We start from the raw sequence: 57280 nt of genomic DNA, 5'->3' as shown, positions 1-57280 counted from the left end.
CGCTCGGCATCGAGCCCGAGGACCGGATCGCGCTGGCGTCGTCGACCCGGTACGAGTGGGTGATCGTCGACCTCGCGGTGATGTGCGCGGGCGCTGCGACCACGACGGTCTACCCCACCACCAAGGCTCCCGACGTCGGGTTCATCGTGTCCAACTCGGGCAGCCGCGTGGTCGTCGCCGAGGACAGGACACAGGTCGACAAGCTCGTCGAGCAGCGTGCACAGCTACCGGACGTGCAGCAGGTGGTCGTGATCGACGGCCCCGGCGACGGGAACTGGGTGATCACCCTGGCCGACCTCGAGGAGCGCGGTCGGCAGCTGATCGCGGAGTCGCCGAACGTCGTCGAGGACCGGGTCCGGGAGATCCGGCCGGATCACCTCGCCACCCTCATCTACACGTCCGGCACCACCGGCAAGCCGAAGGGCGTGCGGCTGCCGCACTCGGCGTGGACGTACACCGCCGCCGCTGTCGATGCCCTCGGCATTCTCGGTCCGGACGACCTGCAGTACCTGTGGTTGCCCCTGTCGCACGTGTTCGGCAAGGTGCTGCTGAGCCTGCCCCTGCAGGTGGGCATGCCCACCGCCATCGACGGCCGGGTCGAGAAGATCGTGGAGAACCTCGCCGTGGTGCAGCCGACCTTCATGGGCGCGGCGCCACGCGTGTTCGAGAAGGCCCACGCGCGCATCGAGGCGATGATGGCGGAGGAGGGCGGCGCCAAGAAGAAGATCTTCGACTGGGCCGTGGGGGTCGGAACACGGGTCTCGAAGGCCAAGCAGGAGGACCGCAACCCGTCGCCGCTGGACCGGCTGCAGTACAAGCTCGCCGACAAGCTCGTCTTCACCAAGATCCGGGAGCGGTTCGGCGGCCGGCTGCGGTTCTTCGTCTCCGGGTCCGCTCCGCTGGACCGCGACGTCGCACAGTGGTTCGATGCCGTCGGCATCATCGTCCTCGAAGGCTACGGACTGTCGGAGACCTCCGCCGCGTCGTTCCTCAACCGGCCGCTCGCGTACCGTTTCGGCACGGTCGGCTGGCCCTTCCCGGAGACCGAGGTCAAGATCGCGGAGGACGGGGAGATCCTCATCAAGGGTCCCGGTGTGATGAGCGGTTACCACGATCGTCCCGACGCGGACGCCGAGGCGTTCGAGGACGACGGCTGGTTCCACACCGGGGACATCGGCGAGGTCGACTCCGACGGGTTCCTGCGGATCACCGACCGCAAGAAGGACATGTTCAAGACGTCACAGGGCAAGTACGTCGCGCCGTCCGCCATCGCCGCGACCTTCAAGGGTCTGTGCCCCTATGCGAGCGAGATCATCGTCCACGGCGAGGGCCAGCCGTACTGCGTGGCGCTGGTGGGCCTCGAGCCCGAGGCGATCCACGAGTGGGCCGAGAAGAACGGCCTGGGCGGCAAGTCGTTCGAGGAGATCGCGCACGACGAGAAGACCCGAGACCTCATCGGCGGTTACATCGACCAGCTCAACGAGCAGCTCAATCGGTGGGAGCAGGTCAAGAAGTTCACCATCATCGACCGCGAGCTGTCGGTGGAGGCCGGGGACCTCACGCCGAGCATGAAGCTGCGTCGCAAGATCGTCATCGACAACTTCTCCGACCGGCTCAGCGGGCTGTACGGATGAGCGGCCTATCCTCGGTGGCATGACGAGTAGTGCACGACCGAGTTTCCCCCAGTACGTCGGATACCTGTTCGGCCGCACGCTCCCCGACTCGCTTCAGGACTGGGTCCGCAACGACCTCGTCGGCCCCGGCGCGACGGTGCGGTACCTCGTGCGGTTCACCCTGCCGATCGTGCCGTTCCTCGCGCTGTTCCTGCTCATCCCCGGGCCGGTGTGGGTGCCGCTGGCGATGATGGCGCTGCTGTTCATCCCCCTGGTGTACTTCGCGATCGCCCTGATGCAGATCTGGCGGCGGCACCGCCTGGAGCAGCACGGCCTGGACCCGAACCTGCTCGGCGAGAAGGCGCGCGTGCGGGCCGATCGCGAACGCGACGAGTACGAGCGGCGATTCGGGCGCTGACCGAGCGGGCGCTGACCGAGCGGGAGGTGCCTGCGCCGAGATCGGCGGCGTGACACCCACTCGACGCGCTGCCCCGGACTGAACGCGCCGACCGGGCGCGCGACGTCCTAGGACAGGACCTCGACGAGGGTGGTCGCCGAATCACCCGTCATGTACTGCTCGACGCTGTCGAGGTGCCTGCGCCAGAATGCTTGTGCCGCTTCGGAATCGCCTTCGCGCAGCAGTGTGACGAGCTTGCGGTTGGCGCGCAACGCCACCGCCGCCTCGGGACGATCCGCCGCATCGGCGCGCGTGGAGAGATACAGCGCGTTGTGGGCGTCCATGATGTCGAGCAGCATCCCCGCGAGGGCCGCCATCGTCTGGTTGCCGGCCAGTTCCATCACCGCCCGGTGCACCTCGGTGTCGTACCTGGCGAAGGCCGCGGGGTCGCCGAGGAGGCCCTCGCCCCGCTCGACCAGTTCGGCGAGCGTGTCGATCCGCCCGGCCGGGGCGGCGGCGAGCAGGCCGACGCCGTCCACCTCGAGTTCGGTGCGGGCGCGGTACACGTCGGCGAGCGGGACTCCCCGGTACTGCAGCAGCAGGCCGGTGTAGCGGGCGGCGGTCGAGCCGTCCGGTGCCTGCACGCGGGCGCCGCCGTGGGCGCCGCGCAGGACGGTGATGATGCCTTCCGACTCCAGGATGCGGAAGGCCTCCCGCAGCGTGGGACGGGAAACGCCGAAGCGTTCCATGAGCGCGGCCTCGTTCGGCAACGGCTCGCCGGCGTGCAGTTCCCCGGTGATGATCTGCCGGCGCAGGCTCGCGGCGATCAGCTCACCTGCCTTGGGCACGCGAACAACCGTCGAGCTTCCGTCGAGTGGCATTTGACCGTCCTGTGTGCGAAATCCATCCCAGCCCCGATGGCTCTTAGGATACAAGAATCTACCCGTTTGGAACTCAAACAGGCAGATGATCTGCCGGTATCCGCCCCGCGCCGACCGGACGGCGTTCTCCTACTACTCTCGGCGACATGAGCGAACCCTCCACCCACGACGTTCCGGCCACCGCCGACCTCGCCGACGAGATCGGTCCCGACATCCGCAGCTGCGACACGCAGTTCATCCAGTTCGGCGGCCACGAGGTCTTCGCCGGCCGGATCACCACCATCCGCTGCTTCCAGGACAACCTGCTCGTCAAGCAGACCCTGAGCGAGCCCGGCAACGGCGGTGTCCTCGTCGTCGACGGCGACGCCAGCGTGCACACCGCTCTCGTCGGCGACATCATCGCCGGCCGCGGCGTCGACAACGGCTGGGCCGGTGTCGTCGTCAACGGCGCGGTCCGGGACTCGGCCATCCTGCGCACCCTGGGGATCGGCATCAAGGCACTCGGCACCAACCCGCGCAAGAGCACCCAGACCGGGTCCGGCGAGAAGAACGTGCCGGTGGAGTTCGGCGGCGTCACCTTCAACCCCGGCGAGATGCTCTACAGCGACCACGACGGCATCGTCGTCCGCGCCGAGAACTGACCGGGGGCCGGCATGCTCATGGCGCTGCGTACGGCGCGGACATTTCTTCGCGCCCGCAAGGCGGATCCGGTCCGGCCGCACGAGACGGTGCGCACTCCGTTCCGCGTGGCCGTCGCCGACCTCGACGCGGCGATGCACATGAACAACGGCCGGTACCTCACCATTCTCGACCTCGGCCGGTTCGAGTTGTTCGTCCGTACCGGACTCTGGCAGGCCCTCCGCCGGCACCGGTGGCAGACGGTCGTCGTCGTCCAGACGGCGACCTACCACCGGTCGCTGCGGCATCGGCAGCAGTTCGACGTGGCGACCCGCCTCCTCGGTACCGACGCCAGGAACCTGTACGTCGAACAGCACGTGACGGTGGACGGGGCGAGCAGTGCCCGGGCCGTGATCGGACTCCGCGTGCTCGATCGCGACGGCCGCTCCGTCCCGCCGGACACCGTCGCGCAGGCGTTCCCCGCCCTCACCGACCTGCCCGACCTGCCTGCCTGGGTGCACGACTGGTCGCAGAACGTCCGCGCGGCGCACGCCTCCTGAGGTCGCGCCACACCGGGATGGTGGCGCGGTCCGGCGACAGTGCCCACACTGGAGGAATCACGGCCGCACGCGCGGCCCGCGACCTCAGGAGGCCCTCATGGGCGAGAACAACCCGTTCGGATTCGACCCGGAGGACCTCGACCGTGTCTTCCGCGACGCCGGGGAGGGGTTGCGCGATCTGGCCGCCAAGATCGGCCGGTTCGTCGAGCAACCGGACGCCGGAATCCCGTGGGCGAGCATCTTCCCCGACCTCGCGGGCGCACCCCGCACCCGCCCGGCACCGCCCACCGCCGGCGAGACCGGCGACGGTGTGTGGGTGATCTACACGCTCGACGACGACGGGACCGCCCGCGTCGAGCAGGTCTTCCCCACCGAACTCGAGGCGCTGCGCGCGCACAAGAACAACACCGACCCGCGCCGATCGGTGCGCTTCCTGCCGTACGGCGTCACCGCCGGGATCCTGGACCGGCGCGAGGAGAAGGACCACGGGGACAAGGACACGGACGAGACCGGCTGACAACACATCCGGGACGGCGTCCGTCTCCCGCACCCGGGCATCGGGTGCCGGCCGGTCCGGTGCGGGGAGGTCGACCGAAAACGGGTGCGCCCCGGCCCGTATGCGCGCACACTGATAACCAGGAGGTCGTCATGCGAGCGCTGAAGGGCCTGCTCAATGCGGTGCTGGGGATCCTCACGGCCGTGCTCGGCGCGGTGGTGGGACTCCTCGCGGCGGTGGTGTGGCTCGTCGGCGGGGTGCTGTGCGTGACGATCATCCTGATTCCGCTGGGCATTCCCGTCATGAGGCTCGCGCACCGCCTGTTCGCCCTCGGCAAGCAGGTGCGGCAGCTCCCCTGAAAATCGCAGGGGTTCGAGGATTCCGGAGACGGCAGCTGTAGTCGTACCGCCGTCACCTCGGGGCTCACGCCCCCGACGTCACGCGCGCGGCGGCGGTCCCGATCTCCACGACGTCCCCGACGTGCAGCTGCCGCCCGCGCCGCACCTCCACCTCGCCGTTGACGCTGACGAGCCCCTCGGCGATCACTTCCTTCGCCTCGGCGCCGGACTCGATCAGGCTCGCCAGTTTGAGGAATTGACCGAGCCGGATGGACTCGTCGCGGATGGGCACCTCGAACACGTCGGACATGGGGGCCAGTCTCTCACCCGGGACGACCGCTCCCCGCCCGCCCGGCCCCGTTCTCCCGCACACTGGACGGGTGAGCCGCCCCGGTATCGTCTGGTTCCGCCGCGACCTGCGGCTGCGGGACCTGCCCACCCTGCTGTCCGTCGCCGACTCCACCGACCGTGCCCTCGCCCTGTTCGTGCTCGACGAGTCGCTGCTGCGTCCCTCCGGTTCCCCGCGCCGCACCTTCCTGATGCGGTGCCTGCGCGCCCTCGACGAGGATCTCGGCGGCCGTCTGCTCGTCACCCACGGCGACCCCGCCACGGTCGTTCCGGCGCTGGCCCGGGAACTCGACGCCGACGCGGTGCACGTCAGTGCCGACCACGGACCGTACGGCACCCGCCGCGACGACGCCGTCGAGCGGGCGCTCGGCGACGTCCCGCTGCTGCGCACCGGCTCGCCCTACGCCGTCGCCCCCGGCCGCATCCGCAAGAGCGACGACACCCCCTACAAGGTGTTCACCCCCTTCCAACGGGCGTGGCACGAGCACGGCTGGCGCGCACCCGCCGTCACCGACGCCGGCACCGTCGACTGGATCGACCCCGGCGGTCTCGACGCGCGCGTACCGATCCCCGCCGACGACGACCTCGACGGCGCCACGCTGCCGCCCGCCGGTGAGGCGGCCGCGCTGCACCGCTGGCACGAGTTCCGCGACGACGACCTGCCGCACTACGACACCGACCGGGACCGGCCCGATCTCGATCGCACCAGCCGTCTCTCGCCGTACCTGAAATTCGGGTGCATCCATCCGCGCACCCTCCTGCACGACGTGCGCTCCGACCGCAGCGCGGGCGCGAACCGTCTGCGCAGCGAACTGGCCTGGCGCGACTTCTACGCGGACGTGCTGTACCACCGGCCCGACACGGCCCGCCGCAACTACAACCGCCGCTTCGACGACATCGCCTACGACCGCGGACCCGACGCCGAACGCAACTTCGCCGCATGGAAACAGGGCCGCACCGGCTTCCCCATCGTCGACGCGGGCATGCGGCAGCTGCTCGCCGAGGGCTGGATGCACAACCGGCTCCGCATGATCGTCGCGTCCTTCCTCGCCAAGGATCTGCACCTGCCCTGGTGGTGGGGTGCCCGGCACTTCATGGACCGGCTCGTCGACGGCGACCTGGCCTCGAATCAGCACGGGTGGCAGTGGACCGCGGGCAGCGGAACCGACGCCGCGCCCTACTTCCGGGTGTTCAACCCGCTCACGCAGGGGGAGAAGTTCGATCCGACGGGTGAATACGTGCGCCGCTGGGTACCCGAACTGCGAGGTGTGGACGGCAAACGCGTGCACCGGCTCCCGGACGGCCCGCCGGACGGGTACCCCGAGCCGATCGTCGACCACGCCCACGAAAGACAGGTGGCGCTCGACCGCTACGGGCGGATCGGCGGAAAAGGCTGACCCATCCGGGCCGCGCACCACTCCGAATACCGAGGGGACGGAACGCCCGTCCCGGACGGACAACCGAGAGGAACACCACCGTGCGAGAACTCGTCGAGACAGCGTTCATGGCAATCCACACTCCTCTGGTGAACGCCTACACCATCCTGATCAACATGATTCCCAGCTGATTCCGCGGCGGCGCCGGGACGATCCCGGCGCCGCTTCCGCGAACCCGGACCAGGCGGAGGAAGGCACGATGGGCATCACGTATTCGAGCGTCGTCGACGCGCCGCGCGGCGACGTCTTCGACTGGCACAGCCGGCCGGGCGCGATCATGCGTCTGCTCCCCCCGTGGCAGCCGCTGCGGGTGATCTCCGAGAGCGAGTCCCTGAAGTCGGGCCGGGCCGTGCTCGGCCTGCCCGGCGGACTGCGGTGGGTCGCCGAACACCAGGCCGACGCCTACGACCCGCCCGCGCGATTCGTCGACAGCGTCGGCCGCGACGGGCTCACCTCGCTGCCCGCCGGACTGGTGATGCCGTGGCGGCACGAGCACACCTTCGAGGCGCTCGGCTCCCGTCGCACCCGGGTCGTCGACCGAGTCGACACGCCCGTCCCGGAGTTGCTGCTGAAGCAGACCTTCTACTACCGGCACCGCCAGCTCGCCGACGACCTCGCCGCCCATCAGTGGTCCCACGAGCAGGGAGTGCGACCCGCGACGGTCGCCGTCACCGGATCGTCGGGTCTCGTCGGCACCGCGCTGTGCGCCTACCTGAGCACCGGCGGCTACCGGGTCGTCCGGCTCGTGCGCGGCGAACCGCGCGACGACGACGAACGTCGCTGGGATCCGGACGCGCCCGCACCCGACCTGCTCGAGGGCATCGACGCCGTCGTCCACCTCGCCGGCGCCTCGATCTCCGGTCGCTTCAACGCCGCCCACAAGGCCGCGATCCGGGACAGCCGGATCCGGCCCACCCGGCTGCTGGCCGAACTCGCGGCACGCACCCCCAACGGGCCGGCGACGTTCGTCTCCGCGTCGGCGATCGGGCTCTACGGCTACGACCGGGGCGACGAACCGCTCGCCGAGGACGCGCAGCAGGGGTCCGGGTTCCTCGCCGACGTCGTCGCCGACTGGGAGGCCGCCACCGCTCCCGCCTCGTCCGGTGGACTGCGCGTGGTGCTGGTGCGGACCGGCATCGTGCAGACCCCGCGCGGCGGGCCGCTGCAGCTGCTGCGCCCGCTGTTCGAGGCCGGGCTCGGCGGCCGGCTCGGCAGCGGCCGGCAGTGGCTGTCGTGGATCGACCTCGACGACCTGCTCGACGTCTACCACCGGGCCCTCGCCGATCCGAGGATCAGGGGACCGATCAATGCCGTTGCCCCCGAACCGGTTCGCAACGACGAATACACCCGCACGCTCGCGCGGGTGCTGCACCGGCCGGCGCTGCTGCCGGTGCCGGGATTCGGGCCCCGGCTGCTGCTCGGCGACGAGGGCGCGCGGGAGGTGGCCACCGCCGATCAGTGCGTGGTCCCGCAGTGCCTGGTCGACCACGGCCACCGGTTCCGCCGGCCGAAGCTCGAAGCCTGCCTGCGCCATCAGCTCGGTCACATCGTGGAGAACGAATGAACACCCCTGCGCTGCGCATCCTCGTCACCGGCGCCACCGGCTACATCGGGGGCCGGCTCGCGCCGCTGCTGATCGACGCCGGCCACCGGGTGCGGGTCCTGGCCCGCACCCCGGACAAGTTGCGGGACGTGCCGTGGGCCGGCGACGTCGAGATCGTGCGCGGTGACCTGACCGATCCGCAGTCCCTGGCCGTCGCCTGCCGGGACGTCGACGTCCTGTACTACCTGGTGCATTCGATGGGTGGGCGCGGAGAGTTCATCGACACCGAACGCGCGGAGGCCGAGAACGTGGCCGCCGCGGCCCGGGCGGCCGGGGTGCGGCGCATCGTGTATCTCGGTGGGCTGCATCCGGACACGGCCGACCTCTCCACCCATCTGCGGTCCCGGGAGCAGGTCGGCCGGATCCTCGTCGAATCCGGGGTGCCCACCCTGGCGCTGCAGGCCGGGGTGGTGATCGGTTCGGGCTCCGCGTCGTTCGAGATGATCCGGCACCTGAGCAACCGTCTGCCCCTGATGACCACCCCGAAGTGGGTGAACAACAGGATCCAGCCCATCGCGGTGCGCGACGTGCTGCACTACCTGGTGGGCGCCGCCACCGCTCCGCTCCCCCGCAGCCGCACCTACGACATCGGCGGCCCGGACGTGCTGCGCTACGGCGAGATGATGCAGGTGTATGCCGAGGTCGCTGGGCTGCGCCGGCGGCGCATCCTGGTGCTGCCCGTCCTCACCCCGAAGCTCGCCGGGCTGTGGATCGGGCTGGTCACCCCTATCCCGCCGTCGCTGGGCCGGGCCCTGATCGAATCGCTGAGCAACGACGCGGTGGTCTCGGAACACGACATCGACGACGTGATCCCTCCGCCGCCCGGCGGACTGACCGGCTACCGGGAGGCGGTCGGGTTGGCGCTGCACAAGATCGAGCGCGGCGACGTCGAAACCACCTGGGCGAGTGCGTCACCCGTCGGTGCGCCGGCCGAACCGCTGCCGTCCGATCCGCACTGGGCGGGCGAGGTGGTCTTCGTGGACGAGCGCCGCATCGACTGCGACACCGACGCGGGCACGGTGTGGGAGGTCGTCGAGAGCATCGGCGGCGAGAACGGCTGGTACTCCTTCCCCCTCGCCTGGACGATCCGCGGGTGGCTCGACCGCTTCGCCGGCGGCGTCGGCCTGTCCCGGGGCCGCCGGAATCCGCGCACCCTGCACACCGGGGACGCGCTCGACTTCTGGCGCGTCGAGCGCCTCGAGCGGCCCACCCTGCTGCGGTTGCGGGCCGAGATGCGGGCACCGGGCGGGGCCTGGCTCGAGTGGCGTATCGAACCGCTCGATCCGGGCCGGGCCCGGCTGCACCAGCGGGCGATCTTCTTCCCGAAGGGACTTGCGGGACGGGTCTACTGGTACGCGCTCGTGCCGTTCCACGGCATCATCTTCAAGGGCATGCTCGAGAACATCGCGGGCGCCGCGCACCGAGCCGCTCGCGATCCGGCACGCACCCCGCCCGCCGACCCGATGTCACATCCGGTCGATTCGATCGACGCAATGTGACATTGGGTCGCGGCGGGCGGTCGGTCGCGGCGGACTGACGGTCGCGGCGAGCGTCAGTCGCGGGTGGTCGCGCGTCGCTCGTCGGCTTCCCGTTGCGCCACGCCCTCGGCGGACTCGGCGAACTCCGGGGTGTCGAACACCTCGCCGCCGAGGGGGTCCTGCGGGCGGGCACCGTGGTCGATTTCGACCCGTCCGGTGTCGGCGTCGACGCTGACCGAACGGGCCGGCAGCTCGTGCACGGCGACGACGAGCGGTGCGCGGGCCCCCGGCGCTGCGGCGCCGTTTCCGTTGGTGTCGAGGCCGGCGAGCGTCGCGGAGATGCCCCGCCGGTGGGGGGCGCCGTGGCCGCCCGGGGCGGGCGTCGCCGCGCTCACCGCAATCTGGAGGTACCGGGGCGCGGTCGCCACCTCGTAGCGGAACGCCTTGAGCATCGACACGCAGGCCAGCACCATGACGATCGAGAACGGCACCGCCGTTGCGATGGATGCGGTCTGCAGCGCGGTCAGCGATCCGCTGCCGCCGACGAGCAGCAGCACCGCCGCCGCGATCCCTTCGAGCACCGCCCAGTAGACGCGCGTGATCCTCGGGGTCTCGAGGTTGCCGCCGGTGGCGAGGATGTCGATCACGAGCGAACCCGAGTCCGAGGATGTCACGAAGAAGAACACGACCACGAGGATCGCGAGCAGGCTCGTCACCACGGCCAGCGGAAGGCCGTCGAGGAGGACGAACAGCGAGGTGTCGGTGTCCACGGTGCCGTCCGCGGCGAGCATGGTGCCCTCGTCGCGCTGCCGCAGGATTCCGGAGTCGCCGAAGATCGTGAACCACAGCGACGCGACGAACGTGGGGGCGAGCAGAACACCGAAGACGAACTCCCGGATCGTGCGGCCGCGGGAGATGCGGGCGATGAACATGCCGACGAACGGCGCCCAGCTCATCCACCAGCCCCAGTAGAAGATCGTCCACGCGCCCGACCAGCCGTCCTCGGCGAACGGTGCGGTGCGCAGCATCAGCTCCGGCAGGGCCTGCGCGTAGCCGCCGAGGTTCTGCACCCACGACTGCAGCAGGAACAGCGTCGGCCCCAGCAGCAGGACGAACACCGCAAGCGAGGCCGCCAGCACCATGTTGATGTTGGACAGCCATTTCAGGCCGCGCGAGACGCCGGAGACCACCGAGAAGGTCGCCAGGCCCGTCACCCCGACGATCAGCCCGACGGTGAGCCAGTTGTTCGTCTCGACCCAGCCCAGGTAGTCGAGGCCCGCCGAGATCTGCTGGACGCCGAAGCCGAGAGAGGTGGCGACGCCGAAGAGGGTGCCGACGATCGCGATCGTGTCGATCGCGTGCCCGATCGGTCCCTCGACGCGGGCGCGTCCGAGGAGCGGTTCGAGCAGCCAGCGCACCGACAGCGGCCGGCCCTTGCGGTACGTCATGTAGGCCAGACCGAGGCCGACGACGACGTAGATCGCCCACGCGTGCAGACCCCAGTGGAACATGGTCAGTTCCATCGCCTGATTGGCGGCGGCGTCCGTCGAACCGGGGATCCGGCCTGCCTGCGGGGGATCGACGTAGTGCGAGAGTGGTTCGGCGACACCGTAGAACACCAGGCCGATGCCCATGCCGGCGCTGAAGAGCATCGCGAACCAGGACAGCATTCCGAACTCGGGTTGTTCGTCGTCGCGGCCGAGTTTGATGTTGCCGACGCGGCTGAGGCCGCAGTACAGGGCGAAGATCACGAATCCGGTGGCGATCAGGATGTACCACCAGCCGACGCCGTCGGTGATGGCACGGTTGAGCGCGTCGACCGCCCCCTCGGCCGATCCCGCGTAGACGACCGCGAACACGATCATCCCGAGGATCACGAGCGAGGCGGGAACGAAGACGGGCTTGAGCAAACCCCGCCATGCGTCGCGGATCATCTTCACCAGCTCCTCGTGTCGCGACGAGCCGGGTCCGACGATCGGAAGGCTCGTCCACGTCGCGAATCGAACCTAACAGAGCCGGGGCGTGCCCGGGGGAAACGCATCCGGGCTCCGGCGCCGCCCGCGCGCGACCGAATGTCACATGCGATCGATGGAACCGACGCAATGTGACATTCGGCCGGGCAGGCGGGGCCGGGGTGAGTCCGCTACGCGCAGAACACCGTTCACACGGTGCAGAGCGACTTGATCTCCTGTAGGCCCTCCGTGGTGGGCGAGGTGAGCATGAGGCAGCTGTTGTAGCCCTGCTGCTCGACCACCGACCGGATCTGTTGCCACGCGGCGGCGTCGACCACCGGTGACCGGGACAGGACGAACCCGGAAACCCGGGTCGGATCCCCCACGAGCGCCCACGAGTAGTCGTCCGCGAGGTAGCCGACGATGTAGTTGCTCGGCCCGTCCAGGGAATCCTGGGTCGGCACGCCGGGGAAGCTCACATGCAAGGAGGCGGTGTCGTTCACTCGCGCGTTGCCGACGATTCCGCGCCGCTCACCGGTGACGGTGGTGCACGAGTTCTCCACCCGCACGTTGCGCTCGTCGATCAGCGTGTAGTTCGCGGTGGTGTCGAGCACGCAGTCGAGATTGAAGGGCGCGGGATTGGCGGCCAGTTGATACCAGGTGCCCATGTACCGGTTCACGTCCAGCTCCGCCACCGGGGTGAGCGGAGCTGCCTGCGCCGGTGCCGCCGTGAGGGCGGCGCCCGCGGCGGCCAGAGCGGCCGCCGCGAGGCCTCGGATCGTTCGTCTCACGTCACTCCTCGGGTGCTACCGGGTCACTGCTGCGGCGCCGGCGGCATCAGGACGGTGTCGATGAGGTAGACGGTCGCATTGGCCGTCTTCACACCGCCACAGATGACGTTGGCGTCGTTGACCTTCCATTCCTCGCCTTCACCGGTCACCTCGACGGTACCGCCCTGGACCGTGGTCTGGGTGCCTTCGATGTCCGACGGCGGGATCTGACCCGGCACCACGTGGTAGGTGAGGATGCTGGTGAGGGTGGCCGTGTCGGTCTTCAGGCTCTCGATGGTGGCCGGATCGATCTTGGCGAAGGCGTCGTCGACCGGCGCGAACACGGTGAACTCGCCACCGTTGAGCGTGTCGACCAGGTTCACCTCGGGGTTGAGCTGACCCGACACCGCTGCGGTCAGGGTCGTGAGCTCCGGGTTGTTCGACGCAGCGACGGCCACCGGCTCCTGCGCCATACCCTCGATCGAGCCCGGCCCGGTCGGTACCGCGGCCGCGTAGGCGTCACAGCCCGGGCCGACGAGGCCCGACGCCATGGCGTCCTCGGAGGTGGTCGGCGACATCGCCGACGTGGCGTTCTCCATCGCCGACGTGGCCGACGTCGCCGTCGAGGAACCGGAGTCGTCGGACGAGCACGCCGCGACACCCATCATTGCCATCGCGCCGATTCCGACTGCCGCCAAGCTCTTTCGCGTGTTGATAACCATGGCCCTCTTCCCTTCGGTGTCGTGATCCGTGCGACCACGTCGGTCAGGTGTGTCATCTGCCATTCGGCACGGCCGGGAGGGCGGATGGGTGGGTGTGGAGAATTTTTTTCGACCCATCCGATTCGGGCCACGCTCCGAACACCGGGCATGGAGATCGCATCGAACCGGCCCCGCGCTCACGTGCTGGTTCTCCCGGGCGGCAAGCCGGTCAGCACATCCGCCGCCCGGCCGTGGCACCTGTCCGCGTTGCGGATGACATTGCTGACCGAGTCCCTGCGTTCCCGGCTGAGCATGTACGACATCACCGTCGGCCAGGTGCACTACACCTACCGCGGCTGGAACGGGGACCGGATGAGTCCCGTCCACGATGCACTGCACGCCCTCGACGAGGTGCGCCGGCGGCGCGGCGACGTCCGGATCGGGCTCGTGGGTCACTCCATGGGCGGACGGGTCGCGGCCCACCTCGCGGCCCAGCCGGGTGTCGGGGCTGTCGTCGCGCTGGCACCGTGGTGGCCCGAGGACGACGGCGCGCTCGTCCCGCCCGAGCGCCGGCTCCTGGTCGTGCACGGCACCGCCGACACGCGGTGCGACCCGCGCGTGAGCGCGGTGCAGACGGCCCAGGCCCGCGGGCGCGGCGTCGACGCCCAGTTCCGGCCGCTGGCGGGCGGCGGTCACTTCCTGCTCACCAAGCCGGGCTGGTGGCATGCGGTCACCGCCGAGTTCCTGCGGGAATCCCTGGCCCCGGCCGGCCGGCCCACCGGAGGTGACCATGTCTGACGTCCCACGCGCTGCAGCCCTCCGGATGCCCCGGAGGTGATCGCGGTGCTCGATTCGACCCTTGCCCCGCCCCCCGGCCCCGGCCGCCGGGACGGTCCGCCGGCGGATGGCTTGAGCCGCCCGAATCGCCCGACTAGGCTTTCGCTCGATGAGCGGACAGAGCCGATGACCGGCGTCGGCGGACGTACCGACACACTCGACGCGTTGCTCGCGCGCGTAGCGGCGCAGGATGCGGCTGCATTCGCCGAGTTCTACGACCTGACCCGTGCCCGGGTGTACGGCATGATCCTGCGGGTCCTGCGCGATCCCGGCTACAGCGAGGAGACCGCGCAGGAGGTCTACCTGCAGGTCTGGCGGTCGGCCTCCGGGTTCGACGCCGCGCAGGGTTCGGCGCTGTCCTGGCTGATCACCCTGGCGCACCGCCGCGCCGTCGACCGGGTGCGGTCCGAACAGTCCGGGGCCGACCGCGAGGCCCGCTACGGCGCGAGCAACGTCGACTCGGCGTTCGACGTCGTCAGCGAGGAGGCGGCCCGGCGCGAGGATCGGCAGCAGGTCACCCACTGTCTGGGCACACTGACCGATCTGCAGCGGCGGTCCGTCGAACTGGCCTACTACGGCGGCCTGACGTACCGCGAAGTGTCCGAACAACTTTCGGTCACGCTACCGACCGTAAAATCGAGAATCCGCGACGGACTACTCCGTCTACGCAAATGTCTGGGGGTGCAGGGCGATGAGGAGTGAGGCCCGGCCCGGTTTCGGCGATTCCGACCGCGAACTGATCGACCTCGCGGTCGTGTATGCGCTCGATGCGGTATCCGACGCCGAGCGCCGCGACATCGAGGCCCGGGTGGCCGGAGCCGATCCCGAAGTGGTGACGGCGTTCGACCGGGAGACGGCGGCCGTGCGGGAGACGATGGCGGTCGTGTCGGCGTCGACGGCCTCCGAGCCGCCTGCACGTCTGCGTGAGCGCCTGCTCGACGCGGTCGCGGCCGAGTCCGGTCCGCCTGCCGCACCGGTCTCGCTGGACGAGCGGCGCAACCGGCGACGTAACTTCCTGCTCACCGCGGCGGCCGCGATCCTGATCGCCGTGGGTGGATTCGCCGTTGTGACCCAGCTGCAGGAGAAGACCGCGACCACTTCGGAGCAGGTGTTCGCGGCGGAGGACGTGCGCACCACCTCGGGTGAGATCGAAGGCGGCGGAGTCGCCACGGTGGTGTACTCGAAGGAAGCCGACGCCGGTGTTCTGGTGATGAACAACGTGACACCGCCCGCCGAGGGCAGTGTCTACCAGATGTGGCTGATCACCCCCGAAGGCCCGGAATCCGCGGGCATCATGGACGCCGAGGCGGTGGCGCCGTCCACCACGGCCGTCCTCGAGGGTGTCGGGCATTCGACCGCGCTGGCCTTCAGCGTCGAACCGCCGGGTGGGTCGACGCAACCGACGCAGATCTTCGCACAGTTGCCGCTGGGCTGACCCGCCGGACGGACCTGTCCGCCGCGGTGCGGCAGGTCGACGCAGCCGCGGTGCGGCAGGTTAACGCAGCCGCGGTGAGGCAGGTCGACACAGCCGCGGTGCGGCAGGTCAACGCTGTGCCGATCGGACCAGTTCGATCAGAAGGGAGCGCAGGGTGCCGGGGTCGGATACCACCGCGGTCGGTTGCGCATCGGTGCGTTCGAGTTCGATCATCGCCCGGTACAGCTCGTTCCCCGACTCGGTGATCTGCACACGCATGCGCCGCTCGTCGGCGGGATCGACGGTGCGCGTGACGAGGCCGGACCGCTCGAGGTGCTCGACGGTCCGGCTCATCGTCTGGTCGGTCACCCGGCAGGCCCGGGCCATCTCCCGCTGGGAGCGGGGTCCGTCCGCGATCGTGTGCAGGGCGACCAGGCCGGCGTGGGTGAGGCCGTGCGCGCGCAGAGTCGATTCCCAGGCCTGTTCCACGAGCCGGGCGGCCGTGGACAGCAGCCGGCCGGTCGGCCAGCTCTCGAGATCGTCGCTCATGAGATACCTTTTCACTATTGTTCAGCTAGCTGAGTAATTTGGGCTCGGCGTAGTCGCATTCTCCTGGAGGAAGATTGAACACCGTCACCGCGCCGGCTCGTTCACCTCGCCGCATCCGCTGGCTGCTGCCCGCGCTGCTGCTCATCGCGTGGCTCGCGATCGCGGGCGCCGGCGGCCCCTTCGCCGGCAAGCTCAGCGAGGTCCAGCAGAACGACAACAGCTCCTTCCTCCCGGCGTCCGCGGAATCCACCCGGGCGGGCGAACTCTATGCGGACTTCACCGACACCCGGTTCGTGCCCGCGATCGTCGTCGCCGAACGCCCGTCCGGCATCACCCCCGACGACCTCGCCTACCTCGCGGGAGCGTCCGCCGGCCCGCCGCCGGTTCCGTCGCAGGACGGTCAGGCCGCACGGCTGATCGTGCCCGTCGACAGCACCGGAGAGGTCGGCGAGGCCGTCGACGAGTTGCGCGCGGAGCTCGCGAACCCACCCGAGGGGCTGACGGTCCTCGTCACCGGACCCGCCGGGCAGATCGCGGACCTGACGACGGCATTCGAGGGCATCGACGGCCTGCTGCTGCTGGTCGCCGGCGGCGTGGTCCTGCTGATCCTCGTCGTCGTCTACCGCAGTCCGCTGCTGCCGTTCGTGGTGATCCTCTCGGCGGTGTTCGCCCTCGCACTGGCGAGCCTGCTGGTGTACCTGCTGGCCGACGCCGGCATCATCGCCCTCAACGGACAGAGCCAGGGCATCCTGTTCATCCTCGTCTTCGGTGCCGCGACCGACTACGCGCTGCTCCTGGTGTCCCGATACCGCGAGGAACTGCGCCTCGAGCAGGACCGGTTCGCCGCGATGCGCACCGCGTGGCGGGCGACGCTGGAGCCCATCGCGGCGTCGGCGGGCACCGTCATCGCCGGCGTGCTGTGCCTGCTGCTGTCCGACCTGAACTCCAACCGCGGCCTCGGCCCCGTCGCCGCGATCGGCATCGTCGCCTCGTTCGTCGCCTCCATGACCTTCCTGCCGTCCGCGCTCGTGCTGCTCGGCCGCGCCGCGTTCTGGCCCAAGCGGCCCACCGTCGACCCCGACGCCGATCGCGACGACCTCGCCTCGGCGCACCGGTTCTGGAGCGCCCTCGCCCGGAAGGTCGGCGCCCACCCGCGCCGGATCTGGGTCGTGTCGAGCATCGTGCTCGTCGGCTTCGCGATGCTGCTGCCCCAGTTCGAGGCCGACGGCGTCGCGCAGTCCGAGATCTTCCTGCTCGAGACCGAGTCCGTGACCGGCCAGGAGGTGCTCGGCAGGCACTTCGATGCGGGCACCGGATCGCCCGCGGTGATCATCACCCGTGAGTCCGCGGCGGGCGACGTCGCCGCCGCCGCCCGCATCGAGGGCGTCACCGAGGTGGTACCGGTGACCGGGCCGGACGGCGCGACGACCGTCGTCGACGGCCGCGTCGCGCTGCAGGCGACCCTGTCGGACCCGGCCGACTCGCTGGCCGCCGAGGACACCGTCGAACGCATCCGCGACGCGGTGGCCGGGATCCCGAACGCCGAGGCGCTGGTCGGCGGCAACTCGGCGGTGGACCTGGACACCAAGAACACCGCCACCCGCGACCGCACGGTCATCATTCCCGTCGTCGTCGCCGTGGTGCTGCTGATCCTCGTCCTGCTCCTGCGCGCGATCGTCGCCCCGGTGCTGCTGATGCTGACGGTCGTCGTGTCCTTCGCCGCCACCCTCGGGGTGTCGTCGCTGGTCTTCGACCACCTGCTCGGGTTCCCCGGCGCCGACCCGGTGGTGCCGCTGTTCGGCTTCGTCTTCCTCGTCGCGCTGGGTATCGACTACAACATCTTCCTGATGACGCGGGTGCGGGAGGAGAGCGCGCGCGTGGGCACCCGGCGTGGCACGCTGCGGGCCCTGACCGTGACCGGTGGTGTGATCACCTCGGCGGGCATCGTCCTGGCCGCGACGTTCTCGGCACTGGCGGTGATCCCGCTGCTGTTCCTCGCCCAGATCGCGTTCATCGTCGCGTTCGGCGTGCTGCTCGACGCCCTGCTGGTCCGGTCGCTGCTCGTTCCCGCCCTGACCATCGACATCGGCAAGCGGGTGTGGTGGCCGAGCGCGCTCTCCCGCCGCGAACCCGAGAACCCCGGCTAGACGGACCCGGCTAGACGGACCCGGGTTGCCGCCCGTCGTCGTGCTCGGGTGGAATCGGAGCGGGCGCGGTGCGGAACCCGGGGGATCCCCTCCGGCCGTATCGCCGGACCGAGAAGGAGACAGATCGATGCAGATCCAGCTCAACAAGGACAGCCACATCCAGATCGACGACGACATCGCCGACCGCCTCGAGAGCGAGCTCGCGTCCGCGGTCGAGCGGTTCGCCGACCGGATCACCCGGCTCGAGATCCACCTCAGCGACGAGAACGCCGGGAAGTTCGGCACCACGGACAAGCGGTGCCTCCTCGAGGCCCGCATCGCGGGTCAGCAACCGATCGTCGTCACCCACAACGCCGGCTCGGTGAAGGAAGCGTTCGACGGTGCCGTCCACCGCCTGCGCAGCCTGCTCGATTCCAAGCTCGGCCGCTCGAGCGACCACAAGGGCGGTCCCTCCATCCGCCACATGGGCGTCGAGGAGTAACCGGCCGCGACCCGGAATCCGCTCGGGAACCACCGGGCGGATTCCGTCGCGCGAGTCACGCGCGACGGCTCAGTCCACCTCGTGCTCGGCCGGGTCGACCGGAGACTCGGCCACGGCCCGGAACCGGGCGAGGTCCTCGGGGTGGTGCCCCGGCTCGGCGGCCACGGACTCGACGAGCAACCGCAGTTGCCGCTCGAGCTCCGGTACGTGCTCGTCCCGGTCGGCGGCCCGCACATGGTCGGTCAGCATGCGCAGCACCCGCGCGACCGCGGTGGCCACGTGCAGTTGCCGCGGACACGCCTGCCGGATCTGCTCGAAGGCGTGCTCGACGTACTCCGGCGGGGACAGCATCCACGGGCGCAGCAGCACCCGGCCGTCGGCGCCGGCGACCGACAGCGGCGGCACCTCGGCGGTCAGGAGCGTCCGCAGCAGACTGCCGATGCGCAGGACCACCTCGGTCGCGGTGGTGGGGTCGTTGATCGCCGAACTGAGAGCGCGCAGGCCGATGTCGACCAGCTGGCGCAGCGCGAAATCCACGTCCTGCTGCATGGTGCGGGTGTCGGAGATCTCCACGGCGGCCTCGAGCCGGCGACGGACCCTGTCGGCACGGTCCGGGACCGGCCACACGCGCAACAGCACTTCGCCGCGATGGATGTAGGCGCCGGGACGCGTTTCCAGGCGCACCACCGTCGACGGGGGTACCGACGCGAGAAGATGCTCGGTCGGCGCCTGGGTCACCCAGCCGTCCCGGACCGCCGGAACCGTCATGATCGCGTCGGAAGCCGGCCGGGACACCGCCGCGGCCGGGCGTTCCGTGCGGCTCTCCCGAACCGCTGCGTCGAGCACCCCGTCCGCCTCGGTGGCGATCGTGCGCACCACCTCACCGACCTGCAGTCCGTGCGCGAGCCTGTCGAGATAGGCGACGATCAGGACGACGGTGGCCACCGTCAGCACCAGGGCCACGGTCATCGACACCCCCGGCGCCGGTTCGGCAGCCTCGGCTCCCACGTGCCGCAGCGTCAGCACGCAGTAGACGAACGTCGCCACGAGCATGCCGATCACCGTCTGGCTCACGCGGTCCCGGATGAACGAGCGCATCACCCGGGGCGAGAACTGGCTGCTGGCCAACTGCAGGCTGACCACGGTCAGTGAGAACACCACCCCCGCCGTGGTGATCGTCGCGCCCGCCACGGTACTGAGCAGCCACGTCGCGCCGTTGCTGTTCATCTGCACGGCCCACCCCGCGACGTCGGTGGGGAGGGTGCGGTCGAGGTACGCGGTCACCTCGGCGAGGATCACCCCGGCAGCGACGATCAACGTCGGCAGCGCGAACAGGCTCTCGCGAAATCGGTACGCGGCAGCCGCCATACGCAGCTGCGGCAGCGGTCTCGGACGGGCACTCATACCCGTCGACGCTATCCGCTGACCAGCGTCCGGTCTCGGAACCCGCGGGCACTGCGCCGCCGGGACCCGCACCGGCGTGTAAAGAACTCGTCAGGACATCGACCGCGGGCATCAAGATTCCGTATGGATCGCCGTCGAGGGAAGCGCACGGTGCAACAGTGTGGTGCGGGGCGCCGATCGGCGCCTGATTCGTGTCTACGACAAGGGAAGACGACATGGCCGACGCCGCGTACGTGGTGCTGATCCTGGCTGGGTTCCTGGTGTGCGCTCTGGTCCTGCGTGCCCTGCACGCGCGAGGGGCGAACCGATGACCTGGGCGGGCGCGGCGAGTGTCGCGCTCGTCGTGATCGCGGTGGCACTCGTGGCGTACCTGCTGATCGCGCTGCTCGATCCGGAGAGGTTCTGACGATCCGATGACTCCAGCTGTTGCCGCGGGACTGCAGATCGCCCTGGTCGTCGCAGTCCTGGCATTGGCATACGTTCCGCTCGGTGACTACATGGCGAGGGTCTACACGACCGACACCGACCTCCGGTGGAAGGACCTGCGGATCGAGTCGCTGATGTACCGGGTGTGCCGGATCGATCCCCGCGCCGAGCAGACCTGGTACGGATACGCCGCAAGTGTGCTCGGCTTCTCCCTGGCGAGCGTGCTCTTCTTGTATCTCCTGCAGCGCGTTCAAGGCATCCTGCCGCTGAGCAACGGGCTGGCGGGGGTGAGCCCGGCCGTAGCGTTCAACACGGCCGTCTCGTTCGTCACCAACACCAACTGGCAGTCCTACGTGCCCGAGACGACGATGAGCCCACTCACCCAGTCCGCCGGGCTCGCGGTGCAGAACTTCGTCTCGGCGGCGGTGGGGATGGCGGTCGTGACCGCCCTGATCCGTGGTCTGGTGCGCGTCGGACGCGGCGGCGAGATCGGCAACTTCTGGGTGGACCTGGTCCGCGGGACCCTGCGGATCCTGCTACCGCTGGCATTCGTGATCGCCCTGATCCTGCTGAGCCAGGGCGTGATCCAGTCGTATCGCAGCGGCTTCACCGCGACCGGACTGGACGGCGACACGGTCACGAACGCGCTCGCGCCGGTTGCCTCGCAGGAGGCGATCAAGGAACTCGGCACCAACGGCGGCGGCGTCCTCGCCGCGAACTCGGCGCACCCGTTCGAGAATCCCACCCCCGTCACCAACATCGTCGAGATCCTCGCGATCCTGCTGATCCCGGTGGCGCTGACGCGCACGTTCGGCACGATGATCGGCAACCGACGGCAGGGCCTGACCGTCCTCGGCGTGATGGCGGTGCTCTACGGCACCGTCCTGGCGGTGGCGCTGGCCGCCGAATCCGGTACGCGGGGTGTGGCGGCGAACGCCGCCGGCGCGATGATGGAGGGCAAGGAAGTCCGGTTCGGGATTCCCGGTTCGGTGCTGTTCGCGGTGTCGACCACCGGCACGAGCACCGGTGCGGTGAACTCGGCGCACGACAGCATGTCCCCGCTGGGCGGCGGGGCCGTTCTGCTGAACATCCTGCTCGGCGAGATCGCGCCCGGCGGCGTCGGCACCGGCCTGTACGGCATGCTGGTGCTCGCGGTGCTCGCCGTGTTCGTCGGGGGCCTGCTCGTGGGGCGCACCCCCGAGTTCCTCGGTAAGAAGCTGCGCAGGCGCGAGATCACCCTTGCCGCGCTGACGGTCCTGGTCATGCCGGCCCTGGTACTCGTCGGCACCGGAATCACGGTGATCCTCTCGCCCACCACCGGGTATCTCGGCAACTCCGGGGACCCGGGCACGCCGGGCGCGATCCACGGCTTCACCGAGGTGCTCTATGCCTATGCCTCGGCGTCGAACAACAACGGCAGCGCGTTCGGCGGACTGACCGTCACGAGCGATTGGTTCCAGTCCTCGCTGGGGATGTGCATGCTGCTCGGGCGGTTCCTGCCGATCGTGTTCGTCCTGGCTCTGGCCGGCTCGCTCGCCTCCCAGCGGCGCACCCCGGCCGGGGCGGGCACGCTGCCCACCACCGGTGTGGCATTCGCCGGGCTGCTCACCGGAACCGTCGTACTGGTTGCGGCTCTCACCTTCTTCCCGGCCCTGGCCCTGGGCCCCGTCGCGGAGGCACTGCATTGACCGTCGATGTTCATTCCCACCGGGAGACGATCGCCTCCCGCCCGCATCGTGTCGGCGGGGGCGTGTTCAGCCCCCGTCAGCTGGCAGACGCCCTGCCGGGAGCGATCCGCAAGCTCGATCCCCGGCATGTGGCGCGGAATCCGGTGATGTTCGTCGTGCTGGTCGGGTCGGCGGTCGCCACCGTCGCGGCGATCGTCGAACCCACCCTGTTCGCCTGGTCGATCGCGGCGTGGCTGTGGTTCACCGTGCTCTTCGCCAACCTCGCCGAGTCGGTCGCCGAGGGGCGAGGCAAGGCGCAGGCGGCGAGCCTGCGAAAGGTCAAGCAGGACACGGCAGCCCGTCGCCTCACCGGTCCGGCCGCCGAGGAATCCGTATCGGCCACCGAGCTGCGCGTGGGCGATCTCGTCGTGGTGGAGACCGGTGGGACGATTCCCGGGGACGGCGACGTGATCGAGGGCATCGCCACGGTCGACGAGTCGGCGATCACCGGAGAATCCGCCCCGGTGATCCGCGAGTCGGGCGGCGACCGGTGCGCCGTCACCGGCGGCACCACCGTGCTCTCCGACCGCATCGTCGTGCGGATCACCGCCCCACCCGGGCAGACCTTCGTGGACCGGATGATCGCTCTCGTCGAAGGCGCCGCCCGGCAGAAGACCCCGAACGAGATCGCCCTGAACATCCTTCTCGCGGCGTTGACGATCGTGTTCCTGCTCGCGGTGGTCGCGATCGCTCCGATGAGCGCGTATGCCGGTGTCGAGCAGGGACCGGTCGAACTGATCGCGCTGCTGGTGTGCCTGATACCCACCACGATCGGAGCCCTGCTGTCCGCGATCGGCATCGCCGGCATGGATCGGCTGGTGCAGCGCAACGTGCTGGCCATGTCCGGCCGTGCCGTGGAGGCCGCCGGGGACATCGACACCCTGCTGCTGGACAAGACCGGAACCATCACCTACGGCAACCGCCGCGCCACCGCACTGCACCCGGCTCCCGGCATCACGGATGACGAAATAGCTTCCGCGGCAAGGATGTCGAGCCTGTCCGACGGTACCCCCGAGGGACGCAGCATCGTCGAACTCTGCGCCGAGCGGTACCACCTCGATCCGGGGCCGTCGGACGCCGAGCGCTCCGCCGAGTTCGTCGCCTTCACCGCGCACACCCGGATGAGCGGCCTCGACACCGTCGCCGACGCGGACACCCCGGTCCGAATCCGCAAGGGGGCCGCCGATGCGGTGAGCCGCTGGGTGGCCGAGGAGGGCGGACGGACGCCCGACGCGGTGAGCGCCGTCGTCGACGACATCGCCCGCGTCGGCGGAACGCCTCTGGTGGTGGCCCGGTGCGACGCCCGGGGCGCGTCGGTGGTCGGCGTCGTCGAACTGTCCGACGTCGTCAAACCGGGCATGGCACGGCGGTTCGCACAACTGCGCGCGATGGGCATCCGCACGGTGATGATCACCGGGGACAACCCGCTCACCGCGCGGGCGATCGCGGCCGAGGCGGGGGTCGACGACTACCTGGCCGAGGCGACTCCCGAGGACAAGCTGGCGCTGATCCGCTCGGAACAGCAGGGCGGACGGCTGGTCGCGATGACCGGCGACGGAACCAACGACGCGCCCGCCCTGGCACAGGCCGACGTCGGGGTGGCGATGAACACCGGCACCTCCGCGGCCAAGGAGGCGGGGAACATGGTCGACCTCGACTCCGATCCGACGAAGCTGATCGAAGTGGTCGAGATCGGCAAGCAGCTGCTCATCACGCGCGGGGCACTGACCACCTTCTCCCTGGCCAACGACCTGGCGAAGTACTTCGCGATCCTGCCCGCCCTCTTCAGCGGGATCTATCCGCAGCTGGCGGGGTTGAACATCATGGGACTGGCCACCCCGCAGTCCGCGATCCTGTCGGCGGTGATCTTCAATGCCCTGGTGATCGTGGCGCTGATACCGCTGGCCCTGAAGGGTGTGCGGTACCGGCCGGCGAACGCGTCGTCGCTGCTGGGGCGGAATCTGCTCGTCTACGGCCTCGGTGGGGTGATCACCCCGTTCGTCGGGATCTGGCTGATCGACCTCGTGGTGCGTCTGGGAATCGGGTGACACGGATGGGATTCGGGAACTTCTTCGCAGGATTGATCCGGCAGGTGCGGGCCGGCCTGCTGATGCTGGTCGCACTGACCGTGATCGTCGGAGCGGCCTATCCGGCGACGGTATGGGTGGTGGGACGACTCGGTGCGGCGAGCGCCGAGGGTTCGGCGCTGACCGACGCGAACGGGTGCGTGGTCGGCAGCCGGCTGATCGGCGTCGATCCGCAGGTCGCCGTCGGTGAGCCCGACCCGTTCTTCCACACGCGCGTCGTCGGCTCGGTCGCCGGCGGGGACGCATTCACCCCGGGCGACCCGGCCGCCGCCCTGCCGTCCAACCAAGGCCCCGGCAGCGAGGTGCTGGCCGCCTTCGTCGACGAGCGGCGTGCGGCGATCGCCGCACGCGAGCAGGTGCCGCCGCAGGCCGTTCCCGTCGATGCGGTCACCGGATCCGGCTCCGGCGTCGACCCCCACATCTCCCCTGCCTACGCCGCGGTGCAGGTGCCGCGGGTCGCGCGGGTCACCGGCATCCCCGAGCAATGGGTCCGCGAGCTGGTCGCCGCGCACACCGAGGGCCGGCAACTCGGGTTCCTCGGCGCCGAACGAGTGAACGTGCCCGAGCTGAACGTGGCCCTGGGACTGACTGCACCCGACTGCGACGAGGTCCCCTCGGGTGGATGATGGCGTCGTGACCGGTACCGCACGCACCGCCGTCCCCGAGGCGTCGCGCCGGGGACGGCTGCGGATCTACCTCGGTGCCGCCCCCGGCGCGGGAAAGACGTTCGCCATGCTGGGGGAGGCCCATCGGCGAATCGGCCGAGGCACCGACGTGGTGGTGGCGATCGTGAACACGCACGGGCGGGCGCGCACTACCGAGCAGCTGGCCGGCCTCGAGATCGTCCCGCCACGGCGGATGACGTACCGCGACACCGTGTTCGACGAACTCGACCTCGACGCCGTGCTGGCCCGCCGGCCGGCGGTCGCCCTGGTCGACGAGCTCGCCCACACCAACGTGCCGGGCAGCCGGCACACCAAACGCTGGCAGGACGTCGAGGAACTGCTCGACGCGGGCATCGACGTCCTGTCCACGGTCAACATCCAGCACCTCGAGTCCCTCAACGACGTCGTCGAGCAGATCACCGGCGTGGTGCAACGCGAGACCGTGCCCGACGACGTCGTACGGCGCGCCGACCAGGTCGAGCTCGTCGACATCACCCCGCAGGCGCTGCAGCGGCGTCTCGCGCACGGCAACGTCTACGCGCCGGAGAACGTCGATGCCGCGCTGCGCAACTACTTCCGCGAAGGGAACCTGACCGCCCTGCGCGAGATCGCCCTGCTGTGGCTCGCCGATCAGGTCGACCTTGCGCTCGCGAAGTACCGCGGCGAACACGCCATCACCGACACCTGGGAGGCCCGCGAGCGCGTCGTCGTCGCCGTCACCGGCGGGCCCGAATCGGAGACCCTGGTGCGCCGGGCCAGCCGCATCGCCGCCAAGGCGAGCGCGGAGCTGATGGTCGTGCACGTCGTCCGGGGCGACGGCCTCACCGGTGTCTCGGCGCCGCAGATGGGAAAGGTCCGGACCCTCGCCGCGAGTCTGGGCGCCAGCCTGCACAGCGTCGTCGGCGACGACGTGCCCACCACGCTGCTCGACTTCGCGCGGGAGGTGAACGCGACCCAGCTCGTGCTCGGCACGTCGCGGCGCCCGCGATGGGCCCGCATCCTCGACGAGGGCATCGGGGCGGCGGTCGTCCGCGACTCCGGCAGGATCGACGTGCACATGGTGACCCACGAGCACACGGCCCGAGGCCCGAAGATGGCGTTGCTGGGCCGCCACGAGCGGCGACTGCAGTCCTGGATCGCGGCAGCCGTCATCCCCCTCGTCGCGACCGCCCTGATGGCCGTGATCGACCGCCTCACCGGGGTGGCCGGCCAGAACGCGTTGTTCTTCGTCGTCGTGCTCGCCGTCGCCCTGTTCGGCGGAATCGGCCCCGCCGTCGTCGCGGCCCTGCTGTCCGGCCTGCTGCTCAACTTCTTCTTCACCGAACCGCGCTACAGCTTCACCATTGCCGAACCGGACAACTTCGTCACCACCGTGGTGCTGCTCGTCGTCGCCGTGGCGGTCGCCGCGCTGGTCGACGCCGCCGCGGCCCGGGCCCGCGAGGCGCGGCTCGCCGCGCAGGAGGCCGAACTGCTCGCCCTGTTCGCCGGCGCTGTGCTGCGCGGCGCGAACGTCCACAGCTTGCTCGACAAGGTCCGCGAGACCTACGGGCAGTCCGGTGTCGCGATCCTGCGTTCCGAGAACGGCCGCCGCCACGTCGTCGACCGCACCGGAACCACTCCGCCCGCCTCGGTCGACGAGGCCGATACCGTGTGCGAGATCGACGACGGCCGTCTTGCGCTACTGCTGTCCGGCCCAGGATTGCGACCCCGCGACCGCCGGATCCTCACCGCGGTCACCGGGCAGATCGCCGGGTTGATCCGCCAGGACGAACTCACCGCCGAAGCGGCGAAAGCCTCGGCCCTGGCCGAAACCGACCGTCTGCGGCGGCTGTTGCTGTCGGCGGTGAGCCACGACCTGCGCACCCCGCTCGCCGCCGTCAAGGCCGCCGTGTCCAGTCTGCGCAGCACCGACGTCGAATTCTCCGCCGAGGACACCGCGGAGCTGCTCGCGACGATCGAGGAGTCCACCGACCAGCTCACCGCCCTCGTGTCGAACCTGCTCGACTCCTCTCGGCTCGCGGCCGGGGTGGTCACGCCCGTCCTGCAGCCGCTCTACCTCGACGAGGTGCTGCACCGGGCCGTGGTCACGCTCTCGAGCGGCGGCCCGGACGCCGCCCGCCGGGTGCGCGAACGACTCGAGGTCGACGTCGGCGACACGATGGTCGAGGCGGACAGCGGCCTGCTCGAACGAATCCTGGCCAACCTTCTCGACAATGCCCTGCGCTACGCGCCGACCGGCCCGATCCGGGTCGGTGCCGTCACTTCCGGTGACCGCACCACCGTCACCATCGCGGACTGCGGTCCCGGCCTCGGATCCGGCGACGCCGGCAACGTCTTCCCACGAATCGGCGACCACCGCAGCGGCGGGGCGGGGCTCGGATCGACCGTCGCGCGAGGATTCGCCGAAGCGATGAGCGGAACCGTCACCACCACCGAGACACCCGGCGGCGGGACGACCATGGTCGTCGAACTCGCGTCCGCGCAGCCGAGGGTGCCGCGATGACCCGCATACTCGTCGTCGACGACGAACCACAGATCCTGCGCGCGTTGCGCATCAACCTCACCGCACGCGGGTACGAGGTGATCACCGCCGGTGACGGACGCTCCGCCCTGCGGGCCGCCGCCCAGCAGCGTCCCGACGTGATCGTCCTCGACCTCGGACTACCCGACCTCGACGGGATCGAGGTGCTCGCCGGGCTGCACGGCTGGTGCACCGCCCCGGTCATCGTCCTCTCGGCACGCACCGACGCCCTCGACAAGGTGGCCGCTCTCGATGCCGGAGCCGACGACTACGTCACGAAGCCGTTCGGGATGGAGGAGTTCCTCGCCCGCATCCGCGCCGCGGTCCGCCGAGCCGGCACCATCTCGGGCACGACCGAACCGGCGATCGACACCGACGACTTCACCGTCGACCTCGCCGCGAAGAAGGTCACGCGCGACGGCGCACCGGTTCACCTGACTCCCACCGAGTGGGGGATGCTCGAGGTGCTGGTGCGCAACCGCGGAAAGCTCGTCGGGCAGCGCGAACTGCTGGAAGAGGTGTGGGGACCGTCCTACACGACCCAGACCCATTACCTGCGGGTGTATCTCACGCAGCTGCGGCGCAAACTCGAGCCCGATCCCGCCCATCCCCGGCACCTGCTCACCGAGCCGGGGATGGGATACCGCTTCGAACCTTGAGGCAGACCGCCCGAGTCGAAGTCGACGGTCCGAGCGGCACAGGACGGACGGCACAGGGCGGACGGCACGGGGCGGACGGCACGACGGATTCGCACCGAATTGTCGGTTCCGACCGGTACGAGGTCCTGCGCGGCGCTACCGTCGACGCATGTCAGCGGACGTTGCTGCGGCACCTGCGGCGCACCCCCACCTGTCTGCCCGGCCCCGCGGCCGCCTGAACTCGGTCCCGCACGTGGCGGGCCTGACCCTCGGGATCTTCGCCCTCGCGGTGGCGCTGTGGTCGCTCTCCCCCACCCTGCGCTACTTCGTCCACACCCCACGCGAATACGTCGACACCTACCTGTTCGACGCCCCCGACACCAGCCTGTCGTATGCACTGGTGCTCGGTCTGCTCGCGGCGGCCCTGGCCAGTCGCAAGCGGATCGCATGGTGGATTCTCACCGTGTACCTGGCCGGATTCGCGATCTACAACGGGTACGTGGCGGTGTCGGAGCGCGATATCGGCGCGGCGATCGGTCTCGTGGTGCAGGTCGCGGTGGTGGGGATCCTGCTCGCGGCGTACCCGGAGTTCTACACGCGGGTCCGTCGCGGCGCGGTGTGGAAATCGCTGGGTGTCCTCGTCGCCGGCCTGGCCGTCGGGACACTGATCGGGTGGGGCCTGGTGGAGCTGTTCCCCGGCACCCTGCCGTCCGACGAGCGGTTGCTGTGGGCGGTCAACCGGGTCACCGCCCTGTCCCTGCTCGACAACGATCAGTTCAGCGGGCGCCCACACGGATTCGTCAACACCCTGCTCGGCCTGCTGGGGGCGCTGGCGCTGATCGCGGCGGTGATCGTGCTGTTCCGGTCGCAACGGGCGACCAACGCACTGACCGGGAACGACGAATCCGCCATCCGGGGCCTGCTCGAGCGGAACGGCGACGATTCGCTGGGCTACTTCGCGACCCGGCGCGACAAGGCGGTGGTCTTCGCGCCCAGCGGTAAGGCCGCGGTGACCTACCGCGTGGAGGTCGGGGTGTGTCTCGCCAGTGGGGATCCCATCGGAAATCCGGAGGCGTGGCCGCACGCGATCGACGAGTGGCTCGCGCTCGCCCGGGGGTACGGCTGGGCGCCGGCGGTGATGGGGGCGAGCGAGGCCGGCGCCGGCGCCTATCGCCGGGCCGGTCTGTCGGTCCTGCAACTCGGCGACGAGGCCGTTCTCCACACCACGGGGTTCTCGCTGTCCGGCCGGGAGATGCGGCCCGTACGCCAAGCCGTGACGCGTGCGCACAAGCAGGGCGTGACGGTGCGTATCCGCCGGCACCGGGACGTTCCCGAGGCCGAAATGGCGCAGGCGATCCGCCTTTCCGACGACTGGCGCGACACCGAGACCGAACGCGGATTCTCGATGGCGCTCGGCCGGCTCGGGGATCCGCTCGACGGCCGGTGCGTGCTCGTGGAGGCGACGGTCCACGGCGAGGTGGTGGCGTTGCTGTCCCTCGTCCCGTGGGGGGCCGACGGCGTCTCGCTCGATCTGATGCGGCGGAATCCGCAGGCCCCCAACGGTGTCGTGGAGATGATGGTGTCGGAACTCGCTGCTCACGGCGGCGAGTTCGGGATCACCCGGATCTCGTTGAACTTCGCGGTGTTCCGCTCGGTGTTCGAGGAGGGCGCACGGATCGGCGCCGGTCCGGTGCTGCGGCTGTGGCGTTCGGTGCTGGTGTTCTTCTCCCGCTGGTGGCAGCTCGAGGCGCTGTACCGGTCCAACGTGAAGTACCAGCCCGAGTGGGTGCCCCGGTTCCTGTGCTTCGCCGACAACCGGGTGCTGCCCCGGGTCGGGATCGCGTCGGCGATCGCCGAGGGCTTCCTCACGCTGCCCAGCTTCGGCCGGGAGCGGAGCGCCCGCCGCCACACCGGAACCCAGACGTCCGCTCCTCCGGCGCTCGTCGAGACCGGCACCCTGCGTGACGACGGCAGCGCCCCCGCCGCCCTGCCGGCGCCGGAGTCGCGCACCGGCCCCCGCCGTCCGGAGCAGGTGCGGGTGCGGATGGCGAAGCTCGAACGGCTCGAGGAGGCGGGCGTCGACCCGTATCCGGTGGCGAACCCGCCGTCGCACACCTGCGCGGCGACGGTGACCGCACCCGAGGGCACCGCGGTGCGGATCGCCGGTCGTATCCTGCGACTCCGCGACTTCGGCGGCGTGCTGTTCGCGGTACTGCGGGACTGGTCGGGGGACGTGCAGATCCTGGTCGACCGCAGCCGCGTCGGCGGCCGCCGGTTCGTGTTCGACCTCGGCGACCTCGTCGAGGTGAGCGGGGTGACGGGCCGCAGTCGCAGCGGCGAGCTCTCGGTGCTCGCGGAGGACTGGCGGCTCGACGGCAAGTGCCTGCACCCGCTGCCCGACAAGTGGCGCGGCCTGACCGATCCGGAGGCCCGGGTGCGGCAGCGGTACGTCGACCTCGCGATCAACCGCACCGCGCGCCGGTTGCTCGCGGCGCGCAGCGCGGTGGTGCGGTCGCTGCGCGAGCAGCTGCAGGCGCGGGGCTACCTCGAGGTGGAGACCCCGATCCTGCAGGCCGTGCACGGCGGCGCCAACGCCGCCCCCTTCACCACCCACATCAACGCTTACGACCTCGACCTGTACCTGCGGATCGCACCCGAGCTGTACCTCAAACGCCTGTGCGTGGCGGGCATGGAACGGGTCTTCGAGATCGGCCGGGTGTTCCGCAACGAGGGGGCGGACTTCAAGCACAATCCGGAGTTCACGATTCTCGAGGCCTACGAGGCGCACGCGAACTACGAGGTCATGCGGGTGCTGGCCCGCGAGCTGATCCAGGCCGCGGCCGTCGCGGCCCACGGACGTGCGGTGATCGTCCGGCCCGGCCCCGACGGGACGCCCGTCGAGATCGACATCTCCGGCGAGTGGCCGGTGAAGACGTTCCACGGGGCGGTCTCGGACGCCCTCGGCACCGAGATCGACGCGCAGACACCGGTCGAGGAGTTGCGCCGGCTGTGCGACGAGCACGAGATCCCGTACAACCCCGAGTGGGACGCCGGTGCGACGGCGCAGGAGATGTACGAGCACCTCGTCGAATCCCGCACCGAATTCCCCACCTTCTACACCGACTTCCCCACCTCGGTGTCGCCGTTGACGCGCCCGCACCCGACGAAACCGCTCGTCGCGGCGAAGTGGGACCTCGTCGCCTGGGGGATCGAACTCGGCACGGCCTACAGCGAGCTGACCGACCCGATCGACCAGCGGGCCCGGCTCACCGAGCAGTCGCTGCTCGCCGCGGGAGGCGACGAGGAGGCGATGGAACTCGACGAGGACTTCCTGCAGGCGCTCGAACACGCCATGCCGCCCACCGGGGGTCTCGGCATGGGGGTCGACCGGATCGTCATGCTGATCACGGGCGGCAGCATCCGCGAGTCCCTCGCCTTCCCCCTCGCCAAGCCCCGCGCACGCCGGTGAGCACCCCGGTTTCACGTGAAACACCGGGTCGACCGAGCGCGCGATCGGTCGTCGTGCGATCGTGGTGACGTGCAGCTTCTCCTGATTCGACACGCCCTACCCGAGATCTCCCGGGTCAGCGAGGGACGCGCCGACCCGTCGCTGACCGAGGAGGGCCGCGCCCAGGCCGCGCGGCTGCCGACCGCGCTCGAGCCCTACCGAATTGCGCGGGTGTTCAGCAGCCCGCAACGCCGCGCCCTGGAGACGGCGGCGCCGCTCGCCGAGGCCCGCGGGCTTCCCGTCACCCGGCTCGAGGGCCTGGCGGAGTACGACTACCACCTCGACCACTACATTCCATTCCACCTCGCGCAGGAGCTTGCCCCGGACGCCGTGGCACGCATCCGCGCAGGTCACCTCCCCGACTTCGTAGATGCGGACGAATTCCGCACCCGCGTTCTCGCCGCCACCCAGCACATCGTCGACACCTGCGCGCACGACGACACCGTCGCCGTGTTCGCCCACGGCGGCGTCGTCAACGTCCTGCTCCAGGACCTGCTCGGGCTCGACCGGCCGCTGATGTTCCCCATCGAGTACACATCGGTGACCCGCATCCTCGTCTCCCGCAACGGTGCCCGGCGGGCGGCCTCGGTCAACGAGACCGGGCACGTGCGCGACATGCTGCGCGTCTGATCCGTTCGCCGCAACCGGTGTGAACCGGCTCGGATCCGGGTATCGGTACGACGTGGGCGGAACCGCGACGAGGCGGCCGCCGCGAGGGCGTGGCAGCCGGGCGGAAGGTAGCCGTCGGGCCACGACCGCCGGCCGGTGTCGACGACGCCGGGCCCCCGAGATTCGACGAGCAGGAGATTGCCATGATGAGAGCTCTGACCTTCGCCGCCGGTGCCGCCGTGGGCTTCGTGCTGGGCACCAGGGCCGGGCGTGAGACCTACGAGAAGATGCGCGATCAGTCCGTTCAGCTGTGGAACAAGCCCGAGGTACAGCAGAAGGTCACCGAAGCGAAGGAGACCGTGCAGGAGAAGGCGCCCCAGGTGCAGGAGAAGGCCGGCGACCTGGCGAAGAAGGCCGCCGAGAAGGCGAACATCTCGGGCGGCGGCAACATGGCACCCGACGCCGCCGGCGGCGGGCCGGCCGTGACTCCCCCGGCCGCGGGCGCACCGATCGTCCCGCCTCCGAACGAGGGCAAGCACTCCCTCTAGCGGCCGGACGCAGACCGGCCCGGTGCCGCATCGGGTGAATTCCGGTGCGGCACCGCCGGGTGTAGTCGCGTTCCGAACGGGTACTCCGACCGCGTACAACGGAACGGCTCACCCCGACACGATCCCCCGATCGACACAGGAGGCGACATGACGCGACCCGACGGCGACGGCGACCCCGCCACCGCGGACACCGACAGCGGGTCCCGAGGTGCCGACGACGACGTCCTGTCCGATCCGGCCGAATGGGCCGGGGAAGGCGGCGCCACCGACGAGGGCCCGTCCACCGACGTCGAGAACGGCTGAGATCAGGCGCGCGCCGTCCGGGTTCGCAGCCGCTCGGCCCACTGCTCGGCGTCGTCCATACCGATCACCAGGGCGTCGCGCGCGTGTCCCGACAGTTCGACGCGCAGGGCGGGCTGTCCGCGCCGCACGGCGACGAGTTCGTTGCGTCCCCGTGCGCGCCAGGTGCCGATCTTGCGGGCACCCGGCAGCCCGAGGCCGGGAGCGCGCATTCCTCGCGTCGCGGCGAGACCGTCGGCGTGGACCTCGACGTCCCGGATGGCATCCAGGGGGACGTCGACATCGCGGATCAGTCCCGCGATCTTCTCGAAGCGCGTGAAGCGCAGCGTCAGGACTCCGTGGTCGATGCTCAGCGTCGTCATGGCTCCCATTGTTCTCATTGCTGAGAACAATGTCAATCGTGAGAACATTGACGGGTGAGAGGAGACATGACCACCGCGGAACTGCTGTTGCATCCGGTGCGCCTGCGGATCGTCCAGGCGCTGCTCGGCGACCGCACCGCCACCACCGCGCAGCTACGTGCCCTCATCGACGACGTTCCCGCCGCCACCCTCTACCGGCAGATCGCGACGCTCACCGGCGCCGGAGTCCTCGACGTCGTCGCGCAGCGCCGCGTCCGCGGCGCGGTCGAACGCACCTACCGTCTCGTCGCCGAACGCGCGCACATAGACGGGCAGGAGGCGGCGACGATGAGCACCGAGAACCATCGGCGTGCCTTCCTCGCCTTCACCGCGCAGCTGCTCGCCGACTTCGACGCGTACCTCGACGATCCCGAGCGACGGGATCCGGCCGAGGACGTCGTCGGATACCGGCAGGCAGCCCTCGATCTGACCGACGAGGAGGCCCTCGCCCTGGTCACCGAGATGCGGCAGCTGCTGACGCGCTACCTCGAGCTGGGCCCCGGCCCGGGCCGGCGCCGGCGGCTGCTGAGCACCGTCGTCGTACCGGCCCGCGACGTGTCGGGTCAGGAATCCGGGGAGCGATGACCGGCCGGCTCGGTCGTACCGGCTACGCGACGGCCGTGAGCGGATGGATCACCGGCGCCGCCGCGAGGTGCTCCCCCACCGTCGCCAGGGCGGACGTGACGTGCCGGGAGGTCATGTGCGCGTCGAGCGCCTCCTGACCCGACCAGACCTCGACCGTCACGAATGTGCCTGGCGCCGAGCCGGATTCGAAAAGTTCGTACGAGACGCAGCCGTCCTCGTCGCGACTCGCCGCGGCCAGCGCCACCAGCGCGCCCCGCACCGCGTCCTCCGAACCGGGCTTCGCCGGAATGGTCGCCACCACACGCAGTTCCGTCATTTCTCGACGGTACCGCGCGCGGCAGCCGTGCACGAGCGGCTCGGACGAGGAAGATGGTGCCCATGAGATCGCGGATCGCGGAGATGCGTCGATGGCGCGCAGGGACAGTGGTCCATCAGCGCCTGCACGACCTGACCGGGACGCTCGTCGTGGTCACCGGGGCGGGCAGCGGTATCGGCCGCGCGACGGCACGGGCGTTCGCCGACGTGGGGGCGATCGTCGTGGTCGCCGACCGCAACGTCGACACCGCCCGCGCCACCGCGGAGCTGCTCAACGCGCCCCTCCCCGGCGCCGGCGGCTCGCGAGCGGTCTTCGGTGGCGGGGCGCACGCCTACGAACTCGACGTCGCCGACGAGGAGCAGGTGCGGCGGTTCGCCGCGACGGTCCGTTCCCAGCACGGCGTGCCGGACGTGGTCGTCAACAACGCCGGAATCGGCGTGATCGGCACGTTCACCGCCACCCCGCAGGAGACGTTCGAGCACGTCATGGACGTCAACTTCTGGGGCGTGGTGTACGGGTGCCGGGCGTTCGGGGACCAGATGCTCGAGCGCGGCACCGGCGGGCACATCGTCAACGTCGCCTCGGCGGCCGCGTTCACCCCGCAGAAGAGCCTCGTCGCCTACTCGACGAGCAAGGCCGCGGTCCTGATGTTCACCGAGTGCCTGCGGGCGGAACTGATGGTCCACGGGATCGGGGTGAGCGCGATCTGTCCGGGGCTCGTGGGCACGAACCTGGTTCCCGGTGCCGAGATGGTGGGCCTCGGCGCACCGGAGCAGCGCACGCTCCGCGAGCGGGTCACGGCGCTGTACCGCACGCGCAGCTATCCGCCGTACAAGGTCGGCGAGGCGATCGTCGCCGCGGTGCGGCACAACCGGGCACTGGTGACCGTGACGCCGGAAGCGAAGACCCGGCGGTGGGTGAGCCGCCTCGCCCCGGAGGCGATGCGATTCGGTGCCCGCTTCGAGCCGGACCGCTGAGCGCCGCGCGTCCCCGCCCGTGCGCGGCGAACTCGATCGTTGTCGGCGGCGGCCACGCACCGCTCAGGAGATGACCGTGGACGGGTACCGCCGTGCCCGGAACCGTGGTCACCGGGGAGAGCCGGACCGGGCGGTGGGGCCTCTCCGGGCGGAGTCCCGGCTCGGGCCTGCCGGTAACCTGACCCTGTGCCGGATCGTCCGATTCTCGTCAGTGCCTGCCTGGCCGGCGTGCCGTGCCGGTACAACGCGGAGGCCCGGCCGGACGAGGACGTGGTCGCCGACGTGGCCGCCGGACGCGCGATCGCCGTGTGTGCGGAGGTGCTGGGCGGACTCCCCACGCCGCGCCCACCCGCCGAGATCGTCGGCGGCGACGGTCGGGACGTCCTTGCCGGCCGAGCACGCGTCGTCACCGACACCGGAGCGGACATGACCGATCCGTTCGTCCGTGGGGCCGAGATCGTCGCCGGGATCGCCGCCGAGCACGACGTGCGCGAGGCGGTCCTGCAGGCACGCAGTCCCTCCTGTGGCTGCGGAGCGATCTACGACGGAACGCATTCGGGGACCGTGACCGACGGCGACGGCGTGCTCGCCGCTCTGCTCGCCGCGCGCGGCATCACCGTGCGCGCGCGACGCGGCTCGCGGACCTGACGGCCCGTCAGACCTTGGAAGCCAGCCAGTTCCGCAGCCACGTCGTGGCCGAGGTGCCGTTCGGTTCGACCGCGTAATTGGTGTAGTCCTGGTGGATCTGCGACTCGTAGAACTTCCGGATCTTGATCTCGCGCTCGTCGTTGGCCTGCTCGGTGAGCTGGGACTGCAGGATGGGGAGCCCGCCCGCGCTCATCAGATCCAGGTAGATCGCGTCGGCCTCGGCACGATACCGGTCGACGGCGGACGGGTCGCCCCCGGAGGCCATCGCGAGGAAACCCGCAGCGCGGGTGACGAAATCGTCCTTGGGCGTCGAGCAGTACAGGTCGCCGACGGCGCAGAAGGTGCGGACGTCGCCGCTGACGAACCCGAACCCGCCGATGCGGGGCCCGCCGGCGCCGTTGCCCGCGACGGGCGGTCCGATCAGGATGTCCGCCTCGGAACGACGGGGGTCGGAGAGCAGGCCGACCGCGGCGAGCCGATGCGGCGGGACCACTCCGAAGCCGGTGCCGATCTCGGCGGCGAGATCGCCGGCCGCGTCGGCGCCCTGGCTGTAGCCGACGAGCGCGAACCGCGCCTCGGGGCACGCGGCCGCCGTCGCGGCGACGATGCCGCGGGCATTGTCGACGGCCTGCTGCCGCGACACACCGTAGACCTCGCCCTCCCACGGGAACGCCGTCGCGGCGTACCGGACGTAGTCGACCCGGGCCCCGGGGGGAAGATTGGAGGTGACCGCCGCGAGCATGCCGTTGCCTCGCTGCGGTGCAGGCGTGTTCGACGTTTCCCACGTGCCCGGCACGGCGACGACCTGGAGCTTCGGGCACCCGGCCGGATCGGCCTGGACCGCGGGAGCCGTCACCGCCGACCCCACTACGGTGGCCGCGGCGACCGCTACCAGCGTCAACACACTTCTCAGCCCCACCGCAGCCCCCTGAGGTCTCCTGCCGATCTCGACGTCGTCACGAAATGATGCACATGCAATATGACACAGAGATGAACGAGACGGGAGACCCCCTTTACTCCCGCAGGACGGTCACCGCTCCCCCGCCGATGTTGGTGACGAACACGTTCCCCGCCCCGTAGTCGACGGCCGTCCCCACGGTGCCGCGGTCGACGACTCGTTGCAGCTGCCCCGGACGGTCCACGACGGTCACCGCCGAGGCGCCGATGTTGGTGACGAAGACGTTGCCGGTCAAAGGATCCGTGACCACGACACCGGGAGGCAGCACCTCCGGCGGCAGCGGACCGGCCGCCGCATCGTGGTCCGCGACCGTCACGTGGCCGGCGCCGATGTTCGTCACGTAGACACCGTCCGTACCGGCGTCGAGCGTGAGTTCCGGGGTGAGATGCGCGAGCGGCGAGGCCGCCGGGCTCGGCGCGGACGGCGGGGGGCCCGCCAGGACCCGATCGCGGTCGACGGTGACCGTACCGACGCCGAGATTGGTGACCGCGACGTTGCCGTTACCGCCGTCCACACGCATCTCCACCGGCGCGCCGGACGGCGCCGCAGCGGCGGCCGGGTGCGGTGGAACGGACACGGACACGGCACCCGGCCCCAGGTTGGTGATGCACGAATTACCCGCTCCCCCATCGACTCCGAGAAGTCGCAGGCCGTCGTACCCGGCCACCGGCGGCGCCTGCGGAACGCCGTCGACGGTCACGGCACCGCCGACGTTGCGCACACATTCGCCGGGGACCTGCGCCCCCGCTGGGGCGGCACTCAGGGCCGCCACGGTCCCGGCGCCGAGGATGCCCGCCGCAAGTGATCGTCTCGTGATGCGGTGACCCCTGCGCATCGTGATGCGGTGACCCATGCGCACGACCATAACGCGCGAACCGTCCCGAACGGACGAAACGGGAAGGGCGCGCCCACCGGATTTCCGGCGGGCGCGCCCCGCGCGCTCAGCGCTGTCGCAATCCAGCGCTCAGCGCTGTCGCAATCCAGCGCTCAGCGCTGCCACATTCGAGCGCTCAGCGCTGTCACATTCGAGCGCTCAGCGCTGTCGCAATCCAGCGCTCAGCGCTGCCACATTCGAGCGCTCAGCGCTGTCACATTCGAGCGCTCAGCGCTGTCACATTCGAGCGCTCAGCGCTGCGGCATCGTGGTGGTGGTGATCGGCGAAGGGAGCACCGTCGCACCCTCGAGGTATTGATCGACCGCCGCGGCGCAGGAACGACCCTCCGCGATGGCCCACACGATGAGCGACTGGCCGCGGCCCATGTCACCGGCGACGAAGACGCCGTCGACGTTGGTGGCCCATTCCTTGGAGCGGGCGACGTTGCCGCGCTCGTTGAGGTCCACGCCCAGGTCGGTGAGCAGGCCCGGCTTCTCGGGGCCGACGAAGCCCATGGCCAGGAGCACCAGGTCGGCTTCGAGCTCGAAGTCGGTCCCCTCGACCTTCTCGAAGCGGCCGTTCACCATCTTCACCTCGTGCGCCTTCAGGGCGGCGACCTTGCCGTCCTTGCCGACGAACTGCTCGGTGTTGACGGAGAACACGCGCTCGCCGCCCTCCTCGTGCGCGGAGGACACCCGGTACATCAGCGGGTAGGTCGGCCACGGCGTCGATTCGGCGCGCTCCTCCGGGGGGCGCGGCATGATCTCGAACTGGTGCACGCTGGCCGCGCCCTGACGGTGCGAGGTGCCGAGGCAGTCGGCGCCGGTGTCACCGCCACCGATGATGACGACCTTCTTGCCCTTCGCCGTGATGGTCGGCTCCGGCAGGTCGCCGAGCTGCACCCGGTTGGCGATCGGCAGGAACTCCATCGCCTGGTGGATGCCGTCCAGCTCACGCCCGGGAATCGGCAGGTCGCGGGCCTCGGTGGCGCCACCGGCGAGCACGACCGCGTCGAACTGCTCCCGCAGCTGATCGGCAGTGATGTCGACACCGACGTTCACGCCCGTCTCGAAGACGGTGCCCTCGGCCTCCATCTGCGCCAGACGGCGATCGATGACGGCCTTCTCCATCTTGAACTCGGGGATGCCGTAGCGCAGCAGACCACCGATGCGGTCCTCGCGCTCGAACACGGTCACCGAGTGGCCGGCGCGGGTGAGCTGCTGCGCCGCAGCCAGACCCGCCGGGCCGGAGCCCACGACCGCGACCTTGCGGCCCGTCAGCTTCGACGGCATGACCGGTGCGACCCAGCCCTCGTCGAAGGCCTTCTCGATGAGTTCGACCTCGACCTGCTTGATGGTCACCGGGTCCTGGTTGATGCCCAGGACGCAGGAGGCCTCACACGGCGCGGGGCACAGCCGGCCGGTGAACTCCGGGAAGTTGTTGGTGGCGTGCAGGCGTTCGATGCCGTCGTTCCACTTGCCCTTGTAGGCCAGGTCGTTCCACTCAGGAATCAGGTTTCCGAGGGGGCAACCGTTGTGGCAGAACGGGATACCGCAGTCCATGCAGCGGCTGGCCTGGACCTGGAGGGTGTCGAGCGGGAACGGCTCGTACACCTCCTTCCAGTCGAGCAGCCGCAGCGGAACGGGCCGGCGAACCGGCGTCTCCCGCGAGCCGTGCTTGAGGAAGCCGCTTGGATCACCCACGAGCCGCCTCCATGATCGCCTCGTCCACGTTCGCGCCTCGAATCTCGGCGTCCTTGATAGCCATGAGTACCTTCTTGTAATCGCGAGGCATGACCTTCGCGAAGTGGCTGACCTGCTGCGACCAGTCGGCCAGGATGCGGGCTGCAACCTCGGAGCCCGTTTCGTCACGATGGCGCTCGATGGCGCCCTTGAGCCAGAGGAAGTCCTCGCCCTCGAGGTCCTCGAGATCGACCAGCTCGGTGTTCAGGTTCGCCTCGAAGTCGCGGTCCGGGTTGTACACGAACGCGACACCGCCGGACATGCCGGCGCCGAAGTTGCGGCCGGTCTTGCCCAGGATGACGACCTTGCCACCGGTCATGTACTCGCAGCCGTGGTCGCCGACGCCTTCGACGACGGCCGTGGCACCCGAGTTGCGCACCGCGAACCGCTCACCCGCCACGCCGCGGATGAGGGCCTCGCCACTGGTGGCGCCGAACAGGATCACGTTGCCGGCGACGATGTTGTCCTCGGCGACGAAGCCCGGCGCCGCGTTGAGCGGCGGGCGGACGACGATCCGGCCGCCGGACAGGCCCTTGCCGACGAAGTCGTTGGCGTCGCCGAACAGCCGCAGCGTGATGCCCTTGGGCACGAACGCGCCGAAGCTGTTGCCGGCCGAACCGGTGAACGTGATGTCGATCGTGTTGTCCGGCAAGCCTTCCCCGCCGTACACCTTGGTGAGCTCGTGGCCGAGCATGGTGCCGACGGTGCGGTTGACGTTGGCGATCTTGGTCTCGATCGTCACCGGCGTACCCGACTCGAGAGCCGGCCGCGCCTGGGTGATGAGCTCGTTGTCGAGCGCCTTGTCCAGCGCGTGGTCCTGTTCCTTGGTGCAGTGCAGGTCCTGCTCGCAGAAGATCGGCGAACGGGTCTGCTCGAGCAGCGGCGACAGGTCCAGCTTCGAGGCACGGTAGTGGTCGACGGCCTTGGTGGTGTCGAGCATGTCGACGCGCCCGATGGCCTCGTCGAGGGAACGGAAGCCCAGCTCGGCCAGGTATTCGCGCACCTCTTCGGCGATGTAGAGCATGAAGTTCTCGACGAACTCCGGCTTGCCGGTGAAGCGCTTGCGCAGCACCGGATTCTGCGTCGCCACACCCACCGGGCAGGTGTCGAGATGGCACACGCGCATCATGATGCAACCGGACACCACCAGCGGAGCGGTGGCGAAGCCGAACTCCTCACCGCCGAGCAGGGCGGCGACGACGACGTCGCGGCCGGTCTTCATCTGCCCGTCCACCTGCACGACGATGCGGTCGCGCAGACCGTTGAGCAGCAGCGTCTGCTGCGTCTCGGCGAGACCGAGCTCCCACGGCGCACCCGCGTGCTTGAGCGAGGTCAGCGGGGACGCGCCGGTGCCGCCGTCGTGACCGGAGATCAGCACCACATCGGCGTGCGCCTTCGACACACCCGCCGCGACGGTGCCGACACCGATCTCGGAGACCAGCTTCACGTGGATGCGGGCCTGCGGGTTGGCGTTCTTCAGGTCGTGGATCAGCTGCGCGAGATCCTCGATCGAGTAGATGTCGTGGTGCGGCGGGGGCGAGATCAGGCCCACACCCGGCGTCGAGCCACGCACCTCGGCGACCCACGGGTACACCTTGTGCGGCGGCAGCTGCCCGCCCTCACCCGGCTTGGCGCCCTGCGCCATCTTGATCTGGATGTCGGTGCAGTTGGTCAGGTAGTGCGCGGTGACACCGAACCGGCCGGAGGCGACCTGCTTGATCGCCGAGCGCCGCCAGTCGCCGTTCTCGTCCGGGGTGAAGCGGTCCGGATGTTCGCCGCCCTCACCGGAGTTCGAGCGGCCGCCGAGACGGTTCATCGCGATCGCGAGGGTCTCGTGCGCCTCCGCGGAGATCGAGCCGTAGCTCATCGCGCCCGTGGAGAACCGCTTGACGATCTCGCTGGCCGGCTCGACCTCCTCGAGCGGCACCGCCGGGCGCTCTCCCGTGCGGAACTCGAACAGGCCGCGCAGCGACGCGAGCCGCTCCGACTGGTCGTCGACGAGCTGGGTGTACTCCTTGAAGATCGAGTACTGCCCGGTGCGGGTGGCGTGCTGGAGCTTGAACACCGTGTCCGGGTTGAACAGGTGGTACTCGCCCTCGCGGCGCCACTGGTACTCGCCGCCGACCTCGAGCTCGCGGTGGGCGTGCTCGGAGGGACGGTCCATGAAGGCGAGCGAGTGCCGGGCGGCGACGTCCTGCGCGATCTCGTCGAGGCCGATGCCGCCGAGCTGCGACTGCATCCCGGTGAAGTACTCGTCGACGATCTCCTGCGAGAGGCCGATCACCTGGAAGAGCTGGGCACCGGTGTAGGAGGCGAGGGTGGAGATGCCCATCTTGGACATCACCTTGAGCACGCCCTTCGACGCGGCCTTGATGTAGTTCGCGAGGGCCTTGTCGAGGGTGATGCCGTCCGGCAGGTCGCCGTTCTGCAGCAGCTCGTCGATGGTCTCGAAGGCCATGTACGGGTTCACCACGGCCGCACCGAAACCGCACAGCGCGGCGATGTGGTGCACCTCGCGGGCGTCGCCGGCCTCGACCAGCAGCCCCACCTTGGTGCGGGTCTTCTCGCGGACGAGATGGTGGTGCACCGCCGAGGTGAGCAGCAGCGACGGGATCGGCGCGAGGTTCTCGTCGGACTCCCGGTCCGAGAGCACGATCAGGCGAGCGCCCCCGTCGATGGCCTCGGAGACCTGGCCGCGGATGTTCTCGAGCGCGCGGCGCAGGCCCTCGCCGCCCTCGGCGACGGGGTACAGACCGCGGATGATGACGCTGTTGAAGCCGGGGAACTGCCCGTCGTCGTTGACGTGGATCAGCTTCTGCAGGTCGTCGTTGTCGATGACCGGGGCCGAGATCAGGATCTGCCGGCACGATTCGGCGGTGGGGTTCAGCAGGTCGCCCTCGGGGCCGAGCATGCCGCCGAGGCTGGTGACGACCTCTTCCCGGATCGCGTCGAGCGGCGGGTTGGTGACCTGCGCGAACAACTGCGAGAAGTAGTCGAACAGCATGCGCGGACGCGAGGAGAGCACCGCGATGGGAGTGTCGGTGCCCATCGAACCGAGCGCCTCACCGCCCGTCGCCGCCATCGGCTTGACGAGGAGGTGGACCTCTTCGTTCGTGTAGCCGAACACCTGCTGGCGCAGCACGACCCGCTCGTGGGACATGTAGGTGTACTTGCTCTCGGGCAGATCCTCGAGCCGCGCGATGCCCTGGTCGATCCACTCCTGGTAGGGGTGCTCGGCGGCGAGGGCGCTCTTGATCTCCTCGTCGTCGATGATGCGGCCCTGCGAGGTGTCGACGAGGAACATGCGGCCGGGCTGCATGCGCAGCTTGCGCACGACCTTCTGCGGCTCGATGTCGAGCACGCCCACCTCGGAGGCCATGACGACGAGGCCGTCCTCGGTGACCCACACCCGCGACGGGCGCAGGCCGTTGCGGTCGAGGACGGCGCCGACGACGGTGCCGTCGGTGAAGCACACCGACGCCGGGCCGTCCCACGGCTCCATCAGGGCAGCGTGGTACTCGTAGAACGCGCGGCGGGCCGGGTCCATGGACTCGTGCCGCTCCCACGCCTCGGGGATCATCATGAGCACGGCGTGCGGCAGGCTGCGGCCGCCGAGGTGCAGGAGCTCGAGCACCTCGTCGAAGCGGGCGGTGTCGGACGCGCCCTCGGTGCAGACCGGGAAGATCTTGTCGAGCTTCTCGCGGCCGCCGAACACGTCGGAATCGATGAGCGCCTCGCGGGCGCGCATCCAGTTGGCGTTGCCGGTGACGGTGTTGATCTCGCCGTTGTGGGCGACGCGGCGGAACGGGTGCGCGAGCGGCCACGACGGGAAGGTGTTGGTGGAGAAGCGCGAGTGCACCAGGCCCAGTGCCGACTCGACGCGCTCGTCCTGCAGATCGCGGTAGAAGCCCTCGAGCTGCGGCGTGGTGAGCATGCCCTTGTAGACGAAGGTCGACGCCGACAGGCTGGGGAAGTACACCGTCTCGCTGCCGGGGCCGTCCTGGCCGGCGCCCTCGCTGCCGAGCTCGTGCTCGGTGCGCTTGCGGACCACATAGGCCCGGCGCTCGAGGTCGAGACCGCCGAGGGTGCGGTCGGGCGAGGTGAGGAAGATCTGACGGAAGCTCGGCATGGCCTGCTTCGCCAGCGTGCCCAGGTCGGAGGGGTCGACGGGAACCTCGCGCCAGCCGAGGACCTGCAGGCCCTCCTCGGCGACGATCGCGTCGACGGCGGCGACGGCCTCGTCGGCGGCCTTCTCGTCCTGGGGCAGGAACGCGATACCGGTGGCGTAGAAGCCGGCGGGCGGCAGGTCGAAGTCGACGACCTCACGGAAGTAGCGGTCCGGAACCTGGATGAGGATGCCGGCACCGTCACCGGTGTTGGACTCGGAGCCCGCGGCACCGCGGTGCTCGAGGTTCACCAGCGCGGTGATCGCCTTCTCCACGATGTCCCGGCTGCGGCGACCATGCATGTCGACGACGAATGCGACACCGCAGGCGTCGTGCTCGTTCGCCGGGTGGTAGAGCCCTTGCGGCCCGGGAAGATGCTTCATACCTAGCCTTCGTTGCGTTTGATTGCAGCGACGACCAGCAGCGCTGATGGCCATCTACTTGCGTGAGCAAGTACCGACACGTGGTGGATCGGCACCGATCACCGTTCAGTATCCGCCCTTCCGCGACGATGCGGGTGCCCTTTTTCGGCAGCTCGGGCCGGATCTCCCGGTCGGCTTGGACGTCGTGTGTCCACCGTGTTGCGTACAACGATATGTCAGCCGCCTGGGGACGACGCAACCAAGGCTATCCTATCCATCCCTAACGGCCCGGTGACCGACCGTTAACACGCGGTTGACGTACGACCACGCGGCGCTCCGCGTCACCGCAGCGCGCGCACCAGCCGGCGAAGGTCCTCGCGCGGGTCGGAGTCCGCATCCTCCGAGGTCAGACGGTGCAGGATCATCCCGTCGAGGTGGTCGGCGAGCATGCGTGCCCCGCCGACCGGATCCGCGGAGCCGAGAGCGGCGAGCACCGTGAGCCCCGTGCCCTGCAGTTCGTCGCGCCGGCGCTGCACGGACCGTCGCAGCGCCGGGGAGGCGCTGGCCTCGACGAACAGTGCGAACCGGGCCCGGGTACGCAGCGCATCGGGACCTGTCGCGAACATCACGTACCCCGCGAGCACGTCGACGAGTTCGTCCTCGGTGCGCGGGAGGTTTCCGCCCCCCAGGACGGCGATGTCGGACCGGTCGCGCTCGACGAGACGGTCGAGGACGCCCTCGAGCAGAGCCCGGCGCGTGCGGAAGTAGTTCGACGTGGAACCGGCCGGCACGCCGGCGGCCGCGTCCACGCCGCGATGGGTGAGCCCGCGCAACCCCTCCCGGCCGAGCAGTTCGATCGCGGCGTCGAGCACCGCGGCGCGTTTGTCGGTCACCCCTCGACACTACAACAGTAGTGACAAGACACTACATACGTAGTAGATTGTCGTCATGACCAGGAGCAACAGCGGCAAGGCCGCGGTCCTCGGCGGCGGAATCGGTGGGCTCACCGCAGCGAACGCACTCGTCCGGCGGGGCTGGCACGTCGACGTCTTCGAGCGTTCCCCCGCGTTGCCGGCGACCGGAACAGCGCTCGGGATGTGGCCGGCCGCGCTCGACGCTCTCGCCTCGGCCGGGCTCGCCGGCGCCGTCGAGCGACTCGGCGTCGCCCTGGACCGCGGTGCGATCGTGCGGCCCGACGGACGTCCGCTGGCGCGGATGCGCACCCGGCGGCCCGCCGTACTGCTCTCGCGGCCGGCGCTGCTGGGCCTGCTCGCCGCGGGCCTGCCCGACGAGGTGCTGCGGCTCGGCCGGGCCGCCCCGCCACTGACCGAGCTCGGCGCCTACGACGTCGTGATCGGCGCGGACGGTCTGGGCAGCCCGACCCGCGACGCCCTCTTCGGCCCGGGCCACCGGCCCGTCCACGCAGGCCTCGCGGCCTGGCGCGGCTGGGTCGACGGCACCGTGGACACCGCGACCGAAACATGGGGCGCGGGCGCACTCTTCGGGATCACTCCCCGCGAGGGCGGCCTGGTCAACTGGTTCGCCGCGGTCCGCGCGCCCGTCGGCACCACCGGCGGCGCCGACGACCTCGTCGCCCGGTTCGGCGACTGGCATCCGGCCGTGCGCGACGTACTCGACCGCCTCGACCCCGCAACCGTGCTCCACCACGAGATCTACCAGTCCCCGCCGTTGCCGTCGTACGTGCGCGGCAACGTCGCGCTGCTCGGCGACGCCGCCCACGCCATGACGCCCAACCTCGGCCGCGGCGCCTGCGAGGCGATCGTCGACGCGGCCACCCTCGCGGGGCTGCTCGCCCGGTTCGAGGTGCCCGAAGCGCTCGGCCGCTACGACCGGGCGCGGCGTCGGACCACCCGGCTCCTCGTGCGGGCGTCGTACGCGGCGAGCCGGGTGGCGACGGCCGAACGCGGGACAGCCCTGCGCGACGCGGTGCTGCGGCTCGCGCCGCAACGGGCGTGACAGTCCACCGACATTCCGATATCGCTTTGTGACACAATACTTTTCGGAGAATCCTCCCGGTCCGGTGCGGACGGCCGGCTCGGGCAGAGTTCACCGAACCCGCCCCACGGCACTGCCCGCACCCGTACCCTTCGCGCCATGAGCCCGGACCTCGAGGGGCACGGCGGCGACCACGCCGCCGCGGTGGCCCGCGCCCACGGTGTCGAGACGATGTTCACCCTCTCCGGCGCGCACGTGTTCCCGCTGTACGACGCCGCGGTCAAGGGCGCGGCACGCATGCGGCTGATCGACGTGCGGCACGAGCAGACGGCGGTGTTCGCCGCGGAGGCCACGGGCAAGCTCCTCCGGCATCCCGGGCTGGCCGTGCTCACCGCCGGGCCCGGGGTGACGAACGGTGTCAGTGCCGTCACCCAGGCGTACTTCGCGGGGTCACCGCTGGTCGTGCTCGGCGGCCGCGCACCCAACGCCCGCTGGGGCACGGGCAGCCTGCAGGAACTCGACCAGCCGCCGCTGCTGTCCACCGTCACCAAGCTGTCCGAGACGGCGAAGACGCTGGACCGTGTGGGTCCGCTGGTCGACGAGGCGTTCAGGGCGGCCCGCGCGTCGCACCGGGGGCCGGCATTCGTGGACGTGCCGATGGACGAACTGTTCGGACGTGCCACGCTGCCGCTGCCGGCGCCACCGGTCGCGGTCCGGCTCGAGCCCGACACGGACTCACAGACGGAGATCGCCACCCTGCTCGCCGGGGCGCAGCGGCCGCTGCTCGTGCTGGGCACCGACGTGTGGGCCGATCACGCCGAGGAGGCGGCGCTGCGATTCGTAGACGAGGTCGGGATCCCGGTGATCACCAACGGCATGGGCCGCGGCGTGGTCCCCGGTGGACACCCGCTGCTCGTCACCAAGGCTCGCGGCACCGCGGTAGGGACCTGCGATCTGGCGATCGTCGTGGGCACGCCGCTGGACTTCCGCCTCGGCTACGGCCGGTTCGGTGGACGCGACGGCGCACCCGCGGCCCGGGTGGTGCACGTGGCCGACGAACCGGGGCAGGTGTCGGCACACGCCGAACTCGCCGCCTCGGTGTCCGGCGATCTCACGGCCTGCCTCGACGGCATCCTCTCGGCGCTGCCCTCGCGTCCGGACACGGAGACCTGGGTGCGAAGCCTGCGCGAGGAGGCGACGGCCGCGGCCCAGCGCGACGCCGCCCTCCTGGCCGCCGACACCGACCCGATCCACCCGGCCCGGATCTACGGGGAACTGCTGCCGCGACTGGCCGACGACGCCGTGATCATCGGCGACGGCGGCGACTTCGTGTCGTTCGCGGGCAAGTTCGTCGAACCGAGACGGCCCGGCCAGTGGCTCGATCCCGGGCCGTACGGATGCCTCGGCGCCGGGCTCGGCGCGGCCGTCGCGGCGCGCGTGGCACGGCCGGCGAGTCAGGTGGTGCTGTTGCTCGGCGACGGCGCGGCCGGGCTGTCCCTGATGGACCTCGACACCCTGGTGCGGCACGAACTTCCCGTGGTGATCGTGGTGGGGAACAACTCGGCGTGGGGGCTGGAGAAGGGTCCGATGCAGCTGCTGTACGGCTACGACGTGGCCGCCGACCTGGCGCCGGGCACGCGGTACGACCTGGTGGCGACGGCGCTCGGGGCGGGCGGCGAGCTGGTGACGGATCCGCGGGAACTCGGCCCGGCCCTGGACCGGGCGTTCGCGTCCGGGGTGCCGTACCTGGTGAACGTGCTGACGGACGTCACAGCGGCGTACCCGCGGGGGACCACCGGAATCTGAGCGCGGGCGAAACCTGCCGGGCTGTGGACAACTTCGGGGTTGTCCACAACGGCGGTGAGCGGGCGGATTCCGCGTCCAGCGGGAGGTTGTCGTCGAACCCACTCGGCCGACGCCGCGAGATCCTCCCGCTCGGCTCACGGCAGGCTGCGGGGCGTCTCGCGGGTCAGTCGACATCCCCGTCCCACGGGAACGTGACAACCCCACAAATAACAACTGACCGCAGCGAATAAATCAGCTGCGGTCAGCGGTATCGAAAGGGTAACAGGCAGTTGTTAGGGTAAGGAAACAAAAGTTCCGTGAAGTGAGTCACAGCGGGTTTGACTCTGCCCTCCAGCGGGAACCACCGCCGGAAGCGGTTGCGCAGAGACGTCCGTCACGTGGCGACTTGTTGAACACTCAACCGACTGGGAAAACGTCCCGAATCGGGCACAACAGACCATGCATCCTGCATGTAATCCGTCCGGGGATGCCAGACTGCTCGCCATGAGCACGACCCGCACTGCACATCGCACGACAACCCCGTCCTCGCCCCACGGCGCGACGAGCCTGACGGATCTCGCGGCCACCGCCGACGAGCACACCGTCGCCGACGTCCACCAGGGACAGGTGTTCCTCGGCATCCTCCATCGCGAGAACGACAGCGTCACCGCGGCACTCGCCACCGCCGAGACCTGCGCGCGGATCGAACGCGGCAGCGGCTCCGTCGCCGCAGCACAGCGGTACGAGGCGGAGGTCCGGAAGTTGCGCGAGACCCAGCGGGAGCTGCACTGCATGATTGCGAACCTGCGGACGCGCTTCGCGACGGCCGGCTCCTGAACCGAACGCACCGAGCGACCGGAGAACGACTCGGGCCCCCGATCCGCGAGGATCGGGGGCCCGATGTGGTGGGCGAAGGGGGACTTGAACCCCCACGTCCCGAAGGACACTGGCACCTGAAGCCAGCGCGTCTGCCATTCCGCCACTCGCCCGAGCGACTGGAAAACAGTAACACACCCCCTCGGCGAACAACGATTCGCCTGCGCAGAGGCCCTTTCCGGGCGATGCGCCGGACCGCGGCGGCGGGGGCGCCCCCTCCACCGGGCCGGATCGGACGAAAAGTCGATACCATGCAGAAGCGAGCTCTGCATTGCGACACGCAGACCGGAAAGGGGGTCGCCGTGGGTATCGCGCAGCGATTCGAACGCAAGCTGCAGGCTGCCGTCAGCGACGTGTTCGCGCGCGTCTTCGGTGGCGGCGTCGTTCCGCAGGAAGTGGAGGCCGCGCTCCAACGCGAGGCCACGGACGGCGTCCAGCAGCTCGACCGGGGCCACACGCTGGCTCCCAACCGGTACGTGATCACGATCAGCGAATCCGATCACGAAGCCCTCGCCGCGGATCGGGACTTGACGGTGAAGGCGTTCGCGCGTCACCTTGAGGACTTCATCCGCGAGCAGGGGTGGCAGACCTACGGTCAGATCCAGGTCGGATTCGAGTCGTCGGCGGCGCTGCACACCGGGCAGTTCCGCACGCACGGGTCGGTCGACCCCGACGTCGGGCGCGCCCCGGCCTCACGGACACCGCACCACCGTTCAACCGTGACCCCCGACCCAGGAGTTGGCTCGATGACGCAGAACCCAGGCTACGACCCAAGCCGTGACCCCGCCGAGAGCGCCGAGCCGCAGTACGCGCGGAACGGTCACACGCACGTAGGCCAGGATCAGCGCTACCAGCAGGGCCAGCGGAACGGCGGGGCGTACCCCTCCGCGCAGGCACCGTACGGCGGTGAGCAGGGCGGCTACGACGCCGGCGGATACGACCAGCAGGGCTACGGCGCGCCCGGCGGGCACGAGGAGCGGGGCTACGGCGAAGACCGAGGTTACGGCGGCTACTCCGGACAGGCGTACAGCCAGGACTATGGGCGCGACTACTCCCCGCAGTACCCGTCCCAGCAGGCCTACGGCGACGACCGCTACCAGGGCGGATACGCCCAGCCCGGTGGTTACGACCAGGGCTACCCGGATCAGGGGTACGGCCAGCAGGGCTATGCCGGACAGGGCTACCCCGACCAGGGGTATGCGGATCCGGGTTACGGCCAGCAGGGCTACCCCGAGCAGGGGTACGCAGACCAGGGCTACGGTGCCGGCGCGTACCAGCCCCCGCAGGCCGGCCGGGTGCTGACCGCGACGCTCCAGCTCGAGGACGGCAGCGGACGCTACTACCAGCTCCGGGAGGGCAGCAACATCGTCGGACGTGGGCAGGACGCCCAGTTCCGGCTGCCGGACACCGGCGTCTCCCGCCGCCACATCGACATCCGCTGGGACGGGCAGGTGGCCATGCTCTCGGATCTCGGCTCGACCAACGGCACCACCGTCAACGGTGCATCCGTGCAGGACTGGCAGCTCGCCGACGGCGACGTGATCCGGGCGGGTCACTCGGAGATCCTGGTGCGCATTCTCTGAGCGCCGAGGACCGAGACCCGATCGGAACCGGCCCGAGACCCATCCGACGCGTCGGCAACGCGCCGGACGATGCGTCTCGTCGCCCGGGGTCCGTATTGTGGGTGACCGCAGCGCACCGGACGACACCGCACCGGGCCGATACGCAGAAGGAGGGCGAGCCGTGCAGGGGCTGATTCTGCAGCTGACCCGGGCGGGGTTCCTGCTCCTGCTGTGGTTGTTCATCTGGGCGATCCTGCGCACGCTGCGGTCGGACATCTACGCCGGTGCCGCACGTCCGGTCCCGCGCTACTCGCCGCGCAACCAGTCGGTGCTGCCGTCGCTGGGCCGGGGCAAGTCGGCGAAGTACCTGGTGGTGACCCAGGGCGCGCTCGCAGGCACCCGCATCACGCTCGGTTCCCAACCGGTCCTGATCGGCCGGGCCGACGACTCGACCCTCGTCCTCACCGACGACTACGCCTCCACCCGGCACGCCCGCCTGTCGCCCCGCGGGTCGGACTGGTACGTCGAGGATCTGGGCTCGACCAACGGCACGTATCTGGACCGCGCCAAGGTCACCACCGCCGTCCGCGTACCCCTGGGCACTCCTGTCCGGGTCGGGAAGACCGTGATCGAGCTCCGCCCGTGACCCTTGTACTGCGATACGCCGCCCGGAGCGACCGTGGCCTGGTTCGTTCCAACAACGAAGATTCCGTGTACGCGGGGGCCCGCCTGCTCGCCCTCGCCGACGGCATGGGCGGTCACGCCGCCGGAGAAGTCGCCTCGCAGCTGATGATCGCGGCGCTCGCCCACCTCGACGACGACGAACCCGGCGGGGACCTGCTCGGCAAGCTCGCCGCCGCCGTGCGCGAGGGCAACGCCGCCATCGCGGATCAGGTCGAGGAGGAACCCGAACTCGACGGCATGGGCACCACGCTCACCGCCATCCTCTTCGCCGGCAGCAAACTCGGCCTCGCCCACATCGGCGATTCGCGCGCCTACCTGCTGCGCGACGGCCAGCTGACCCAGATCACCCGCGACGACACCTTCGTGCAGTCCCTCGTCGACGAGGGGCGCATCACGCCCGAGCAGGCGCACAGCCACCCACAGCGCTCGCTCATCATGCGTGCCCTCACCGGCAGCGAGGTCGAACCGACCCTCACCGTGCGCGAGGCACGCGCCGGCGACCGCTACCTCATCTGCTCCGACGGCCTGTCCGACGTCGTCAGCGACGAGACCATCGCCGACACCATGAGCGAAGGCACGCACGACGAGTGCGCCGATCGGCTCATCGAACTCGCCCTGCGCAGCGGCGGCCCCGACAACGTCACCGTCGTCGTCGCCGACGTCATCGATCTCGACTACGGCCAGAGCCATCCGATCGTCGCCGGCGCCGCGTCGGGGGACGACGAGGACACCCCGCCGCCGAACACCGCCGCGGGCCGCGCCGCCGCGATGCGTCCGCCGCGCGCCACGCCCAAGCGTGTCGTCGCGCAGAAGGATCCCGAGCCCGCGCGCAGACGCAGCCGGATGTGGTGGCCGCTCGTCTCGATCGTGGTGCTCGGGCTGCTCGTCGCGGGTGCGGCCGTGGGCCGGACGATGATCCGCAGCTACTACTACGTCGGCGACGACGACGGCCGCGTCACGGTGCTGCGCGGCGTGCCCGGCAGCGTCCTCGGCTACTCCCTGCAGGAACAGTCCCTCGTCGGCTGTCTCGCGGACGACGGAACCTTGACCCTGACCTCCCCGCAGGAGGCGGACTGCCGCGTCATGCTGGTCGACGATCTGCAGCCGGCGGCCCGCGAACAGGTGCGGGCGGGCCTGCCGTCGGGGTCTCTCGACGACGCGCGCACGCAGATGAACCGGCTCGCGGAGAACGACCTGCTCCCGGTGTGCGTCGAGGAACAGCCGGCTCCCGAGCCCGCACCGGCGCCGGCGCCCCCACCGGCTCCCGCGCCGGCCCCGACGGCCGCTCCCGCGTCGGAACCCGCACCCCCCGCCGAGACAACCGCCCCGGCCCCGGCGCCCGAGCCGACGGTCCCGCAGGTGCCGGGCCAGAACTGCCGGGTGGGCGCCTGATGTCGGTGTCCCACGCACCCGGAGCCTCCTTCCCCAGTCCCCCCGGAGGCTTCGCCCCGGCTCCCGCCGTGTCCACGCGGCGGAACACGGAGCTGCTGCTCATCGTCGCCGCCATCGCGATCACCACGGTGTCGCTGATGCTGGTCGAAGCCAGCCAGGAACAGACCCTGACCATGGACCTGGCCAAGTACGGGCTGACGTACGCGGTGCTGTTCCTCGCCGCGCACCTGGCGGTGCGCCGGTTCGCGCCCTACGCCGACCCGCTGCTGCTGCCGATCGTCGCGCTGCTCAACGGCCTGGGACTGGTCCTGATCCACCGACTCGACCTCGCCGACGAGGAGAACGCGCGCTACCTCGGTCAGCCGATCCCCTCCCCCGACGCCAACCAGCAGGTGCTGTGGACGGCGCTCGCCATCGCCGGCTTCGTCGCGGTGCTGGCGCTGCTGCACGACTACCGGCTCCTCGCCCGGTTCAGCTACACCCTGGGCCTGATCGGTCTCGTCGCGCTCGCCGTCCCGGCCCTGCTGCCGTCCCGCTTCTCCGAGGTCAACGGCGCCAAGATCTGGATCAAGCTGCCCGGATTCAGCATCCAGCCCGGCGAGTTCGCCAAGATCCTGCTCATCATCTTCTTCGCGTCCGTGCTGGTGGCCAAGCGCGACCTGTTCACCACCGCCGGCAAACACGTGCTCGGCATGGACTTCCCCCGCGCCCGCGACCTGGGCCCGATCCTCGCGGCGTGGATCCTCTCGATCGGCGTCATGGTGTTCGAGAAGGACCTCGGCACGTCGCTGCTGCTGTTCGGCACGGTGCTGGTGATGCTGTACATCGCGACCGAACGGGTGGGCTGGCTGCTCGTCGGGGGCGCCCTGCTCGTCGTCGGCTTCTACTTCGCGTACCAGATGTTCGGGCACGTGCGGGTGCGCGTGGAGACCTGGCTCGACCCGCTGGCCGACTACAACAACACCGGCTACCAGATCTCGCAGTCGTTGTTCGGTCTCGCCACCGGGGGCGTCGCCGGCACCGGGCTCGGCAGCGGACGTCCCGCGCAGGTGCCGTTCGCCAAGACCGACTTCATCGTCGCCACGATCGGTGAGGAACTCGGGCTCATCGGCCTCAGCGCCATTCTCGTCCTCTTCCTGATCCTCATCACGCGGGGATTGCGCACCGCGCTCGCCGTCCGCGACAGTTTCGGCAAGCTGCTGGCCGCCGGACTGTCGTTCACCATCGCGATCCAGTTGTTCGTCGTCGTCGGCGGCGTCACCAAGCTGATCCCGCTCACCGGTCTCACCACACCGTTCATGTCCTACGGCGGCTCGTCGCTGCTGGCGAACTACCTCCTGCTGGCGCTGCTGGTGAAGATCTCCAACGCGGCCCGCGAGCCCGCCGCCCCACGCAAGAAGGCACCGCCACCGATCGCGGACGCGCCGACGGAAATGCTGGGGCGCGGATGAACACACCGCTCCGCAAAGTCGCGATGGCGGTGATGTTCATGGTCGTCGCGCTGCTTGCCAACGCCACCTACGTCCAGGTCATCAAAGCCGACGACCTGCGCACCGACCCGCGCAACTCGCGGGTGCTCATCGACGAGTACTCGCGTCAGCGCGGCCAGATCTCCGCGAGCGGACAGGTCCTGGCGGTGTCGGTCCCCACCGACAGCCGCTACAAGTACCTGCGCACGTACCCGGCCGCCCCCGAGCAGCCGATGAGTCCGCTCGCCTACGCACCGGTGACCGGGTTCTACTCGATGCAGTACGGCAGCACCGGGCTCGAGCGCACCGAGGACGAGGTGCTCAACGGGTCCGACAACCGGCTGTTCGGCCGGCGCTTCTTCGATCTGGTCTCCGGACGGGATCCTCGCGGCGGCAACGTGGTCACCACCATCGACCCTGTCATGCAGCAGGTGGCGTACGACGAACTCACCGCCAAGGGCTACACCGGCTCGGTCGTCGCCATCGAGCCCAGCACCGGTCGCATCCTGGCGATGGTGAGCACCCCGAGCTACGACCCCAACCGGCTCTCCGGCCACGACGGCGCCGCCACCTCGCAGGCGTGGGAGGAACTCAACGCCGACCCCGACAAACCGATGCTCAATCGCGCCATCTCGCAGACCTACCCGCCGGGCTCGACCTTCAAGGTCGTGGTGACCGCCGCGGCCCTCGCTGCGGGCACCACCCCCGACGACCAGTTCACCGCCGCGCCCAACATCACGCTGCCCGACACCGCGACCACCCTGGAGAACTACGGCGGCGCGACGTGCGGTGGCGGCCCTACGGCCTCCCTGCGCGAAGCCTTCGCCCGCTCCTGCAACACCGCCTTCGTCGAGATGGGCATCGAGACCGGCAAGGAGGCCCTCGCCGAGCAGGCGGAGGCCCTCGGTGTCGGGGAGTCCGTGGAGATCCCCGTCCCCGTCGCGGCGAGCACGATCGGGCCGATCCCCGACGGCGCCGCGCTGGGCCAGTCCAGCATCGGCCAGCGTGACGTCGCACTCACCCCGCTGCAGAACGCCGTGATCGCCGCCACCATCGCCAACGGCGGCGTCCGGATGCAGCCGCACCTGGTGTCCCAGCTGCAGTCGCCGGACCTGTCGGTGCTGGCGGAGACCTCACCGGTCTCGGCCGGGCAGGCCATGTCACCGCAGGTCGCGGCCACCCTGACCGACCTGATGATCGGATCCGAGAACTTCTCCGGCGGCGAGGGCAAGATTCCGGGGGTCCAGATCGCGTCGAAGACCGGCACCGCCGAGCACGGCGACGATCCCCGTAACACTCCCCCGCACACGTGGTATATCGCCTTTGCGCCTGCCCAGCAGCCCACTGTTGCCGTGGCGGTCATCGTGGAGGACGGCGGCGATCGCGCTCTCGCCGCCACGGGAGGCTCGGTTGCCGCGCCGATCGGACGTGCCGTGATCGCGGCGGGAATGCAGAGAGGCTGATTATGGCTTTGCACAGCGGCGCCATGATCGCCGACCGTTACCGGCTGCAACGGCTCATCGCCACCGGTGGCATGGGACAGGTGTGGGAAGGGCTCGACACCCGCCTCGACCGCCGGGTGGCGGTGAAGGTCCTCAAGGCCGAACTCTCCGGCGACGCGGACTTCCTGACCCGATTCCGGTTCGAGGCGCGCACCACCGCCCAGCTCAACCACCCCGGCATCGCGGGCGTGTTCGACTACGGCGAGACCACCGACGCCGAGGGACAGTCCATTGCGTACCTGGTGATGGAACTGGTGCACGGCGAACCCCTCAATGCCGTGCTCGCCCGGGTGGGCCGCCTGTCGCTGCCGCACACCCTGGACATGCTCGAACAGACCGGCCGGGCGCTGCAGGCGGCGCACGACGCCGGAGTCGTGCACCGCGACGTCAAGCCCGGGAACATCCTCATCACCCCCACCGGCCAGGTCAAGATCACCGACTTCGGCATCGCCAAGGCCGTCGACGCGTCACCGGTGACGCGCACCGGGATGGTCATGGGCACCGCCCAGTACATCGCCCCCGAGCAGGCCCTCGGCCAGGAGGCGACGTCGGCAAGCGACGTGTATTCGCTCGGCGTCGTCGGATACGAGGCCCTCGCCGGCCGGCGGCCGTTCCTCGGCGACAGCGTCGTCACCGTCGCGATGAAGCACGTGCAGGAGACCCCCGCTCCGCTGCCCACCGACCTGCCGGCGGGGGTGCGTGAGCTCATCGAGATCGCCATGACGAAGGACCCCGCGCACCGGTACACGAGTGGCGGCGAGTTCGCCGACGCCGTCGCCGCGGTGCGTTCCGGGCGATCGGTGCCGCCGCCGGGCAACGTGCCGCCGGTCACCGGTGCCACGCGGATCCTGCCGCCGGGGGTGCCGGGCACGACGTCCCCGGCTGCGACCCGCGCGCTCGGTCCGACCCCGCCGCCGCCGCCGTCGCGGCCGTACTACGCCCCGGCGTTCGCGAACGGCGGGGACCAGCCACCCACCGGCCCCGCCCCGTCCGGCGACAAACGCTCACCGAGCCCGAAGGCCATCGCCTGGGCGGCCGGGGCGGCCGTGGCGCTCGCACTCGTTGCGCTGGCGCTGGTGCTGCTGGGCGGCGACAATTCCGGGGACGCGGGCCCCGCACGGTCCACGACCACGCAGGCACCGACGACCACCACCCGTGCCACGACGACGACCACGCGGCCGCCGCGGACCACCACCACGACGGTGGAGCCGACGACGACGGCGCCCCCGACCACGACGCAGGCACCCACGACCACCCCCGAGCCGACGACGACCACCCCGCCGCCGACGACGACGACGGAGGCGCCGACCACCACCACGGCGCCCACCACCACCACGGCCGCCACCACGACGACAGCCGCCACCACGACGACGGCCGAGACGACCACGACCACCGTCTCCCTGCCGGACGACGGTGACGGCGGTCTCGAACCCGGAGCCATCGACAACCCGTTCACCCCGCTCGAGCCAGTCACCCGAGGACAGTCATGACCACACCCCGCAAGCTCTCTTCCCGCTACGAATTGGGTGAGATCCTCGGCTTCGGTGGCATGTCGGAGGTACACCTGGCCCGGGATCTGCGGCTCGACCGCGACGTGGCGATCAAGGTGCTGCGCGCCGATCTCGCCCGCGACCCCACGTTCTATCTCCGGTTCCGCCGCGAAGCCCAGAACGCCGCGGCGTTGAACCATCCGGCGATCGTCGCCGTGTACGACACCGGTGAGGCGGAGACCGAGTCCGGCCCGCTGCCGTACATCGTCATGGAGTTCGTCGAGGGCGACACGCTGCGCGACATCGTGCGCTCCCAGGGGCCGATGACCCCGAAGCGGGCCATGGAGGTCGTGGCGGACGTGTGCGCCGCCCTCGACTTCAGCCACCGCAACATGATCGTCCACCGCGACGTCAAACCCGCCAACGTCATGATCACCCGTTCCGGCGCGGTGAAGGTGATGGACTTCGGCATCGCCCGGGCCA

Annotated in this window: 51 protein-coding genes and 1 tRNA gene (2 of these 52 only partly in view); 37 read left to right on the top strand and 15 right to left on the bottom strand. The window is 70.3% G+C overall.

Annotation, left to right across the window (positions count from 1 at the left end):
• Window positions 1–1634 carry the 3' portion of an AMP-dependent synthetase/ligase gene (locus LZP97_RS20910; protein WP_017681127.1) on the top strand. Its footprint begins 205 nt before the window's first position, so 1634 of the gene's 1839 nt are visible here — the last part of the coding sequence; its start codon lies off the left edge, out of view; it ends in the stop codon at window positions 1632–1634.
• A 19-nt stretch (window positions 1635–1653) separates the two neighbouring features.
• Window positions 1654–2031 carry a DUF5313 family protein gene (locus LZP97_RS20905; RefSeq protein ID WP_010595522.1) on the top strand — a complete coding sequence of 126 codons (378 nt, stop codon included), beginning with the start codon at window positions 1654–1656 and terminating at the stop codon, window positions 2029–2031.
• A gap of 107 nt (window positions 2032–2138) precedes the next feature.
• Here the strand turns inward: LZP97_RS20905 and LZP97_RS20900 are convergent, their stop codons facing one another.
• Complete coding sequence (locus tag LZP97_RS20900) at window positions 2139–2891, bottom strand: FadR/GntR family transcriptional regulator (RefSeq protein WP_026137856.1); 753 nt, start codon at window positions 2889–2891, stop codon at window positions 2139–2141.
• A gap of 146 nt (window positions 2892–3037) precedes the next feature.
• Between LZP97_RS20900 and rraA the strand changes: the two genes are divergently transcribed.
• The 4 genes from rraA to LZP97_RS20880 all read left to right on the top strand — a co-directional run bounded on the left by rraA (window position 3038) and on the right by LZP97_RS20880 (window position 4924).
• Window positions 3038–3532 (top strand): ribonuclease E activity regulator RraA, encoded by a 495-nt coding sequence (gene rraA, locus LZP97_RS20895; RefSeq protein WP_010595520.1) that lies wholly within the window; start codon window positions 3038–3040, stop codon window positions 3530–3532.
• A gap of 18 nt (window positions 3533–3550) precedes the next feature.
• Entirely contained in the window at window positions 3551–4069 is a 519-nt protein-coding gene (locus LZP97_RS20890; RefSeq protein ID WP_225223419.1) for an acyl-CoA thioesterase, read from the top strand.
• Between the two features lie 97 nt (window positions 4070–4166).
• The gene (locus LZP97_RS20885) at window positions 4167–4586 is read left to right on the top strand and encodes a hypothetical protein (RefSeq protein WP_017681126.1); all 420 of its coding nucleotides are present in this window, start codon (window positions 4167–4169) and stop codon (window positions 4584–4586) included.
• 131 nt (window positions 4587–4717) lie between these two features.
• Window positions 4718–4924: a hypothetical protein gene (locus LZP97_RS20880; protein WP_010595517.1), complete on the top strand. Its 207-nt coding sequence runs from the start codon at window positions 4718–4720 to the stop codon at window positions 4922–4924.
• Between the two features lie 64 nt (window positions 4925–4988).
• Here LZP97_RS20880 and LZP97_RS20875 read toward each other — a convergent pair whose 3' ends face one another.
• Window positions 4989–5213, bottom strand: coding sequence for an RNA-binding S4 domain-containing protein (locus LZP97_RS20875; protein WP_010595516.1), 225 nt, complete (start codon window positions 5211–5213; stop codon window positions 4989–4991).
• Between the two features lie 70 nt (window positions 5214–5283).
• Between LZP97_RS20875 and LZP97_RS20870 the strand changes: the two genes are divergently transcribed.
• The 3 genes from LZP97_RS20870 (at window position 5284) to LZP97_RS20860 (ending at window position 9789) form a co-directional block, all read left to right on the top strand.
• Complete coding sequence (locus LZP97_RS20870) at window positions 5284–6648, top strand: cryptochrome/photolyase family protein (protein ID WP_040273159.1); 1365 nt, start codon at window positions 5284–5286, stop codon at window positions 6646–6648.
• 238 nt (window positions 6649–6886) lie between these two features.
• Window positions 6887–8251, top strand: coding sequence for a TIGR01777 family oxidoreductase (locus LZP97_RS20865; RefSeq protein ID WP_040273158.1), 1365 nt, complete (start codon window positions 6887–6889; stop codon window positions 8249–8251).
• A complete protein-coding gene (locus LZP97_RS20860) occupies window positions 8248–9789 on the top strand; it encodes an SDR family oxidoreductase (RefSeq protein WP_017681122.1) in 1542 nt (513 codons plus the stop codon). Before LZP97_RS20865 ends, LZP97_RS20860 begins: the two co-directional genes overlap by 4 nt.
• Window positions 9790–9842: 53 nt before the next feature.
• On the opposite strand, the gene LZP97_RS20855 is transcribed toward LZP97_RS20860, so the two are convergent.
• From LZP97_RS20855 to LZP97_RS20845, 3 genes are all read right to left on the bottom strand, one after another.
• On the bottom strand, window positions 9843–11702 hold the full coding sequence (locus LZP97_RS20855; protein ID WP_048771624.1) for a BCCT family transporter: 1860 nt from the start codon (window positions 11700–11702) through the stop codon (window positions 9843–9845).
• Window positions 11703–11929: 227 nt separating this feature from the next.
• On the bottom strand, window positions 11930–12511 hold the full coding sequence (locus tag LZP97_RS20850) for a lipocalin family protein (protein WP_040273156.1): 582 nt from the start codon (window positions 12509–12511) through the stop codon (window positions 11930–11932).
• 23 nt (window positions 12512–12534) lie between these two features.
• The gene (locus tag LZP97_RS20845; RefSeq protein WP_228287136.1) at window positions 12535–13158 is read right to left on the bottom strand and encodes a fasciclin domain-containing protein; all 624 of its coding nucleotides are present in this window, start codon (window positions 13156–13158) and stop codon (window positions 12535–12537) included.
• 201 nt (window positions 13159–13359) lie between these two features.
• Here LZP97_RS20845 and LZP97_RS20840 point away from each other — a divergent pair, with 201 nt between their 5' ends.
• The 3 genes from LZP97_RS20840 (at window position 13360) to LZP97_RS20830 (ending at window position 15463) form a co-directional block, all read left to right on the top strand.
• Window positions 13360–13989, top strand: coding sequence for a dienelactone hydrolase family protein (locus LZP97_RS20840; RefSeq protein WP_040273153.1), 630 nt, complete (start codon window positions 13360–13362; stop codon window positions 13987–13989).
• Window positions 13990–14154: 165 nt separating this feature from the next.
• On the top strand, window positions 14155–14730 hold the full coding sequence (locus tag LZP97_RS20835; RefSeq protein WP_010595507.1) for a sigma-70 family RNA polymerase sigma factor: 576 nt from the start codon (window positions 14155–14157) through the stop codon (window positions 14728–14730).
• Complete coding sequence (locus LZP97_RS20830) at window positions 14720–15463, top strand: anti-sigma factor (protein WP_010595506.1); 744 nt, start codon at window positions 14720–14722, stop codon at window positions 15461–15463. The genes LZP97_RS20835 and LZP97_RS20830 overlap by 11 nt, the downstream gene beginning before the upstream one ends.
• A gap of 108 nt (window positions 15464–15571) precedes the next feature.
• Here LZP97_RS20830 and LZP97_RS20825 read toward each other — a convergent pair whose 3' ends face one another.
• A complete protein-coding gene (locus tag LZP97_RS20825; protein WP_040273150.1) occupies window positions 15572–15991 on the bottom strand; it encodes a MarR family winged helix-turn-helix transcriptional regulator in 420 nt (139 codons plus the stop codon).
• Window positions 15992–16065: 74 nt separating this feature from the next.
• On the opposite strand from LZP97_RS20825, the gene LZP97_RS20820 reads away from it, so the two are divergent.
• Together LZP97_RS20820 and LZP97_RS20815 are read left to right on the top strand one after the other, a co-directional pair.
• Window positions 16066–18138, top strand: coding sequence for an MMPL family transporter (locus LZP97_RS20820; protein WP_017681115.1), 2073 nt, complete (start codon window positions 16066–16068; stop codon window positions 18136–18138).
• A 127-nt stretch (window positions 18139–18265) separates the two neighbouring features.
• Window positions 18266–18619 (top strand): HPF/RaiA family ribosome-associated protein, encoded by a 354-nt coding sequence (locus tag LZP97_RS20815; protein ID WP_010595503.1) that lies wholly within the window; start codon window positions 18266–18268, stop codon window positions 18617–18619.
• 69 nt (window positions 18620–18688) lie between these two features.
• Here the strand turns inward: LZP97_RS20815 and LZP97_RS20810 are convergent, their stop codons facing one another.
• Window positions 18689–19987, bottom strand: coding sequence for a DUF2254 domain-containing protein (locus LZP97_RS20810; RefSeq protein WP_010595502.1), 1299 nt, complete (start codon window positions 19985–19987; stop codon window positions 18689–18691).
• A 343-nt stretch (window positions 19988–20330) separates the two neighbouring features.
• Between LZP97_RS20810 and kdpF the strand changes: the two genes are divergently transcribed.
• The 10 genes from kdpF (at window position 20331) to LZP97_RS20760 (ending at window position 33055) form a co-directional block, all read left to right on the top strand.
• On the top strand, window positions 20331–20429 hold the full coding sequence (kdpF, locus tag LZP97_RS20805; RefSeq protein WP_017681113.1) for a K(+)-transporting ATPase subunit F: 99 nt from the start codon (window positions 20331–20333) through the stop codon (window positions 20427–20429).
• Between the two features lie 7 nt (window positions 20430–20436).
• A complete protein-coding gene (kdpA, locus tag LZP97_RS20800) occupies window positions 20437–22137 on the top strand; it encodes a potassium-transporting ATPase subunit KdpA (protein ID WP_017681112.1) in 1701 nt (566 codons plus the stop codon).
• Window positions 22134–24224: a potassium-transporting ATPase subunit KdpB gene (gene kdpB, locus LZP97_RS20795; protein ID WP_040273148.1), complete on the top strand. Its 2091-nt coding sequence runs from the start codon at window positions 22134–22136 to the stop codon at window positions 24222–24224. Before kdpA ends, kdpB begins: the two co-directional genes overlap by 4 nt.
• A 5-nt stretch (window positions 24225–24229) precedes the next feature.
• The gene (locus LZP97_RS20790) at window positions 24230–24889 is read left to right on the top strand and encodes a potassium-transporting ATPase subunit C (protein ID WP_010595499.1); all 660 of its coding nucleotides are present in this window, start codon (window positions 24230–24232) and stop codon (window positions 24887–24889) included.
• A 7-nt stretch (window positions 24890–24896) separates the two neighbouring features.
• Window positions 24897–27431: a sensor histidine kinase gene (locus tag LZP97_RS20785; protein WP_010595498.1), complete on the top strand. Its 2535-nt coding sequence runs from the start codon at window positions 24897–24899 to the stop codon at window positions 27429–27431.
• The gene (locus LZP97_RS20780; RefSeq protein ID WP_010595497.1) at window positions 27428–28108 is read left to right on the top strand and encodes a response regulator; all 681 of its coding nucleotides are present in this window, start codon (window positions 27428–27430) and stop codon (window positions 28106–28108) included. The genes LZP97_RS20785 and LZP97_RS20780 overlap by 4 nt, the downstream gene beginning before the upstream one ends.
• 148 nt (window positions 28109–28256) lie before the next feature.
• Window positions 28257–31556, top strand: a complete 3300-nt coding sequence (lysX, locus tag LZP97_RS20775; RefSeq protein WP_040273145.1) for a bifunctional lysylphosphatidylglycerol synthetase/lysine--tRNA ligase LysX — start codon at window positions 28257–28259, stop codon at window positions 31554–31556.
• 69 nt (window positions 31557–31625) lie between these two features.
• Window positions 31626–32225, top strand: a complete 600-nt coding sequence (locus LZP97_RS20770; RefSeq protein WP_040273143.1) for a histidine phosphatase family protein — start codon at window positions 31626–31628, stop codon at window positions 32223–32225.
• 182 nt (window positions 32226–32407) lie between these two features.
• Complete coding sequence (locus LZP97_RS20765; protein ID WP_010595494.1) at window positions 32408–32752, top strand: YtxH domain-containing protein; 345 nt, start codon at window positions 32408–32410, stop codon at window positions 32750–32752.
• Window positions 32753–32899: 147 nt separating this feature from the next.
• On the top strand, window positions 32900–33055 hold the full coding sequence (locus tag LZP97_RS20760; RefSeq protein WP_003936594.1) for a hypothetical protein: 156 nt from the start codon (window positions 32900–32902) through the stop codon (window positions 33053–33055).
• Window positions 33056–33057: 2 nt separating this feature from the next.
• Here LZP97_RS20760 and LZP97_RS20755 read toward each other — a convergent pair whose 3' ends face one another.
• A complete protein-coding gene (locus tag LZP97_RS20755) occupies window positions 33058–33414 on the bottom strand; it encodes a hypothetical protein (protein WP_010595493.1) in 357 nt (118 codons plus the stop codon).
• A gap of 66 nt (window positions 33415–33480) precedes the next feature.
• On the opposite strand from LZP97_RS20755, the gene LZP97_RS20750 reads away from it, so the two are divergent.
• Window positions 33481–34038, top strand: a complete 558-nt coding sequence (locus LZP97_RS20750) for a helix-turn-helix domain-containing protein (RefSeq protein WP_017681104.1) — start codon at window positions 33481–33483, stop codon at window positions 34036–34038.
• Window positions 34039–34060: 22 nt separating this feature from the next.
• Here LZP97_RS20750 and LZP97_RS20745 read toward each other — a convergent pair whose 3' ends face one another.
• Window positions 34061–34354 carry a putative quinol monooxygenase gene (locus LZP97_RS20745; RefSeq protein ID WP_010595491.1) on the bottom strand — a complete coding sequence of 98 codons (294 nt, stop codon included), beginning with the start codon at window positions 34352–34354 and terminating at the stop codon, window positions 34061–34063.
• 62 nt (window positions 34355–34416) lie between these two features.
• Between LZP97_RS20745 and LZP97_RS20740 the strand changes: the two genes are divergently transcribed.
• Window positions 34417–35331: an SDR family NAD(P)-dependent oxidoreductase gene (locus LZP97_RS20740; RefSeq protein ID WP_040273141.1), complete on the top strand. Its 915-nt coding sequence runs from the start codon at window positions 34417–34419 to the stop codon at window positions 35329–35331.
• A gap of 186 nt (window positions 35332–35517) precedes the next feature.
• Window positions 35518–35979, top strand: coding sequence for a DUF523 domain-containing protein (locus tag LZP97_RS20735; protein WP_010595489.1), 462 nt, complete (start codon window positions 35518–35520; stop codon window positions 35977–35979).
• A 7-nt stretch (window positions 35980–35986) separates the two neighbouring features.
• Here LZP97_RS20735 and LZP97_RS20730 read toward each other — a convergent pair whose 3' ends face one another.
• The 5 genes from LZP97_RS20730 to LZP97_RS20710 form a co-directional block, all read right to left on the bottom strand.
• Complete coding sequence (locus LZP97_RS20730; RefSeq protein ID WP_230831591.1) at window positions 35987–36880, bottom strand: cutinase family protein; 894 nt, start codon at window positions 36878–36880, stop codon at window positions 35987–35989.
• A gap of 112 nt (window positions 36881–36992) precedes the next feature.
• Entirely contained in the window at window positions 36993–37790 is a 798-nt protein-coding gene (locus tag LZP97_RS20725) for a PE-PGRS family protein (RefSeq protein ID WP_225223008.1), read from the bottom strand.
• 272 nt (window positions 37791–38062) lie between these two features.
• Window positions 38063–39514, bottom strand: coding sequence for a glutamate synthase subunit beta (locus LZP97_RS20720; RefSeq protein ID WP_010595485.1), 1452 nt, complete (start codon window positions 39512–39514; stop codon window positions 38063–38065).
• The gene (gltB, locus tag LZP97_RS20715) at window positions 39507–44102 is read right to left on the bottom strand and encodes a glutamate synthase large subunit (RefSeq protein ID WP_010595484.1); all 4596 of its coding nucleotides are present in this window, start codon (window positions 44100–44102) and stop codon (window positions 39507–39509) included. The genes LZP97_RS20720 and gltB overlap by 8 nt, the downstream gene beginning before the upstream one ends.
• A 320-nt stretch (window positions 44103–44422) precedes the next feature.
• Window positions 44423–44974: a TetR/AcrR family transcriptional regulator gene (locus tag LZP97_RS20710; protein ID WP_010595483.1), complete on the bottom strand. Its 552-nt coding sequence runs from the start codon at window positions 44972–44974 to the stop codon at window positions 44423–44425.
• Window positions 44975–45029: 55 nt separating this feature from the next.
• Between LZP97_RS20710 and LZP97_RS20705 the strand changes: the two genes are divergently transcribed.
• The 3 genes from LZP97_RS20705 to LZP97_RS20695 all read left to right on the top strand — a co-directional run bounded on the left by LZP97_RS20705 (window position 45030) and on the right by LZP97_RS20695 (window position 48659).
• Window positions 45030–46058 carry an FAD-dependent monooxygenase gene (locus tag LZP97_RS20705; protein WP_010595482.1) on the top strand — a complete coding sequence of 343 codons (1029 nt, stop codon included), beginning with the start codon at window positions 45030–45032 and terminating at the stop codon, window positions 46056–46058.
• A 138-nt stretch (window positions 46059–46196) separates the two neighbouring features.
• Window positions 46197–47843, top strand: a complete 1647-nt coding sequence (locus tag LZP97_RS20700; RefSeq protein WP_017681101.1) for an acetolactate synthase — start codon at window positions 46197–46199, stop codon at window positions 47841–47843.
• A 483-nt stretch (window positions 47844–48326) separates the two neighbouring features.
• On the top strand, window positions 48327–48659 hold the full coding sequence (locus LZP97_RS20695) for a hypothetical protein (protein WP_010595480.1): 333 nt from the start codon (window positions 48327–48329) through the stop codon (window positions 48657–48659).
• 66 nt (window positions 48660–48725) lie between these two features.
• Here LZP97_RS20695 and LZP97_RS20690 read toward each other — a convergent pair.
• Window positions 48726–48811: transfer RNA gene (locus tag LZP97_RS20690), tRNA-Leu, on the bottom strand.
• Window positions 48812–48949: 138 nt separating this feature from the next.
• Between LZP97_RS20690 and LZP97_RS20685 the strand changes: the two genes are divergently transcribed.
• From LZP97_RS20685 to pknB, 7 genes are all read left to right on the top strand, one after another.
• Window positions 48950–50281, top strand: a complete 1332-nt coding sequence (locus LZP97_RS20685) for an FhaA domain-containing protein (protein WP_234574903.1) — start codon at window positions 48950–48952, stop codon at window positions 50279–50281.
• 160 nt (window positions 50282–50441) lie between these two features.
• A complete protein-coding gene (locus LZP97_RS20680; RefSeq protein ID WP_010595478.1) occupies window positions 50442–50906 on the top strand; it encodes an FHA domain-containing protein FhaB/FipA in 465 nt (154 codons plus the stop codon).
• Complete coding sequence (locus tag LZP97_RS20675) at window positions 50903–52336, top strand: PP2C family protein-serine/threonine phosphatase (protein ID WP_026137849.1); 1434 nt, start codon at window positions 50903–50905, stop codon at window positions 52334–52336. The genes LZP97_RS20680 and LZP97_RS20675 overlap by 4 nt, the downstream gene beginning before the upstream one ends.
• Window positions 52336–53787 carry an FtsW/RodA/SpoVE family cell cycle protein gene (locus LZP97_RS20670; RefSeq protein ID WP_026137848.1) on the top strand — a complete coding sequence of 484 codons (1452 nt, stop codon included), beginning with the start codon at window positions 52336–52338 and terminating at the stop codon, window positions 53785–53787. Before LZP97_RS20675 ends, LZP97_RS20670 begins: the two co-directional genes overlap by 1 nt.
• Complete coding sequence (locus LZP97_RS20665) at window positions 53784–55268, top strand: peptidoglycan D,D-transpeptidase FtsI family protein (RefSeq protein ID WP_010595475.1); 1485 nt, start codon at window positions 53784–53786, stop codon at window positions 55266–55268. Before LZP97_RS20670 ends, LZP97_RS20665 begins: the two co-directional genes overlap by 4 nt.
• A gap of 2 nt (window positions 55269–55270) precedes the next feature.
• On the top strand, window positions 55271–56797 hold the full coding sequence (locus tag LZP97_RS20660; protein ID WP_048771170.1) for a serine/threonine-protein kinase: 1527 nt from the start codon (window positions 55271–55273) through the stop codon (window positions 56795–56797).
• A protein-coding gene (gene pknB / locus LZP97_RS20655; RefSeq protein ID WP_010595472.1) for a Stk1 family PASTA domain-containing Ser/Thr kinase crosses the window boundary here: on the top strand, window positions 56794–57280 show its 5' end (the start). Its footprint extends 1427 nt past the window's final position; the window shows 487 of its 1914 coding nt (coding positions 1–487); it begins with the start codon at window positions 56794–56796; its stop codon lies off the right edge, out of view. The genes LZP97_RS20660 and pknB overlap by 4 nt, the downstream gene beginning before the upstream one ends.

This window comes from Rhodococcus sp. DMF-1, assembly GCF_021441945.1.
Lineage (GTDB): Bacteria > Actinomycetota > Actinomycetes > Mycobacteriales > Mycobacteriaceae > Rhodococcus > Rhodococcus ruber.
Note: the sequence above shows the minus strand (reverse complement) of the source record. Positions and strands in the feature narration are given on the sequence as shown.

Bases quoted from the DNA above. Each gene is read 5' to 3' on its own strand.
- LZP97_RS20755 (WP_010595493.1), bottom strand. From the start codon at position 33,414: ATGACGACGCTGAGCATCGACCACGGAGTCCTGACGCTGCGCTTCACG.
- LZP97_RS20855 (WP_048771624.1), bottom strand. From the start codon at position 11,702: ATGATCCGCGACGCATGGCGGGGTTTGCTCAAGCCCGTCTTCGTTCCC.
- rraA (WP_010595520.1), top strand. From the start codon at position 3,038: ATGAGCGAACCCTCCACCCACGACGTTCCGGCCACCGCCGACCTCGCC.
- LZP97_RS20810 (WP_010595502.1), bottom strand. From the start codon at position 19,987: ATGGCGGCTGCCGCGTACCGATTTCGCGAGAGCCTGTTCGCGCTGCCG.
- LZP97_RS20765 (WP_010595494.1), top strand. From the start codon at position 32,408: ATGATGAGAGCTCTGACCTTCGCCGCCGGTGCCGCCGTGGGCTTCGTG.
- LZP97_RS20890 (WP_225223419.1), top strand. From the start codon at position 3,551: ATGGCGCTGCGTACGGCGCGGACATTTCTTCGCGCCCGCAAGGCGGAT.
- LZP97_RS20865 (WP_040273158.1), top strand. From the start codon at position 6,887: ATGGGCATCACGTATTCGAGCGTCGTCGACGCGCCGCGCGGCGACGTC.
- LZP97_RS20885 (WP_017681126.1), top strand. From the start codon at position 4,167: ATGGGCGAGAACAACCCGTTCGGATTCGACCCGGAGGACCTCGACCGT.
- kdpA (WP_017681112.1), top strand. From the start codon at position 20,437: ATGACTCCAGCTGTTGCCGCGGGACTGCAGATCGCCCTGGTCGTCGCA.
- LZP97_RS20875 (WP_010595516.1), bottom strand. From the start codon at position 5,213: ATGTCCGACGTGTTCGAGGTGCCCATCCGCGACGAGTCCATCCGGCTC.
- LZP97_RS20790 (WP_010595499.1), top strand. From the start codon at position 24,230: ATGGGATTCGGGAACTTCTTCGCAGGATTGATCCGGCAGGTGCGGGCC.
- LZP97_RS20830 (WP_010595506.1), top strand. From the start codon at position 14,720: ATGAGGAGTGAGGCCCGGCCCGGTTTCGGCGATTCCGACCGCGAACTG.
- LZP97_RS20750 (WP_017681104.1), top strand. From the start codon at position 33,481: ATGACCACCGCGGAACTGCTGTTGCATCCGGTGCGCCTGCGGATCGTC.
- LZP97_RS20815 (WP_010595503.1), top strand. From the start codon at position 18,266: ATGCAGATCCAGCTCAACAAGGACAGCCACATCCAGATCGACGACGAC.
- LZP97_RS20905 (WP_010595522.1), top strand. From the start codon at position 1,654: ATGACGAGTAGTGCACGACCGAGTTTCCCCCAGTACGTCGGATACCTG.
- LZP97_RS20660 (WP_048771170.1), top strand. From the start codon at position 55,271: ATGGCTTTGCACAGCGGCGCCATGATCGCCGACCGTTACCGGCTGCAA.
- LZP97_RS20700 (WP_017681101.1), top strand. From the start codon at position 46,197: ATGAGCCCGGACCTCGAGGGGCACGGCGGCGACCACGCCGCCGCGGTG.
- LZP97_RS20695 (WP_010595480.1), top strand. From the start codon at position 48,327: ATGAGCACGACCCGCACTGCACATCGCACGACAACCCCGTCCTCGCCC.
- LZP97_RS20745 (WP_010595491.1), bottom strand. From the start codon at position 34,354: ATGACGGAACTGCGTGTGGTGGCGACCATTCCGGCGAAGCCCGGTTCG.
- LZP97_RS20760 (WP_003936594.1), top strand. From the start codon at position 32,900: ATGACGCGACCCGACGGCGACGGCGACCCCGCCACCGCGGACACCGAC.
- LZP97_RS20685 (WP_234574903.1), top strand. From the start codon at position 48,950: ATGCAGAAGCGAGCTCTGCATTGCGACACGCAGACCGGAAAGGGGGTC.
- LZP97_RS20740 (WP_040273141.1), top strand. From the start codon at position 34,417: ATGAGATCGCGGATCGCGGAGATGCGTCGATGGCGCGCAGGGACAGTG.
- LZP97_RS20845 (WP_228287136.1), bottom strand. From the start codon at position 13,158: ATGATGGGTGTCGCGGCGTGCTCGTCCGACGACTCCGGTTCCTCGACG.
- lysX (WP_040273145.1), top strand. From the start codon at position 28,257: ATGTCAGCGGACGTTGCTGCGGCACCTGCGGCGCACCCCCACCTGTCT.
- LZP97_RS20835 (WP_010595507.1), top strand. From the start codon at position 14,155: ATGACCGGCGTCGGCGGACGTACCGACACACTCGACGCGTTGCTCGCG.
- LZP97_RS20725 (WP_225223008.1), bottom strand. From the start codon at position 37,790: ATGGGTCACCGCATCACGATGCGCAGGGGTCACCGCATCACGAGACGA.
- LZP97_RS20840 (WP_040273153.1), top strand. From the start codon at position 13,360: ATGGAGATCGCATCGAACCGGCCCCGCGCTCACGTGCTGGTTCTCCCG.
- LZP97_RS20860 (WP_017681122.1), top strand. From the start codon at position 8,248: ATGAACACCCCTGCGCTGCGCATCCTCGTCACCGGCGCCACCGGCTAC.
- LZP97_RS20670 (WP_026137848.1), top strand. From the start codon at position 52,336: ATGTCGGTGTCCCACGCACCCGGAGCCTCCTTCCCCAGTCCCCCCGGA.
- kdpF (WP_017681113.1), top strand. From the start codon at position 20,331: ATGACCTGGGCGGGCGCGGCGAGTGTCGCGCTCGTCGTGATCGCGGTG.
- gltB (WP_010595484.1), bottom strand. From the start codon at position 44,102: ATGAAGCATCTTCCCGGGCCGCAAGGGCTCTACCACCCGGCGAACGAG.
- LZP97_RS20705 (WP_010595482.1), top strand. From the start codon at position 45,030: ATGACCAGGAGCAACAGCGGCAAGGCCGCGGTCCTCGGCGGCGGAATC.
- LZP97_RS20880 (WP_010595517.1), top strand. From the start codon at position 4,718: ATGCGAGCGCTGAAGGGCCTGCTCAATGCGGTGCTGGGGATCCTCACG.
- LZP97_RS20665 (WP_010595475.1), top strand. From the start codon at position 53,784: ATGAACACACCGCTCCGCAAAGTCGCGATGGCGGTGATGTTCATGGTC.
- LZP97_RS20825 (WP_040273150.1), bottom strand. From the start codon at position 15,991: ATGAGCGACGATCTCGAGAGCTGGCCGACCGGCCGGCTGCTGTCCACG.
- LZP97_RS20900 (WP_026137856.1), bottom strand. From the start codon at position 2,891: ATGCCACTCGACGGAAGCTCGACGGTTGTTCGCGTGCCCAAGGCAGGT.
- LZP97_RS20780 (WP_010595497.1), top strand. From the start codon at position 27,428: ATGACCCGCATACTCGTCGTCGACGACGAACCACAGATCCTGCGCGCG.